We start from the raw sequence: 57,671 nt of genomic DNA, 5'->3' as shown, positions 1-57,671 counted from the left end.
TTGTGAAAGGTTTCACGATTATAATCGTAAAAGTGAACATTTGGAAGGGAGAAAAATTCATGTTTAAAAAAAGCTACTTAATTCCACTGTTAGCTTTAGTACCAACTATGCTTTTAAGCGGATGTACGAATATGGTCGTCTTTGATCCAAAAGGACCTGCCGCACGTGACATTCTAGATTTAATTAACTGGTCACTTATTTTTATGTTGCTAGTGGTTGTCGTTGTTTTTGGTTTATTTGGATATATTATCTGGAAATATCGGGCTAAGCCTGAAAATGCAGATTACGAACCACCTGAAGAACATGGAAGCACAAAATTAGAAATAATTTGGACTGTCATTCCTATTCTTATTGTCATTGCTTTAACGATTCCTACTGTTAATACAATCTATAAGTTAGAAAAAGTACCTGCTGGATATGAAAATAAAAAACCAATTACCATTAATGTGACTTCTGCCGATTGGAAGTGGATTTTTAGCTACCCTGAACAAGGGATTGAAACTGTGAACTACGTGAATATTCCTGCTGGCACACCTGTGCAGTTTAAGTTAACTTCTGCAGGTACAATGCAGTCATTCTGGGTTCCTGCTTTAGGCGGTCAAAAGTATACCATGAACAAGATGGAGACAGAGCTGTACCTTACAGCTGACAAGCCTGGTGAATTTTTAGGAAGAAATACAAACTTTAACGGTAAGGGCTATGCTGAAATGGAATTTACGGTTGAAGCAAAATCCCCCCAAGCCTTTGAAAAATGGGTAAAAGAAGTTAAAGAAACTGCTCCTAAGTTAACAGAAAAGAAATACAATCAACTTCTTAAGCCTACACACTTAGGACGTGAAACATTTATTGGAACACATCTTGCCTGGGTAAACCATGCGGATATGAATTCTAAAACTTATACAAATCCTGAATTGTACGAAGTACATGGCGTAAAAGGAAAGATTTTCAAAGAAAAAGAAACAAATAGTCATTCTATGGACATGGAAGGTATGGAAAGCATGGACAAGAGTGAAAAATCAGATGGAGGTGAGCACAATGAACATTAATTGGCATGACTTTTTTATTGTTGGCAACCCATTAATACTAGGTTCTCAGATTGCTATTCTCTTAACAATGATCGGAATTGTGGCTGGGGTTACCTATTTAAAAAAATGGAAATGGCTCTGGAGAGAATGGTTAACAACCGTTGATCATAAACGAATTGGGATTATGTATATCCTCTCTGGTGTATTAATGTTTTTCCGTGGCGGTGTGGACGGCCTCTTAATGAAGGCTCAAACCTCACGTCCAGAAATGAAATTTTTAGATGCGCAACATTACAATGAAATTTTCACTACACACGGTGTCATTATGATTTTGTTTGCAGCAATGCCATTATTAATTGGCTTAATGAACGTGGTAATCCCACTGCAAATCGGTGCTCGTGACGTCGCATTCCCACAACTTAACGCGTTAAGCTTCTGGCTGTTCTTTAGTGGTGCGATGCTGTTTAATATTTCGTTTGTTGTCGGTGGTTCTCCAGATGCTGGTTGGACTGCATACTTCCCTCTTGCAGGTAAAGAATTTACTCCTGGAATCGGGAATAACTATTATGCGATTGCCCTGCAAATTGCTGGGATTGGTACCCTGATGACGGGTATAAATTTTATTGTCACTATCTTAAAAATGAGAACAAAAGGCATGACACTGATGAGAATGCCAATGTTTACTTGGACTTCATTCATTGCTTCGGTGATTATTGTTGCTTCATTCCCAATTTTCACGGTTGCACTTGCATTAATGACGTTTGACCGGATCTTTGGAACCCATTTCTTCACCTTAGCGGGTGGCGGTATGGATATGATGTGGGCTAACCTTTTCTGGTTATGGGGTCACCCTGAGGTTTATATCGTTGTCCTACCCGCATTTGGAATGTTTTCTGAAGTTATTTCAACATTTTCAAGAAAAATGCTTTTTGGCTATAAATCTATGGTTTTCTCGATTGTTGGTATTGCGTTTTTAAGTATGCTCGTTTGGGTCCACCACTTCTTTACAATGGGAGCTGGACCAGGAGTTAACTCCGTTTTCTCCATTACGACGATGATGATTGCTATTCCAACGGGTGTCAAAATGTTTAACTGGTTATTCACGATGAGAAAAGGTCGAATTGAGTTTTCCACTGCGATGCTTTGGGCACTTGCATTCATTCCATGCTTTATCATCGGTGGTGTAACTGGCGTTATGCTCGCAATGGGCGCGGCCGATTACCAATACCACAACACCCTATTCCTTGTCGCTCACTTTCACTATGTGTTAATTCCTGGTGTTGTGTTTGCGGTATTTGCTGGACTTTATTACTGGTGGCCAAAAATGTTCGGCCATATGCTCAATGAGAAAATTGGTAAAATACATTTTTGGTTCTTTACCATTGGATTTAACTTAACGTTTATGCCAATGTTCTTCCTAGGATTAGATGGTGCGGTGCGTCGTTCGTACACTTATTCTGCTGAATCTGGCTATGCACCATTATTCCTATTATCTACTATTGGTGCAGTTATCTTAGCAATCGGCTTTGGCGCACTTTGCTATAACATTTATTGGAGTGCACGCTATGCAGACCGTAATATTTCAAACGATCCATGGGATGCAAGAACGCTAGAGTGGGCAACTGCTTCACCTCCTCCATTCTATAATTTTGCGAAATTGCCTGAAGTGAAATCTGTTGATAGCTTCTGGTATATGAAAAAGAATAACGAAGGATTGACGTTAAAAGACGAAGAAATTGAAGAAATCCATATGCCAAGTAATTCCGGCTTACCAATCTATATGGGCGTAATCTTTGGCATTGCTGGTTTCTTCCTAGTCTTTGAATGGAAAATTGCGGCTCTTGTAGCCACTGTTGGAATACTTATTGGGTTAATCATTCGTTCATTCGATTACAACGATGGTTTCCATGTTCATGTTGACGAAATAAAGGAAACGGAAAAAGCATGGCGTAACGTCGATAAAGGGGGGAACAGCCATGTCAGCTAATGTAAACACTGCCTTACCACTCGAATATCAAACAGAACAGAACCGAATGAATATTCTCGGTTTCTGGATTTTCCTAGGAGCGGAGATTATTCTCTTTGGGACTCTCTTTGCGGTATTTTCTGTCCTTAGTGCGAGATATGCTGGAGGTCCAACTCCAAAGGACCTTTTTGAAATAAAAGATGTTATGGTCGAAACGATCCTTTTATTAACTAGTAGTTTTACTTGCGGTCTTGCCATTTATGAGATGCGCCGTCATAACCGGAATGGATTATTGTTATGGTTTATCATTACCCTTCTCCTTGGTGCTGGGTTCGTGTTCATGGAGATCACAGAATTTATCCATTATGTTCATGAAGGAGCTACCATGCAAACAAGTGCTTTCCTTTCCAGCTTCTTTGTATTACTTGGAACACACGGACTGCACGTGAGTATGGGTATTGGCTGGGCGACTATGGTTATTATCCAAATACTAAAACGAGGGTTAACACCTGTTACTGCTCGTAAAACTTTTATCATCGGTCTATATTGGCACTTTTTAGATGTTGTCTGGATTTTCATTTTCACATTTGTGTATTTAGCAAGGATGGTGGCATAAATGGCTAAAAATACAAAAGGTTTTCCACTTACACATGTGTTAGGTTTTATTATGTCATTAGTACTAACCTTCGCAGCACTTGGTGTAGCACTGAAAACCAATCTTCCTTTTAAAACAATACTCTGGATTATTGGCTCTTTAGCTGTAATCCAGGCTGCCCTTCAGCTATATATGTTCATGCATATGAACGAAGGAGAAGACGGCAAATCCCAAATCATCAACGTCGCTTACGGATTCTTCATCGCCTTCGTAACCGTTGCTGGTTCAATCTGGGTAATGTCCTTCGGGATGTAAATAAAAAGGTGTCAGGCACCGTGTGAATTCTTCACATGGTACCTGACACCCTTTTTTTGTTCTTATTTTTTTATTCCACCATTACTTTTTCTCTTTCTTCTTACTAATTGGAAAATGATAAAAGCTATGTACAGCGGGATTGCCACATAGATGAAATACGGAAAGCGATGCTGCTCTTTTTTGAAGACGAGGTATATCGCATACCCTAGGAAAAGCGTGACGATAATTCCGTATTTGGGTAATGGGACATCTTTCAAGCTTGGAATTTTTATCGTGCTCACCATTAAATAACAGATGATAAAAAAGGCAATGGGCAAAATGAACTCTGGCATTTTACCTTGGAATAAGGTAAGCAGTGTTAGTAATCCTCCCCCAGCAGTGATGGGAACACCGGTAAAATAATGATTTGAAGATTTAACAGCATTAATATTAAACCGGGCTAATCGGTAGGCTCCGAATAAAGGAAATAATCCTGAAATGGCCATCCCTGCCACACCAAACTCTGAGAAATAGGAATAATAAGCCATCATTGCCGGTGCAACACCAAAAGTTACCACATCTGCTAACGAATCTAACTCTTTCCCCAACTCACTATCCACTCGTAACATTCGTGCAATCCTGCCATCCATACTGTCGAGCATCATCCCTATTAATATTAAAATGGCAGCATTTTTGTAATCCCCCTGGGCGGAATACATGATGGATAAATATCCGAAAAACAAATTAGAAATGGTAAATAAATTAGGAATACTGTTTCTGATAATATGTATCACTCCATACTAGATAGGAAATTTAGGCAATATTCTTTTCACGTCGTTGTCTTTTATTATAACGCTTAACCTGATAATACTGGAAAAATATAATAGCTGTTGTAATCCAAAAGGCGCTTGCAAAATATCCACCAATGATATCACTGGGATAATGGACACCTAAATAGATTCGACTGATGCCAATGGCTAAAATCATCACCATGCTTACAAAGATTAGTGCCCATCTACCTAACGAACTTGTAATATGCCGCCATAATAAGAAGGTAATAATTCCATAGACCGTAAAAGCATTCATTGCATAGAGAAAAAGTAAAAGAAAAAGGCTAAGAACAATGACAAAGGGAGCCGAACCAATAAACGTAAAGAATTTCATTACAGATGTAAGAAATGGTGTTTCCATTCCTTGAACAGCATCGATTATAGTACGATCAAAATGAATGATTTTTTGGTCACTTATTAATAAGGATATCAGACTAAAGCCAATAATGGAAACAACACTCAGGCTAAAGGCGATTATAAGATATGTTTTTAATTTCATCAATACAAACCTCTCTAGAAAATTGGATTTTTGATTATACTTTATAGGTTGCTCATTGTTTCAACTTCTACAACTTTTAACCTTACAATGGTATGTAAAAAAGCCATAAGAAAGGCAGCTTTGGTTGAGTCCGCCTTTCCTATGAAGGTGAAAAGTAATTATAGTGTCTTGGGTTCTTCTCGCACTGGTTCTACGCTTTTATCTTTTGAGAAAAACCAGCCGGCTGCGGCGATACCTACTAATACAACATAAAAGGTTACTTTCCAAACTGTTGAATGCGCAAAATCTTCACTTAAAATCGCTAACATAGGATGTGATAACGTGTAGACGGCAAGCTTCACTCCAACCCAGCCCACAATTGTAAAAGCAGCAATTTCTAAACCTGGTCTTTTTTCCAATAAATTCACAAACTGATTCGCTGCAAAGCGCATAATAATTAAACCAATTACCCCTCCAGCAAAGATTACTAAAAATTTACCACCATCCAGACCACCGATATTTGGAAGCGGTGTGTTTGGCAGGGCAACGGCCATTGCGACAGCAGCAAGGATCGAATCAATGGCAAACGCAATGTCGGCCACTTCAACTTTTAATACAGTCACCCAAAAGTTGCTCTTTTTTGCCCCTGCCCTCTCCTCTTTATCTTCCTCCTTCCCTTTAATGACCACCTTGCGGAAAATATGATTACCTGCCATGAACAGCAAATATAGAGCTCCAATGGCTTGAACTTGCCACACATCCACAAGAAACGAAATCACAAATAAGGAAGCAAAGCGGAACACAAAGGCACCTGCCAAACCGTAAAATAATGCCTTCTTACGTTTATCTTCAGGTAATTGTTTCACCATAATCGCGAGCACTAGCGCGTTATCTGCGGCTAAGAGACCTTCTAATGCCACCAAGATTATTAACACCCAGCCGTATTCCAGTAAAAGAGCTAAATCCATGAATATTTCCTCCTTAAAGTTGATTTTTTTCAAAAAATACTCCCTTACGCCATAAAAATAGGCCTTTACCGATTACAGTAAAGGCCTAAAAGAACACAAAAAGACCTTTACAGTAAAGTAAAGGTCTTGCTAACAACGTAAATGTTGCCAATAAAGCCGGAGTAATAAATACTCGGAATGACGACTCTATTGTAGCAGCTACTCCCCTTTAAAAAGGAAATATTTAATTACTAATAGTTTATTATAATGCAAGGAAAATGTCAATGTTTTAGAGTTTAATAGCTAAATATCACACAGCTTTACAGTTTACAATCCGTAAACTTCAGTGTATTTTTTTTCAAGATATTCAACAAGATATTCCGCGTTTAATTCTTCCCCAGTAACCTTTACAATCAATTCGTTCGGTCTATACAGCTTCCCGTATTGATGGATTTTTCCTTTTAACCATTCTTGGATAAGATCAAAACGTCCATTTTCAATATGTTTATAAAAATCTGGAAGGTCTTTTTGAATCGTACGGAGAATTTGAGCTGCATAGAGATTCCCTAATGAATAGGACGGAAAATAACCGATTCCCCCAAATGACCAATGAACATCCTGTAATACGCCAACCGTGTCCGAACTAGGTGTTACACCGAGATAATCTTGCATTTTTTGATTCCAGACTACAGGTAGATCCTTAGCTTCAACCTCTCCGCTAATTAAGGCTTTTTCAATTTCATACCGAAGCATGATATGCAAATTATAGGTTAATTCATCGGCCTCAACACGGATAAATGATGGCTGCACCGAATTTACAGCACGATAAAATTCGTCAACAGTAATATTTTCGAGCTGCTTTGGAAAATACTCTTGAAGTTTCGGGTAGAAATACTTCCAGAACTGCTTACTGCGGCCGACCATATTTTCCAAAAATCTTGATTGAGATTCATGGATCCCGAAGGATGCTCCACTTTGAAGAACTGATTCCTCAAACTGTGGATTGACGTGCTGCTCATAGATCCCATGTCCTGCCTCATGGATGGTACCAAATAATGCAGAACGGACATTTCCTTCTAGGTAACGAGTTGTTAATCGTACGTCACCTGTATTAACGGTTTGTGCAAAAGGATGGACCGTTTCATCCAATCTACCCGCTTCAAGGTCAAAGCCTATTATAGGCAAAATATAGCGGTTAAATTCTTTTTGCTTTTCAATGGAAAACGACTGTTCAAAAATTTCTGCCTGTGTCTGCTTTCCATTTTGTTGAATGCGTTCCAGTAGTTTAACACTAGTATCTCTTAATTTTGCGAACAGCGGATCGAGTTTTTTCACCGTTAAACCAGGTTCAAACTCATCCAAGAGAGCATCGTATGGATGGTCCTCATACCCATAGATATCCGCGAATTTTCGCTTATAATCAACTATTTTTTCTAAGTACGGAAGGAAGCGGGCAAAATCGTTATTTTCCCTTGCCTCTTCCCAAGCATCATTTGCTTGAGCCGTTAAGATGCTATATTCCTGAAATAGGTCGGCAGGAATGCTCTTTGATTTTTGGTAGTACTCTTTATATTCTCTAACTTTCGCTCTTGTCACTTCATCTAAAAATGCCAAGTTATCAGGAAGTGTTAGCTCCGCTAGCAGTTCTCCCATTTCCTCAGAAACAGAAAGCTTAAAAATTTCGGTCCGAAGGGTCCCCGTCGCCTTGGCAAACATACTTCTCCCTTTTTTTGGTGCCATGACTTTTTGATCCCAGTCTGCTAAACCAATGATACTTGAAAAATGAGTAATTTTTTCATCCAAAGCCTTAAATTGCCCTAATGCCCTAAGTACAACTGGATCAATGACTTTCTGTTCCATAAACTAGACCTCCTATCAATCTCTCGTTTCTAAAGATGTTTGTTTAAGAATCAACAACATCCCTTTTTGATTATAAAGTAAAATTAAAAATTTGGGCAAAAATTAGAATATTATTTATTGACAAAAAATTCACTATTCCAGAAACATGTCGTATTTTATTTACACTTCAGAATGAATTGGAATAATTATCATACTGCTATATACAAATGGGCAGTATATATATGTAATTTATATTGGTTATGTAAAAAGGATGTGCAGGAAATTGGAAAAGCAGAAAAAAAATAAGTCCCACTTCCCTATTCGTTTGAATATACTATTTTTCAGTGTTTTTTTCTTATTTTCCGTACTAATCCTCCGGCTTGGTTTTGTGCAAATTGTTTATGGCGAAAATTTCAAAAGAGATTTAGCCAGAAAAGAAGATATCACAATTAGTAGTCCTGTTCCAAGAGGACGAATCCTTGACCGAGATTACAGAATAATCGTTGATAATGTCCCTAAAAGTGCCATTTCCTACACCAATGAAGGATTTAGCCAAGAAGTTATGCTCGAAACAGCTGAAAAATTAGCAAAACTGATTTCGAAAAAAACAAACAAGGTGACAGAAAGGGATAAACGTGATTTCTGGATTATGACGAATCCAGAACGCGCGAATGCTAAAATCTCGAAAAAAGAAATGGACCTATATTATGCAAAGAAATTAACAGATAATGATATTTATAAATATAAATTAGAGCGCATCACAACTGATGAATTAAAGGAATTGACTAAAGAAAAACTTGAGGTTATTGCACTATTTAAAGAGTTTAACAGCGGCTATAAGTTTACAACCCAAATCATAAAAAATGAGGATGTTACTGCGCAAGAATTGGCCGTTGTTAGCGAGAATCTGCAATCACTTCCTGGTGTGGATACAACCACGGACTGGGAAAGATGCTATGCTTTCAATGGAACCTTAAAGTCTGTGTTAGGAAAAGTTACTAAATCTGATGAAGGATTGCCTGCAGAGCAATTGGAGTATTTTTTAGCAAGAGATTACAGTCGAAATGACAGAGTGGGAAAAAGTCAACTTGAGTGGCAATATGAAAATGTTTTACATGGATACAAATCAAAAATAAAAAATGTAACCGATAAAACAGGAAATGTGATTGAAAACCACCCCGTATCAAATGGTAAGAAAGGAAAAGACCTTGTCTTAAGTATTGATATGGATTTGCAAAGGAAGATTGATCGCATCATTGAAGAAGAACTTTGGGCGGCGAAAAGATATCCGGGAACCTATCTAACTGACCGAGCATACGTGGTTTTAATGAACCCAAAAACTGGCGAAGTCTTAGCCATGTCTGGCAAAAAAATAGTTAGAAATAACAAAACAGGCAGAGTGGAAATGGAAGATGACGCTCTCGGTACATTTACTACCACCTATAACGTTGGTTCTACTGTCAAAGGAGCTACTATTTTGACTGGCTATAAAACAGGGGCTATTGCACCAGGTACAGTGTTTGATGATGCTGGTTTAAAAATCCGGGCCACTCCTTTAAAAAAATCCTATGCCTACTTAGGAAGATTAAATGAAATTAATGCCCTAAAATTATCTTCCAACGTTTATATGTTCCATACAGCAATACGAATTGGAAAAGGACATTATGAGTACGATCAACCTTTAAATATAAGTTCAAAGGCTTTCGATTCCATTCGAGACTCATTTGCTTCGTTCGGTCTCGGAACAAGAACCGGGATTGATTTACCGAATGAGCAATCTGGATTTAAGGGTCAGAGTTATCTCCCAGGATATTTGCTAGACCTTGTGATTGGACAATATGATACCTATTCAGCCATGCAGTTAGCACAGTATGTTTCCACCATCGCAAATGGCGGTTACCGAATGCAGCCCCATGTCGCCAAACAAATGCTCGAACCAAAGGAGGGAACACGAGAACTTGGTCATGTTGTAAAAGAAATCACCCCTACGGTCCTAAATACAATTGATATGAAATCAAATTGGCTGTATCGCGTCAAATTAGGTTTTAAGAAGGTTATGCAAGAAAGGGGCGGAACAGCTTATAAATTTTTCGGCAATGCCCCCTACTCTCCTGCCGGTAAAACAGGAACAGCAGAAGCGTTTTACGACGGACCTGAACGGTACCGATTTGGGAAAGAACCACCCCCAGTGATGAACCTTAGCTTGGTAAGTTATGCTCCTAGTTCGAATCCAGAAATTGCAATGGCAGTTATTGTACCATGGGCTTACCAAGGCAAAAAAGACAATCGGGCGAATCTGAAAATTGGACGCCGTGTTTTAGACACTTATTTTCAGATGAAAAAAGATAATCATTCTTAGGGTGCCAATGAATGGCATCCTTTTTTGTTCCATTTATCCACTTACATATTTTTCCTTAGAACTGATTTCACTGCCCTTTCAATTTCTGCATAACCTGTGCAGCGACAGATATTTGACTCCAGCCATTCCTTAATCATGTTATCATCTGCATCGGGATGCTGCTTGATTAACGAATGACAGTTCATAATAAATCCCGGGGTGCAGTAGCCGCATTGGAAGGCAAAATTATCGACAAATGCCTGCTGAATGGGTGTATTTTCTAACCCCTCAATCGTTGTTATCTTCTTACCATCCGCTTCAACAGCTAGCATTAGACATGATTTCATCGGCCATCCATCAATATTGACTGTACAAGCACCGCAATCCCCGTTCAAACACCCAGGCTTTGCGCCTGTAAGTCCAAGTTTACCTCGAATTGCAAATAAAAGTGTGTCGGCAGACCGTACCATGATGCTGCGCTTTTCTCCGTTTATGTCTAATATAATCGTGTGTGATTTCACTGCTCCCCCTCCTTTCTGCAATTAATCTATCATTCTCAAGAACCAACAGGAGCCAATGCAGAACAAACATCTGACAAAACATTCCGTAATACAAAAAGTCTGTATTCAGCTGACCCTTCAACATCATCTAAAATTGGCTTCGGTAACTTAGCAAGGGCATCGGTAATTCTTTGACTCAACGGAAGTTCTTTATTATTTAAAGAAGATTCCAACTCCTTTGACCGAAACGGAAATGGGCACAAGCCGCTGATTGCGACCCGTATCTCCTGCCCCAATTTTAATGCGGCTACTGTAATTAATGGATAGCCAGTATCCCATTGTTGTCGGCGTTTGATACTAATAAATGGCGCAGCAATAAACTGGGATTCTGTTGCTAATTGGACAAGAAGTTCTCCTTTTTTTAATTGAAGCTGCTCTTGAAAGATGTCATTAATTGGCACCACTTTTTTTCCTTCGGGCCCAATAATTAATACTTTGCTGTCCGCTAGTAAAAATGGTAAAACAGCTTCTCGGTAAAAAATTCGTGCACATATATTCCCACCTAAAGTAATTTTCCCCCGTGCTGTATGGTCCGCAACTTCACTTGATGTTTTCGTTAATAATGGAAAAAGATTTGCCTCTTCGATCTTGGTTAGTGAAAGAGTACTGCCTAGCAGCAAATGATCAGCGCTTACCCGCATAACCTTGGATTCAGGGATATCCTTTATGTCAATAACCGCCTCGGTATACGCTAGTTCGATTCTTCCAAGAGTGATTAATTCCGTCCCTCCTGAAAAAAACATTGGTTTCTTTCCACCTTTATCTAAATACTGATATAAATCGACTGCCTCTTTTAATGTTGCAGGTTTAAAATAATCAAACTCAAAGGGAAGCATTTTTCTGCGCCTCCTTTGCCTTCCAAATTAATTCAGGAATAAGTGGCAGATGATGTAGTGAAACCCCGGCAGCTGTAGACAAAGCATTGCCGAGTGCAGCAGGCATGCCCATTAATCCATGCTCTCCCACACCTCGAGCCCCATACGGACCATCTAATTGGGGTGTTTCTACAAATCCCACTAAATATTCTGGATTTTCACCATAGCGAAGTGGGCGATACGTTCGGAGCTGGGGATTAAGAACCCTGCCGAGTTCGTCAAAATAAAATGTTTCCCTGCCAGCAAAAGCCAATCCCATGCTCATCGCACCCATTACCTGGCCCAATGCGGCTTTTTCATTTAAAACTTTCCCAATGTCGACCACGGTACAAGCTTTCAATAGCCGATAGGTATTATCTCTTTTATCAAATTCAATTTCTATACCATAGGCCGCAACTGTCCACTCAGGTCCCGGCTTACCAGCTCCAGTCTCAGGATCCAAAGGGGTAAGATGACGCAGGATATAATTCCCTCTGCCAATAATTTGTCCGCCGATTGAATTTCCATTTGGATATTGATAACCATAGCAGATGTCTTTAATCGGAATTCCGATGGATGGATCATCCCTCAAAAAGACTCGACTGTTAGCTACCACAAGATCTTCTGTCGGTGCTCTTAATACGGTCGAAGCAATTCCCTTTAATTGCTTGATCACATCATCCGCAGCTTCGAGAAGTGCCCTTCCCGCCATAAATGTTCCTCTGCTAGCGACAGTTTTCCAATGCTCTGGTGTTGTTTGCGTATCCACTTCCATCCGAACATGTATCTTATCCACACTCATCTTCAGCCTTTCTGCAAGCATCTGAGCAAGGACAGTCTTCGTTCCGGTTCCAATTTCAATTACACCAGAAAGTAAATTGATACTTCCATCTCGGTTAAATGTTAATATCACTCCTGAAGGAGCATTGGGATCAATCGTCGATGTTTTCCAGCTGCAGCTGACGCCCTTTACTCTCACAAATCGCTCGTTTACATCTTTAACCGTACCTTCATCCCATTTGATTAAATCTCTTACTCTCTCAATACACTGTTGTAAGTTACCGACATTACTTTTATTTAATCGCACCCTTGTCGGGGTGGTGTGTCCAGGTTTAATCACATTTATATACCGAAGTTCAAGCGGATCCATTTTTAATTTTTGTGCAAGTAAATCCAAGGTTCGTTCAATGGCAAAGGAAAGTTCGGAATGGCTAAAGCCTCTAAAGGGTGCTGCATATGGGTGGTTTGTATACATGCAATAGGAATCACACCAGACATTTGGTATGTTATATGGTCCGGTACAATCGGCAGCACCTGCCCTTGTAAGATCTACCGCTTTATCGGAATAGGCTCCTCCATCCCATAAAAAACGTATTTCTGCTGCTCTAATTTTACCGCTGCTGTCTGCTCCAAGCTTAATCCTTGCATCTAAACCAATGTGACAAGGAGAAGTTAAGATATCTTCTTCTCTCGAATTGAAGATCTCTACAGGTTTACCGCCAACAGCTTTTGAGGCTAGATAGGCCAGAACTTCCAGCTGAACGGCAGCTTTCCCCCCATAGGCACCACCTACAAGCGGTGTGTGGACAATAATCTTCCCCATATCCTCACCAAAATAATCAGCAATCAGTCTTTTCACCATAAATGGAGCTTGAGAAGAAGTAGTAATCATAATATTTCCATCAGGCAATATCTCGGCAGTGGCACACCTTGTTTCCATTGCCGCATGGTCAGAAGGAGAAAAAGAATAACTTGCTTCTACCACTGTGTTAGTCTCCGCCCACCCTTTTTCCATATTACCTTTACGAATTTTTATATGGGAAGCAATGTTGGTGTCAGGCACCGGATGCGAGTCATCCTCTTTTTTATATTTACTTAAGTCTTCATGGACTAAGGGGGCTCCTTTTTCAAATGCTTGAGACGGCGAGTTTACGACTGGCAACAATTCGTATTGGACTTTAATCAGGTCAGCAGCCATTTTAGCCTGTGTTGGTGAATCAGCTACAACAAGTGCAACCGTTTCACCATGGTAGCGAACCTTATCATATGCAATAGGGGGCCGGTCCCGGATGGCTTCCCCTGTTAATGGGTATTCCTTTCCAGCAAGGATGGCCCTAACCCCATTAATCTTCCAAGCTTCGGATGTATCAATCTCCACTATCTTCGCGTGGCCATAAGGACTAATGACCATTTTGCCAGATAACATCGGATGGAAATGATAATCATGTGTATATTTTGCCCGCCCTGACACCTTATCAAGAGCCTCTTTGCGAATGACGCTTTTCCCAATAACCTCCAATTCCATCCCTCCCCCCACATATATGTGGATATCTATCCTATTTATATTTATTGGGGGCTATTCCTAGAATGAGTAAATATCCAGTTTGTGTAAAACCTAACATCAATCATATTTAATGTACATTCATCAAATTCAAACAATTTCTTTTTTTATTCTATTGAAATATACTATTAATTGGTATGATGTTACAGATATTGCAAAAAGTATATTAATTCTATTTTTAGTAAAGGAAGACGTCATGAAGAAAAATCGAACATTATTTCTAACAGCGGTTGCCACAGGAACGATGTTAAATCCGCTTAACTCATCTATGATTGCATTAGCATTACACAGCATTCAGAAAGATTTTCACCTTTCCTTTTCAACGGTTTCCTGGCTAATATCCAGTTTCTATTTAGCTAGTGCAGTAGCACAGCCAGTAACGGGAAAGCTCGGTGATATCTTTGGCCGAAAAAAAACCTTCTTAACAGGACTTATTGTAGTTGCCATGTCCGCGCTCGGTGCCCCGCTTGCATCCTCCTTTCTAATGTTACTTGCAATGAGGCTGCTTCAATCAATTGGATCTAGTGCCATTTACCCGTCCGGAATGGCGTTAATTCGCGACCATATTAAAGAAAGGCAAGCTTCAGCCCTTGCCGTTTTATCAATATTTGCCTCTGCGATGGTCGCACTTGGGCCGACGATCGGTGGTTTCTTAATTGTGTTAGGGAATTGGCCAGCTATCTTTTGGGTCAATTTTCCATTTATTCTCCTCAGTTTAATATTAGGTTGGTTTATGTTTCCTAAAGATATGAAACAGGATAAGTCTCATATCAAGAGATTACTTTCTCATCTTGATTTTCTTGGAATAGGTTATTTTGCTGCAGGTATGGTCTTCTTTTTATGGTTCTTGTTATCTTTTGATGCGAATATACATTATCTTTCCGGAATTGTTGGAATCATCTTTTTCGGATTATTTGTTCGGAGAGAATTAAGGGTTACAGAACCATTTATCGACATTCGCATTTTCAGAAAACATCCTAAGCTTTCAATGGTGTATATCCAGTTTATCTTTTTGAATATTTTTTTCTATTGTTTATTTTTCGGTTTGCCTAGTTATTTTCAAGAAGGTTTGGGTTTAAGTGTTGAATTGAGCGGTATGTTAATGTTATTTATGTCCGGTGTTAGCATAATTATTTCATCTGTCACTGGAAAATGGATCGATCGTTCAGGTGTAAACCAGCCGATTATGGTAGGGGCATCTCTATCAATCTTAGGTGCGCTGTCTTTTAGGTTGTTTTTTGTTCAATCCTCTTATCTTGGTATCGGGATTATATTATCAATCATGGGCTTAAGTTATGGTATTGGAAATGTTGTACTTCAAGTAGCGATGGTTAAGGAAAGTCCAAATGCGATCATTGGCACAACCTCCGGCCTATTTCAAACTTGCCGATATTTAGGTTCAATTTTGGCATCAATCATTTTAGGGTTAATTTTTGGAGAACACATAACTGCGGAAAGTATGAAAATCATCGGGGAGGTTTTACTGGTTATTGGAATCATCAGCTTTTTAATGAGCTTATGGTTTTCACGAGAGACGTTGAATTTTAGAAAAATACGGCATGTATAATAGCAAAAATATATGTAAAAAGAAACAGCCTCGTGTCAGAGCTGTTTCTTTTAATTTATTGGCAAAACATAAAATAACACACAAAAAAAGTGGGCTGCACTTGCGGCCAACACAAACACGTGCCAAACCGCGTGGTGATACTTAAACCCTCTCCAAACATAGAATATGGCACCTAGTGTATAAAGGGCACCGCCAATAATTAAATAGGTCATACCCTGTGGAGAGAGATTATTTACTAAAGGTTTCCATGCAAAAACAATTAACCACCCCATGACTACATAGAGAAGCGTAGAGGTAAAAAGGTACTTTTTCACAAAAAAGCATTTAAAGACGGTGCCAGCAATCGCCAGTCCCCAAACAACTCCAAACAGTGTCCAGCCCAGGGCTCCTTTAATTACAATTAATAGAAATGGTGTATAGGTACCGGCAATAAAGAAGTAAATAGAGGAATGATCAAAAATCTCAAAAAGATCCTTTACCTTTCCTTCCGGGAAGCTATGGAGCAATGTTGAAGACATATAAAGAATAAACATTGTTACACCAAAGATTGTAAAACTTACGATATGCCAGACGTTCCCGTACAGGGAAGCATATATAATCAATATAACTAAGGCAGCAATACTAAGCATTACTCCTATTCCGTGTGTGATTGAATTCGCTAGTTCTTCTTTCTTTGAAAAAACATGTGTTGCAGCCATTAGAATTCTCTCCCTACCCCTTAATTAATATTGATGAAAGTAACATGATAATGACAGGAGGACAATGTATATTTGTCATTAAATATAGAAAAAAGTGTAACTCATCCTTGAGTATCAATATCCTTCCTATTATTATCAATTATTTTCTTAATGTTTTCTTTCGGATTCCAGCAATTAAATTTGTAGGTCGTTTTTGTTTCAAAGCCTAAACGACTACAAAAATAGTGCATTCCCTCTGCCCTTTTCTCTGCTTTAAAATGCCTGCATGTCGCGCAACAATGAAAATCTCTCATTTTATCACCTTTTCTTATACTATTAATCTTTCGTTCATAATTTATTAATATTTATCCCTTATCCTATAAATAGGTTCACGGAAGAACCTTAAACCTCCGCCCCCTTAAAATATAGATTAGTTTTGCATACCCAGCCAATAGCTGGGTAATTTTTTTCTTATGGAAAAAGCACGCATTCATTCTTAAATGCGTGCTTTTGTTGCTGTTTAGACTTTCGTTATTGACGGAAAGAAGGGTTCTGATAGTTTTGAAACGGCTGTGCTTGGAAAACAGGGTTCATATACGTTTGGGTTTGAAATCCAACTGATCCCGCTTGTCCAGATAGTTCTCTCTCCATTTGATTACACTGCGCAATTACCTCTTGGCATCTTTGGATTGCTAACTCATGCCCTTGAAGGCTTTGCTGAATGGTTTGAACTGCCATTCTTTCCTTTTGCATCATTTGCTCTAGCATCTGTGTATTTTGTTGTTCATTTTGAAGCATTTGTTGGTATTGATGATTTGCTTGTTGTGTCTGTTGGATTAATTGCTGAGCGAGTTGACGGCATTGATTAATGTGTGTAATCGAATGTTGAATGGTTTGCATGTGTGCGTTACCTCCAATATTTTGGATGTGAAAACCATTTATCGTGGAAAATTAGGATTGAATTTTCAACCCAAGAATAGATTCTACATAAACCATCGATAGCATTCGCAAATATATCTTCCAAATAATAATAAGAATACCTATTTCGTTAAAAAGAAATCATAAGATAAATCGCCGTTCCCCACATAATTAGGGCGGAAATTTTATTTAAAATAAGAATAAATCTCCCTGAAGAATCTATCCTACCTACCAATCTCCCTACGATCGACAGGCCAATGAACCAAAGCCAGGAAACCAAAATACATACCACCATGAAGGTAATTTTGGCTGAGCCCGAATAGGATAAAGAACTAGTACCAATTACTCCAATGGTATCCATGATTGCATGAGGGTTTAATAAAGAAACTGAAGCAGCAAACATAATCTGTTTTCGGGGTGAAAATGTATCACCTGTTATTTTCTCGTCTTTAGGTTTACTTTTCCACGTAGAATACCCCATGTATAGTAAGAAAAGAATTCCCCCAAGCACTAACGTCATTTTAATCCAAGTAATCCCTAAAACAACTGCCGAGACACCAAAAACAGCTAATGAAATAAGTAGTGTATCACAAATGGAAGCCGTCAAAACGACTGGTAGGACATAAATCCAACGCGACTGCATCGCCCCTTGATTAAAAATAAACACATTTTGGACTCCAAGTGGCAGAATGAGCCCAAAAGCTAGAATAAATCCATGTATTGCAGCACTTATCATTTTTTATCTCTCCATATGTATTTTCAAAAGGAAGTATACTTCCTCTAAACCCTGTCAATAACAATACCAATTAAGAAAAAAAATCGGGGTGTTATGTGATGCAGGGTATTTATTTTATCAATGATCGTATCTGTTTGGATGGACTTAACAAGGAAGAAAGTATAGCCATTCAAGAACAATCTTTAAAAAATTTTATCAATGAGCAAAAAATTCAAGTCGTAAAATTCAATCCTTATCAATTGAATGACTATTACACCATTCCACATGCGCTTCTTTACGACTTAAAAAAGGAAAAAGTAAGCATCGATTGTTTTTTATACTATTCCTCCCAGGTGATGGAAGATTTCATTTACAGTTATCCAGCTAAATGGCTTATCTTAAAAAGCTTTTTCAATAAAGTCATCTCAGTTGAAAAACAAAATGATTTAAACATTCGAGAAGTCGTTTAATCCATTGATTTATTTGCTTGTTTTCGATAAATAATTATAAAGTTAATGATAAAAATAATAATCAAATATACTCCATATACTCCAAAAGAATAGAGCTTGTTGTTACTAAATAATGCACCAGCATACGATAATAGAAGAATATTTGGTATTTTCCCAATGAATGATGCCGTAAAAAAAGTTAGCCATTTGACATGACTTAAACCACACACGATATTTACAACCGGTGCCGGTATGATTGGAATTAATCGACAGGTTAAGATTGCCACAAAGGAATTCTTGTTTAAAAACTCATCGTATTCTTGAACCTTCGGATATTTCATTAGTTTTTGCTGAGCATAATCACGAAAACCATACCTAGATAGGAAAAAGAATGCCATTGTTCCTACCATGGCTCCTGTTAAGGATACAATCACCCCTTGAGAAGTTCCAAATACCGCACCAATTGTTCCTGCTAGAACTGGAAATGGAATGACAGGAAAAAAAACACAAATTGCTACTAATAACATACTAATCAAAATAGATAGGGCTCCCCCTTGTTTCAAAAGCTGAAGTAATTCATCTTTTTGAAATAAACCTATTGCTATGATTAACAGTAGAATCCCTATACTTAATACTCTTTTAAACATCCGACAACTCCATTCACTTCATTTTTTGATTAATCCTATCATACTATATTTTTAATTTTGGAAAAATAAAAGAGCCCTTCGTGTTGAAAAGGCCCTCTCCTGCTTATCTATTAAAATGCTGTTCTCGCACCAAGGTATTTTGGTTTCCAATAGGAATTTGTCATATCTGCGATGGATACACCTTTTGAACCCGCTTGAATGAATTGGTTGTTGCCTAAATAAATCCCTACATGGGTAGGACCTGGAGCATATGTTTCAAAGAATACTAAATCTCCGGGTTTTGGGGTGCTGACAGACTTCATTCCTGACCATTGAGTGGCCGCTGTCCGAGGAATTGATACTCCTACCTTATTAAACACGTAACTCGTTAATCCACTGCAATCAAAACCAGCAGGTGTATTTCCGCCCCATAAATACGGTGTCCCAATGTATTTTTTGGCTTCATCCATTACCATTTGCGCCTTTGATACCGTTGGAGCAGGCACTGGTGTTGAAATCCCACTTGTAGTAAGTTTCAAGACTTGTCCAACATAAATCGTATCAGTTGTAAGATTATTCAGTGATTTAAGCTGAGCAACGGATAATTTATTACGAGAAGCGATTAGGTATAATGTATCCCCTTTTTGAACGGTATAGGATATCGTTGCCGTTTCATGGCTGTGTGGTGCTAATAAGGTCAGCTTTTGATTTACATTAAGAGAATCAGATGTTAGGTGATTCCAAATTTTCAAATCTGCTACAGTGACCTTATTAGCTTGTGAAATTTTCCAAAGTGTGTCTCCTGACTGTACGGTATAAATGTTTTCGTGTGCACTTGCCGCTCCAGCATATGTAGAAAACAGGATCCCCGCCGTTGCTGCGATAGATAATAGATGTTTTTTCATCGTTGAACCCCTTCATTTCGTTTTTGTAATACCATCATAAACGAATTTTAAGGGTTGTTTGAATCCCCAAAGATATGGCTTACTTGGTAAAAAATAATAGTATTGGAAAAGAAGACCTTTAATATTACAAACAGACTGCTCCTCAATCCTATTTATGTAACGATTTGCATAAGAATTTTATTTTTAATAATATTTTTGTAACATAAATGTAATAGAAAAGATGATTAAGGGATTAATAGAATTCTGATTATTCATACGAGTAATGTAGAAATATTGTAACAAACCTACCATGCACTCTAGTCTGTTAAACCTATAATAAACCTATAGAAACAATCTTTATAGTTTTATAAATCATAATGATTTGGGTGATGATGATGCAAGGATTAGGGAAAGGACATCCTCATGCTATGGGGCATCCTCATGGAATGCGAAATGTAATTGATTATGACAAGAATCCATTTATTGTTATTTGGGAAGTCACAAGAGCTTGTCAACTTAAGTGTGTTCATTGCCGTGCTGATGCGCAGCTTACTCCAGACCCACGCGAACTAACACATGATGAAGGAATTAATTTAATCGATCAAATCTATGAAATGGACAATCCAATGCTCGTATTTACAGGCGGGGATTGTATGATGAGAGAAGACCTTTATGCGCTTGCTGATTATGCGATCAAAAAAGGCATGCGTGTTTCGATGACACCAAGTGCTACTGCTAATGTTACCAAAGAAAAAATGAAAATGTTCAAGGATGTCGGACTTTCTCGCTGGGGCTTTAGCTTAGATGGTCCAACCCCAGGAATACATGACCACTTCCGTGGGACTCCAGGGTCATTTGATCTAACCGTTGAAAAAATTAAGTACTTAAACGAATTAGATATGCCGCTGCAAATCAATACCGTCATTTCTCGTTATAATTATGATTCGCTTGAACAGATGGCTAAGCTTGTCGGCGAACTTGGCGCAGTCATGTGGTATATCTTTTTGCTAGTTCCTACAGGCAGAGGACAAATGGACGCTTGTATCTCTCCTGCTGAACATGAAAAAGTGTTCCGTTGGTTATATGAATTGAGCAAAACGGCTCCCTATGATATCAAAACAACGGCAGCCCAGCATTACCGTAGAGTTGTATTGCAACAAAAAACACGAGAACAATTGATTGAAAAAGGCGAAATTCATTACGAAGATTCCATAACAACTGATTTTGCTTCTATGCATGATGGTTTAAAGCGTGCACCTAAAGGTGTAAATGATGGCAACGGCTTTGCATTTGTCTCTCATATTGGTGATGTCATGCCAAGTGGATTACTTCCAATCGTTGGTGGAAACATCCGTGATACCCCGCTCGCTGAAATTTACCGAGAGGCCAAAGTATTTAAAGAACTACGCAAGCCAGATCACTACAAAGGAAAATGCGGCATCTGTGAATATAACAAAATGTGCGGCGGCTCTCGTTCGCGTACCTATGCAGTTACTGGGGACTATATGGAAAGTGAACCCTTCTGTGTTTACATACCACAAGCGATGAGGAATAAAGAAACTTCACCTAGTGTGTAATATTTAAAGATAAAATTAAGAGGTATTCTACTTTTAGAATGCTTCTTTTTTATTCATTTGCCCCTTATCTACAATGTATATTTTTTTACCTCTTAACAACTTCTTTCTTAATATACTCCTCATTAGAAGGTATTTTTCTCCTAAATTATACCATCCTATAAAAGAGGATGGTCAATCAAGATAAGGAGTTATTATGATTAAGACAATTGCTGTAAATAAAAATTATGAATTGGTTAACGATATCGCAATCGATGATTTGCTTAAAGGGGAATATAAATGGTATTGGGTTGATTTTCATCTGCCAACTGATGAGGAAATCGAATATCTACGAGATCCTTTTCATTTCCATCCATTGGCGATCGAAGATTGTATTAATCATTTACAAAGACCTAAGTTGGATTATTACGAGGACCACACTTTTTTTATTACACAATCCCTAAATCACCAAACACTTAAAAGAGACGAGATTGATTTTTTCTTAGGTGAAAACTTTATCGTTTCCTTTCACCTTAGCCCTTCAACTGAAATTGAGGCGGTATGGAAACGATTTACTGAGTCCACTAACATTGAAAAGTGGGAGCCAACACATGTACTATACCTTGTACTTGATAAAATGGTTGATAGTTATTTCCCACAAGTCTTTAAAATCGAAGAACGATTAACTGAGATTGACGAGAATCCTAGAGGAAGATCCATGGAGGCATTGCTGGAGGATTTATTTGATACAAGGCACCATCTACTATCATTGAGGCACACCATTTCACCGATGCGCGATCTTATATACAGAGTCCTAAATTCACAGCGACTTACATTCATCCATGGAAAAAGGGAATACTATTCTGATATTCATGACCATTTACTGAAGTTAACAGAAATGATTGAGGCAAACCGTGAACTTACCACAGATATCCGTGACAGCTATATTTCACTTAACTCACATCAAACCAATCATGTCATGAAGGTTTTAACCGTGATCACCACGATTTTCATGCCCCTCACTTTCATCGCTGGATTGTACGGAATGAATTTTCGCTATATGCCTGGGCTATCGTCGAAATTTGGTTTTATTTCTACGCTGATTCTAATGATTTTAGTTGCGATGGGCATGTCTCTTTGGTTTAAGAAAAAAGGATGGTTTAAATAATAAAAGCAAATGCATCTGATCAGGTGCGACAGGCATGAAATAAGGACTAGCTCCTGCCGCTAGTCCTTTCTTTTCCCAAGTCGCTGTTTATTTCCACTCTTCATAGTCAACAATACCACCTGTTAAATCAATCGTATTCCGCTCGCCTTTATAATAGGTTTTTCCATCTTTTTCGAAAAGTAAATTTTCATAGGTATATACCTTTTGCCCATTTGGCAGATGAATTACCACCTTTGGTCCTGGGTTTTCAATCGGAGCTTCAATTTTAATTGTGTTTTGATAATAGTGCCGAAATACAAAGAATCCGACAGTTACTACAAAGCACATGATTATTAAAATAAATAAACTTTTTATGAAGGAATGTTTCGGTTTGGGATGGTATAGTTCAGTTCTGGTCAATTTTTTATCCTCCAATTGTGTCTGACGCAATATAATTTTGTCCAAATAGTTCGAATACTTCATTAATGCCCAAACCAAATTTTTTTAATCCATTTGAAAAAAATTAACACTTGGTAAGTTATGCATTGTCATTGTAATAGTTAACCACAATTGCGAATAAACACATGAAAGTCATAATTATGTATAATAGTATGTAAGAGTATTTAGAAAGGAGCAGTTGCTGTGGTAAACACAAATACCAAAGAAACAATGAAATTAATAGCTGATTTAGTAACCATTCCAAGTCCATCCGGCAATACGAATGAAGTGATTACCTATGTTGAAAAATTCCTAGCTGAATTACAAATTCAAACCTATCGAAACCGTAAAGGAGGGCTAATCGCAACAATTGCAGGAAAGGATTCAAGTAAACATCGGATGCTGACAGCACATGTGGATACACTTGGGGCAATGGTAAAAGAAGTGAAATCTAATGGACGCTTAAAGATCGATCTAATTGGCGGGTTTAAGTACAACTCCATTGAAGGCGAATATTGTCAAATTGAAACAAACAGCGGAAAAAGAATTACGGGCACCATATTAATGCACCAAACTTCTGTCCATGTCTATAAAGATGCAGGAAAAGCGGAGCGCAATCAGGACAATATTGAGATAAGAATTGATGAAAAGGTACATAATGCTGAAGAAGTTCGTGCACTTGGAATTGAAGTGGGTGATTTTGTTTCATTTGACCCCCGCGTAGAAATCACACCAAGTGGTTATATAAAATCGCGTCATTTGGATGATAAAGCAAGTGTGGGAATTCTTCTACAATTAATAAAACAAATTAAGTCGGAAAATATTCCCCTGCCCCATACAACGCATTTCTTAATTTCCAATAATGAAGAAATCGGATACGGTGGAAACTCAAATATTACTCCCGAAACTGTCGAATATTTAGCAGTAGATATGGGGGCAATGGGCGACGGACAATCAACTGATGAATATACTGTTTCCATCTGTGTGAAGGATGCAAGTGGACCGTATCATTTTGAATTGAGAAAGAACTTAGTGCGACTTGCGGAAGAGAATAACATCGATTATAAATTAGATATATATCCTTTCTACGGTTCAGATGCGTCAGCTGCAATCCGCTCAGGTCATGATATCGTCCATGGCTTAATCGGTCCTGGTATCGATTCATCCCATGCATTCGAGCGAACACATGAAACTTCCATTGAAAATACTGCAAAACTACTGTATCATTACGTGCAGGCGGATTTAATCCAGTAGGAGATGAAAATATGTTTTCAAATATTGGTGTACCAGGATTAATTTTGATTTTAATCGTAGCTTTAGTCATCTTTGGTCCAAACAAACTCCCTGAAATTGGCCGTGCCTTTGGCCGTTCGATTCGTGAATTTAAAAAAGCCACTGATGGAATTGCGGAAGATATAAGGGAAGAAATAAAAGAAGATATCAAAGAAACACAACAAGGTACAATTAATTTAAAGAAGTAATTCTCAACTCCAATAAACATCCCCTTCAATCACTTGAAGGGGATGTTTTCTGGATACTATTTTCTCGTAAACGATTGAACTTGATTCATTAATTTTTTCCGGGATTTTGGATTACGGAGTAAATATGCCGCACCTAGAGCAACAGTTGTCATCATTAGATTTTTTCTCTTCATTTTGAAGCCTCCTCTATGTTTGTCACTCTTAAATGTTCCCTTAATCACGTCCTTTTAACATGTAATTATTTACTATTAGAAAATAAAAAAACTAATTCTCCTGTTTGAATTAGTTTTTTTGGCTAAACTTATTATTTTTTAAGTAATTCCTTAATTTTTTGATTATGTTGTTTACTTTGTTCTAACAATTGGTTTAATAGTAATGTTGCTTGTTTGTTATCCTTCTTTTCAACTGACATCTTTAGTTCATGGAATGTTTTCCAATGGGACATTTCTTTTCCACCGTGTGCTTGTTTGAAAAACTCTTCTTTTGTTATCTTTCCAGCATCCAATTGTTTTTTTAATTCTACAATTTTTGCCATTTTTTCCTTTTTCCATTTTTCACGTTTAGCAGCATTTTCAGGACTCATCCATTTGTTCATTAGGGTTTTCTTCTCGGCCAGGACTGTCGTCCATTCTGCTTTTTTCTCTGGTGTATACTGATCTACCCAGGAAAGAAGCATTTTCTGTCTTTCTTCCATCTTTGCTTGCCAATCTTTATGCATCATGTTGCGATGCCCTTTTTCTTCACAATTACAAGGGGCTTTTTCCCTCTGTTCACCATTGGAGGTATCTGGTGTGGCTGGGGCGGCGGCGGCCATTCCAGGCACTGACATTAATATGCCTAATGATAAAAGTAACAATTTAAACTTCATAAGTATCTCCTTCCACAAACGTATTTAGTAAATTTCATCTCTGGTACGATATTATCATTCCCAGTAATTGAAAAAAAATTTACCAATTTGACAAATTTTTAGTAAAAATACTCTTGTGGAATTATTTGAAGTGGAGTATTCTATGAATAGAAGATATGTGAAGCATTTCACAATACAAAAGATTTCTCATTCTAATATGGCCTTCAATCCCCCAATTAAAGGCAAATCCCCATTCCAATAGGAATGGGGCTGTTTTTTATTTATTAAAGGCATTTTCCTATTCCCATTCTAAAATCTCAAGACGATTGCCGAAGGGGTCATGGAGGTGAATTCTATTTGCTCCTGGAAGAAGTTCATCTTCTGTAAATGCCACTCTCTTTTCACGTAGATGAACTTTTAATTCTTCGATCTTCTCAACAACTAAGGCAGGATGTGCTTTTTTTGCTGGTGAAAACGGTTCTTCTACACCGATGTGAAGTTGAAAGGTCCCAAATTCGAACCAAACACCGCCTCGTTTCTTTAATTCTGCAGGTTTCTCTACTTCGATTAATCCGAGGATTCCACCAAAAAATTCCCTCGCGGCTTCTTCACATCCCTTAGGGGCAGCAAGTTGGATATGATCGATCTTTTTTATAGCAAATGACATAAACACTCCTCCATTTGTCAATTCTCCTCTCTTATATTTTAATAATTTTATAATTTTCTTTCAAGTTCAAAATTTCTTTGGTTTAATATACATCTCTTTTAGTAAAGACAAAGAATGAAACAAAGATGGCTCCTGCCCACCAAACGAAGAGTACTAGTATTGAGAATGAAAGGTTCATTCCTTCGATCGGTGGTGCTGTTCCTTTCATATAATCAGTTAACCGCAAATTGACCATAAAAAGGTACTTGGCGGATTCCCATGAGGATACCATGTTTGTTAAAATGGCTCCTGAGATTAATGAGGCAAGCATTACACCCATACCAGCTGCTGTACTTCGAATCAATACTGACAGCATAAAGGAAAGGGTACCAACAACAATGGATACAAACCAGACTAGTCCAAAGTCCATTAACAAAAATTTCCACTGACCCATCAACTTGACTTCAGACGTATTTAATCCAGTCTCAGTCACATTAAATCCTGTCAATATTGGGGCACCCCACCCCTTGTAACCAAAGACCAGACCGGAAATTAAATAGGAAAGAACCCCTGCAATCGCAATGATTAAGGAAATCGCTAAACACAGGGTAAAATATTTACTCAAAAGCACCTTCCACCTCTTGACAGGCCTGGTCAACAGCAGCTTGATCGATCCTAAGCTATGTTCAGAAGAGACCAGATCACTGGCAATCACCATAACCATTAAGGGAATAAACAGATCAATCGAGTTTTCTAGAAAAATTCTCATAAACGTTGGGGCACCCGGCTCAGATGGATTGATATCATGATCGAGATAATATTGTTGCTGCTGGAGAGAGATTTGCAGCTGTTTTTTCCATTCATCTGTTATTCGACTGCTGCTTAAACGATTCGTCGTATCAACAATCTGCTGTTGTAATATTGTTCGCCAATCACTGGTTCCTAGTTTTTCACGTTGTGTTTGTACTTGTTTAAATTGTGCATATGTAAATAGCATGACAAGAACGCCAATAATGATAGCAATAACAATGAGCCGTTTCTTAGCAATCAGTTTCATCATTTCATTCTGAATTAACTTATTCAATCATGTCACCCCCGGTTAGCTCGAGGAATAAATCTTCCAGGACTGGCATTTTTCGATTCATTTCCATCACGGAAACACCGGCTTCAACCAATTGCTTATTCCATAGAGGAATCTTTTTTTCATTAAATTCCGTCAAAATAGTACCTTCATCTGTTTCTTCAATGTTTGTTAGAGAACGTAATACTTCCCTTCCTCGATCAAGTGGTTGTATATGCCAAACCACTCGTTCTCGATTGGAAAGCAATTGTTGGACCGTATCGGTTCGGATGATTGTCCCTTTGGATATGATCGCGACTCGATCACATAAAAGCTGGATCTCACTTAAAAGATGGCTTGAAACTAGAACACTTAAACCTTCTTCCTCTGCAAGATAACGAATAAATTGGCGCATTTCCCGAATCCCTGCCGGATCCAAGCCGTTTGTTGGCTCATCAAGGATTAACACTTTTGGGTTTCCCAATAATGCTTGAGCAATCCCAAGACGCTGTCTCATCCCTAAGGAATAAGTTTTTACCTTATCATGAATTCTTTCTGTTAGACCGACAAGTTCAGTCACTTCTTTAATCCGTTCTTCACCGATTCCTTCGATCATTCTGGCAAAATGAAGAAGGTTATTATAGCCTGACAAATAGGGATATAATTCTGGATTTTCCACAATACAGCCTAGGTTTGTCATTGCTTTTTGGAAATTTCCCTCAATATTAGAACCACAAATAAGAATACTGCCTGATGTTGGTTTGATTAATCCGACAAGCATGCGGATAGTAGTTGTCTTACCTGCTCCATTTGGTCCTAAAAATCCAAATACCTCTCCTTCACAAAGATCAAAAGTAAGTCCCTTAATAATTTCTTTTTTTCCAATCACTTTTTTTAAATCTTTAACGGATAATGTAATTTTTTTCTCCATCGATTTCCCCTCCTTACCAGGTGAGCAGTGAGGCAACTCGTTCGGCAATTAAACGATACCCTTTTGAGTTTGGATGAAACTTATCTGAATATAGATAATCATTTACCTTTAACTCAAACAAGTCGAAGGTTGGAACAAATACAATTTTCGGAAAAGAAGCACTAACTTCAGCACTGTCATAATTCCAATGGCGTACCACCTTTGACATTTCTTTTCCTTGATCTAAATCAATAAACGGATTATACAATCCAATGAAAAACACATTGGCATTTGGATTGTTATTGCGTATTTGTTTTAAAACAAATTTTAAATTGTCCAAGTACTTCTTTTCAATGGAAGCAATATCTTCTGTTTCAAAGTCCATTAATGCTTGGCCCCCTCGGAACAAGTCGTTCCCGCCAATCGTGACCAGCACCATATCAGCTTTCCCGATTTGGCGGCCTACTTCGGTTTCTTGGACTTGTTTCCTTAGTGAATCAGACCTTTGTCCATTAATGCCGAGATTGGTAAGTTGAACGGGACGTTTTGTTTTTTCCTTGATTTCATCTGCCAAAACACCGACATACCCCTTTCCAGTCTCATCTCCCGTTCCTCGAGTTAAGGAGTCACCTAGGGCCACGATGTTTAATTCTTTTTTATTTTCTACCCTGGAAACACGCTTTACTTCCGGAACCTTCTCCGGTTTTCCCGCATAATACTCGCCTACTGCCCAGCCAAGCCCGACCAGCCAGAGGAGGCAAAACAACACAGCTATGCCTGTAATCGAACGAATGACATTCTTATTCAATGCAAATAACATCCTTTCTGGCCATTTCTTTCTTTCATTTAATCATAGTTGCGATATGAATCAAACTTTCAATACTTGTAATTACTGAAAAATTCCATGGTGGCGTTGATCATTATCATTAATCATTACTTACACAATAAAAATAAAGGAACCTCAAAGAGAATTCCTTTGTTTTGTTCATTTATTTGGTTCCTGTTTCCATAACAACATTCCTAATTTTCTTAAACAAATATATGGCGCCAATTAGAATAAAAAGGACGATAATTGTTAGAAACACGTATTTCTTAATGGCTTCAAAAAATATATCCCATTGTGGTCCAAGGCTTTTTCCAATAAAAATAAAACTCGAAACCCAAAGGGTCGATCCAATTCCCGTATATAAAGTATAAACCTTAATTGGAACACGAGTAATCCCAGAAAAGTAACCAATGAAATGTCTAAATACGGGGATGAATAATGATATGAGTAACAGTTTATTTCCATATTTTCTTATCCAATTTGAAATGGCCTCTAAACGCTCTGACTCTATATGAATCCGTTTGCCATGCTTTTCAAAAAATTGCATACCGAGTTTAAATCCCACCCAATAGGAGAGCAGCATACCTAAGGTACATCCTAATGCTGAGGAGAGAATACTACCGAACCAATTGAGTTGATCAAGAAAGGATAGAAAACCTGCATATGCCAGCACTGCTTCCATCGGGATTGGAAGCGCCAATATTCCTAGCGCAATCGAAAGAAAAAGAACAAGATATCCATACTCGTTCATAATTGTGGTTAAATATTGCAATGATGGAAAGCTCCTTTCTCTTTTTGGATTTATATCAATTAATTTTCATTAATCAATATTGGTATTTTATCCATTCTTCTCTAATATAGTATCGCTTTCCATCAATTTATTGGTATTTTAAAAATAGTGTTTGCAAAAGCATTAAAAAAGCCGATTTCCAGCAGAAATCGGCTTTTTTACTATTCTTCTAGATTCCCCATTGGTCCAAAAAATTCAAAGTGAATTCGATCTTCAGTTACACCAATTTCCTTTAATGATCGATTAATTGCTTTCATAAATGGTACCGGTCCACAGAAATAAAAATCCGCATCCTTTGAATTGACTTTTTCTTGCAGCCAATCGCGAGTTACATATCCTTCCACATCAAATCGATTATTTTTGCGGTCTTCTTCAGTTGGTGAATCATAGAAGAAATATGAATTGACATTGTCTAATTTCGATAATTCCTCTACTTCAGCTCTTAAAGCATGGACATTTCCATTGGCAGCGGCATGAACAAAAGTGACTTTCCGTTCTGGCTGAACCTCTACAACTGTCTTTAACATACTCATCATTGGTGTTAAACCAACCCCCCCACTAAGTAACACGACAGGAGTATTTTTTTCAGTATTTAAAACAAAGTCGCCTGCTGGAGCACTAACTTTTAAAATATCACCTTGATTCACACCATCATGTAAATAGTTTGACACCATACCATCTGGATTTTCAGTTCCCGCCTCACGTTTCACGCTGATTCTGTAATAACCCTTACCCGGAGCATCTGATAGGCTGTATTGACGAATATGAGTAAATTTTTCACCAGCTATTTCTAATTTGATACTAATATATTGTCCAGGGGTAAAATCTGCAATTGCCTTATGATCTTCAGGTGTTAAGTAAAACGAGGTAATCACTTCACTTTCCACTACCTTTCGATCAACAATGAAATTGCGGAATCCACTCCAGCCTCCTTGTTTATTTACTGTTTCATCATATAATTCTGCCTCAACACTAATAAAAACATCGGCAATGACATTATATGCTGCCGCCCATGCATCAATAATTTCATCTGTTGCTGCATCACCTAGTACATCCTTAATGGCTAGTAAAAGATGTTTGCCAACAATCGGATAATGCTCTGGCAAAATTCCAAGACTTCTATGCTTTTCCGCTATTTGTTTAACAACCGGAAGAATTGCCTCCAGATTATCAATATACATGGCAGCGGCATAGACCGTTCCAGCCAATGCCTTTTGTTGTCTACCTTGTTTTTGATTGGCATGATTAAAGATATTTAATAATTCAGGATGGTTAGCAAACATCAATTGGTAAAACCGAGTGGTAATGGCTTCACCATGTTTTTCTAATACAGGTACAGTAGATTTAATAATTCCAATTGTTTTTTGATCTAACATGAATAACACTCCCTATGTAATTTTGTAATTACTATTCTCATAGTGATTATATGAAATTTCATACGCGTATTAAGTGATTCAAATCACACATAGCTATTTTTGAATAATTCGAACTAGGTACATTAGTCACAAAATGTTCACTTTTGAATATGACAAATATAACTTGTCGTAAAATATGTATTCTTGTAATGTTGATTCTAGTTATCATAATATATCAAAAATACACAAACTTTCTGCCGCACTTTTGCGGTTTAGATACTTAAGTTAGGGATATTTACCCGAGGAAGAGGATTAAGATGAACAAAGCAAAAATTGCGTGGATCACTGACACCACGGCTTCTCTCAGCAAAGAATTTATTGAGCAAAATAATATTCATGTGGTTCCACTAAATATTGTCATTAACCAAGAGTCCTACAAGGAAACAATAGATATCACTCAAAAAGAGTTTTACGAGCGAATGAAAAAGGAAGACTCGAAATTTCAAACCTCTCAGCCAGGACTTGGTGATTTTGTGGAACTTTATACAAAGTTAAAGGAAAACTATGATTTTGGAATCGCTATCCATGCCTCCAGCTTACTATCCGGAACATTTCAAACCTCTGTGATGGCAGCGGAAATGGCTGATTTTAAATTGGTACCTATCGATTCCATGACCGGCTCCTACCCACTCTCATTTTTAATAAAAAAAGGGATTGAACTAGTAGAACAAGGCTATGAAATCAGTGAAGTGGAGGCCAAACTTAATGGATTACGCGAGCACACTCGTTTATATTTAGTCCCATCAAATTTGGACCAACTCAAAAAAAGCGGCAGAGTATCCGGAGGCCAAGCCATCCTAGCCTCCCTATTTAATATCAAGCCTATTTTAGCAATTGAAGATGGAGGCGCTAAGATAAAAGATAAAGTTAGAACGGAAAAAAAATCCATTGCATGGTTAATTAATAATTTAAAAACCGATTTGGAAACAAAAACTGTTAGGAAAGCAGCTATTGTCCATGCTAACGATATCGAACGGGCAACTGCGTTAGAGAAATTAGTCAACGAAACATTTCCGGAAATTGAAACGGAAATAATGATGCTAATTACTGTTGCCGGAGTGCATACGGGGGTTGGAACTCTAGGACTTTCGTGGGTTTGCGAATAATCGAAAAAGGACTGATGAATTCAGTCCTTTTTTCTATTATTCGGTTGCAAGAGATTCTACATGTTGTAACGTTAGAAGTTATTTGTGCCCGTTACATCGAAAAAGAGATGATTACGGGAACAATTGGACTCAAGTCGTTCCCCTCCCATTATTAAATGTGTAGGCACTAAATGCAATTAATTCTTCTATTATTATACTCTATTTCAAAAATATGTTAGAGTTTTCCTCCACTTTAATCTATTATTTATATAAGAAGTTTAAAAATAACATGAAATGGGTTTGAAATGATGAAAAATATGAAAAGAGTGTTTGTATTGTTAGGTGTTCTTGTTACTTTAGGTTTGATTTATATTGGATTTTTACAATTTAAAATTAGTCAATATAGTCATAAAGACGTTCCTAAAAATGCAGACTATTTGATTGTTCTCGGGGCAAGGGTGAAGGGCACCGTCCCTTCCCTTGCATTTGCGAGTAGAATTAATGCGGCAGCAGATTATTTAAAGAAAAATAAAAATACAATTGTCATCGCATCTGGTGGAAAGGGACCTAGTGAAGATATCTCTGAAGCGGAATCGATTAGAAGAGAACTGGTCGAGCAGGGCATAAGCGATGCTCGGATTATTTTAGAGGATCAATCGACTGATACGTATGAAAATATTAACTTTTCTAAAAGGCTTATTCCTAAGGGTGAAAGGCTTGGTCTGGTGGTGACAAATAATTTTCATATCTACCGTGCCGTTTCCATTGCTCGAGACTACGGACTAGAGGTGCAGGGACTTCCAGCAGAAACTCCATGGATTGCCGTGCCAAAATCCTATTCACGTGAATATTTAGCCATTACAAAATTTTATTTAAAGAGATATATCCTTGACTAATTTTATAAACAAAAGAGTACTGTGATTCAGTACTCTTTTGTTATTAATCTTTGGTTGTTTTTGCATAAATACATGTATCTCGTAATCCTTTACCATCAGCAGAAAGTCCATCATTTAGTAAAATCCCCTCTAAGTTAAATCCTAGGTGTTCAGGAATGGCCCTGCTCTTGATATTTTGGGAGTCGCAGCGGATTTCCACCCGATTTGCTTTAAGTTCGGTAAAGGCAAATTTAGTAATTGCCTCGGTTGCTTCGGTAATATACCCTTTCCCGCTATAGCGAGAATCAATCCAGTAGCCAATCTCAAACTTTGGTATACTCCAGTTGATTCTGTGCAAACCTGATGAACCTATGAATTCCCCTGTTTCCCGATTAAAAATATGTAACCTCAAATCCTCACGGGTTAGAAACTTGGCATGTGCATCACGAATATTAATTTCAACATCGTCCTCTGTTTGCTCTTGATAGGCCCAAGGCATCCAGTCTTTTAGTTCGGTTAAGGATGCCTGCATGGCTTGGTAAACAGCTTTACCATCTCCGGGTAAAGGATTGCGTATTAGTAATCTCTCTGTGTAAAACTCTTCTGAAAAATCTAATAGTATTGGTTTCATAATTTTGCCCTCCTTGTGAATTTAAAATATTCGTTGCTGATTTTGTAATTCCTTTTTCAAAAAAAATGACCTTGGAATGGATTCGCTGATTGGATGAGAAAAATCGCTGATTAATTAGGAAGATTCGCTGATAGGAAAATCCGCTGATTAACAGCAGAAAAAAATTCGCTCATTTAACTGTGAAATTCGCTCATAAGACCATCATATTCGCTCATCGAATTGAAAAATTCGCTCATCGATTCTAAAAATTCACTCATTACCCAAATATCGCCTCAATACGGCACTAAAAAAGACTCTTCCCATACAAGGAAGAGCCCAAAATTGCTGTTTTTAGTATGCTTTTGCCCAATAAACCATCTTGTCAGCATCTTTTCCACAGCAGACACATTTTTCCGATACTTGTTCTTGCTCAAATGGAATACATCTTGATGTTGCTCCAGTATCTTCTTTGATTTTTTCCTCGCAGGCTAATTCGCCGCACCACATCGCCTTAATGAAACCAGGTTTAGCTTCAAGTGACTCTTTTAATTCACCTAGTGTTAAAGCAACTGAGGTTCTTTCTTCACGGTGATTTAGAGCCTTATTATAAAGATTTGTTTGGATTTCATCTAATAACTCAACAAGCTTTGCTTCTAATTGATCTAGTGGCACGAACACTTTTTCTAAAGTATCGCGTCTTACTAAAACCACTTGCTTGTTTTCGATATCTTTAGGTCCAACTTCTAGGCGGACTGGAATACCCTTCATCTCATATTCATTGAACTTCCAACCTGGTTTTTTATCGCTGGCATCAATATCAACACGAGCAACTTTACCAAGGGACGTTTTCAAATCATAAGCAAAATCAAGGACGCCTTCTTTATGCTGCGCAATCGGCACAATCATCACTTGAGTTGGCGCTGCTTTTGGTGGAATTACGAGACCACGGTCGTCGCCGTGAACCATGATTAGAGCACCGATAATTCTTGTTGTAAAGCCCCATGACGTTTGATGCACGTACTGAAGCTTTCCTTCTTTGTCCGTGTACTGAATGTTAAAAGCCTCTGCAAATCCTGTACCAAAGTGGTGAGAAGTACCTGACTGTAATGCTTTTCCATCGTGCATTAAGCTTTCAATGGTAAAAGTCGCTTTTGCACCGGCAAACTTTTCTTTTTCTGTTTTTTGTCCTTTTACAACCGGAATTGCAAGGATTTCTTCACAAACAGCGGCATATACATTTAGCATTTTAATGGTTTCTTCCATTGCATCTTCGTCTGTCGCATGGGCAGTATGACCTTCCTGCCATAAAAACTCTAATGTCCGTAGGAACGGACGAGTGGTTTTTTCCCAACGTACAACGTTTGCCCATTGGTTATAGAGCTTAGGCAGATCCCGGTAAGAATGAATAATGTTGCTATAATGCTCACAGAAAAGAACTTCAGATGTTGGTCGCACAACCAATCGTTCTGCTAATGGTTCAGACCCGCCATGTGTAACCCATGCCACTTCAGGTGCAAAACCTTCGACATGATCTTTTTCTTTTTGAAGCAAGCTTTCAGGAATGAACAATGGCATATAAACATTCTCATGCCCTGTTTCCTTTATTCGTCGATCCAGCTCATTTTTTATATTATCCCATAAAGCATAGCCATACGGGCGGATAATCATTGAACCACGCACACTTGAATAATCAATTAAATCAGCCTTAGTGACGACATCTGTATACCACTGGGCGAAATCATCGTCCATTGCCGTAACATCTTTTACAAATTCTTTTGCCATGTTTGACACCTCATTATTTTTTTAAAATAAAGATATGGGCGTATCCGCTTTTCTGCACAAAAAGACCTTGATCCTAAAAAGGGACCAAGGCCTGGCGGTACCACCCTAAATTCATAAAGCAAAATTGCTCTATACACTTTCCTTGATAACGGACATGATCCGCATGTATCTTTAAATTCGATACAGAACTCGGGTGGCAGGTTCAAATGACCGTCTTAAGAAACCTCACACCAATGGTTTCCTCTCTTGGTAAGACCATTTCACTTTACTAATCCCCGTCATAGTTTCAATAGTATTTTTGAAAATTATATATTTCAAAATGAAAAAAGTCAATTTTTTTATGGAATATTTTTCTGATGTCAACAAATTACCTTCTCATTGACTTTAAACATGTGTATAAATCGGTTAAAATGCTAGTAATTATAAAAAATGGGGTGGTGGTTTCCATGGATAAAGAAAAAGATGATCTCCGACAAGAGGAAGAAGAGAAAGAATTTTTGCTAGAATATATCAGGATGCAAAATGAGGCAATGAAACGGATTTATAAAAATACCCTTGATAAAGAAAAAAAGGAATAAATACATCTCCCAAAAACTACACATGACTTATCTTCCCTCAACAATATTCATAAAACGTTCATATTAATCACTGAATATACAAATTTAAACGGTTTATTTGCATTTATAATACTCTTATGTTGTTAATCAATCACACGTAAGAGGAGACCAAAAATGAATATATATACGATCATTACGGCAATTATAGTTTCCACTGGAACCGGATATTCCATCTATTCTGTCTACCGCCATAAAAATAAACTAGCTACTACCTCTGGAACAATGATTAGTATGGTTATTGCAGTGATTACCGGTTTACTGACCGGCAGTATCATTGGCATCATTTCAGGTGAGATTTTTCTAGTAGTCGGAGTCAGTATGATTATCGGATTTGTCATTGGCTTCTTAGCAGGCCACCCAATCGGGATTTTAGCTATCTTAATGGGCTCTATTTCTGGTCTAATAGGCGGAATTATCGGCGCCATCCTTGGTGCATTTATTCAATTTATTAATCCAACAATTCTATTAGGAATCTTGTTGGGATTCTATATCCTGATTATTGGATTCGTGATTATGTATATTTTCGTTGAATCCAATAATAAATTATCCCTTGATACACAGGAACTTTCGCCATTTGCGATTATCGCTGGAGGAATTGTGCTGGTATCGTTATTTCTGTTTATGTATAGCAGTGATTTGGTAGAAATTCCGGGTCAAAGTAAATCAAACCAAACAGAAACTGCCCAAGCCGCTGAAAGTCAAGAAGTTCCCAAAACGGAAGTGGATGTAACAAAGGAAAGCAAGCCGCTTGTTAAGATGGAGGTCACCACCCAGGGGTATACCCCAAATGTCATTCGTGTCAAAAAAGGTGTTCCGGTTGAACTAGATATAAACAACCCGCTTGATAGTACGAATTGTATCTCCACCTTTATGATTCCTGAATTTAATATTAACAATGTCAACTTAAAAACGGGTACTACAAAACTAACCTTTACTCCTGATCATTCAGGCACATACACCTTTAGCTGTGGAATGCAAATGTTTAAAGGGACAATTATTGTAGAATAGACTGGACAAAAAGCACACGAATTTCTATCGTGTGCTTTTACATTATTAATCTATTCAAATAAGCTTTCTGCCTGCCGCTTCTTTCGCTTATTTTCTGCAGCGATAACTTTCATAGAAAGATAGATTCCTGTCCCTGTTAGAATCATTAAGGCAACGGCGGTTAAATCTATTAACCATTTCACATTTGTATTGCCAATTCTACCTTCATGAAGGCCCCGGATGATTGACATAATCGACCCTTGCCCCGGCCTTTGTCCACGAATTCCCTCCGGCAGGTTTCCATTTTCCCTAAAGTCGCGTTGCCCTTGGAACTGACCGTTTCCATTCTGACCATTAGCTTGTCCTTGAAATGGGCCGCCGCCCTGAGGTCCTGAATTTTGTTGATTTCCTTGTTCAAAACCGCCATTCATTCCTTGGGGACGCTCGCCTTGGTTAAATGGACCTGGCTGGAAATTCCCCTTTCCACCTTGAAACTGTGTTTGACCGATTAACCAAGGTTCATTCATTAACAATCCTGTTAAGGACTCGATAAAGATGAAAATGGAAGCAATTAAGCCTATCCATAGATGTGCCTTTCTCGTACTCTTCACGTTAAGACTTCTCCCTTCAGTTTTCCATGTAAAAATCTTTGCCTGAATAATATCAAACACATTATGAAGGGGGTTCCTTAAGTTTTTCTTAAGAAATAGATCTACCTTGATTTTTTTGAATAAAAAAACCAAAAAATTTAATTTTTTTGGGTTTTTGGGAAAATGATTTCAATTGTCGTTCCTTTACCTGGCGTGCTTTGCACCTTTGTCTTACCATGATGTTTCTCAATAATCCATTTTGCAATCGATAAACCGAGTCCTGTTCCTTCAGCAGCCGTCCTCGCCTTGTCACTTTGATAGAAACGGTCAAAGATTTTCGGAATATCTTTTTCTGGAATACCAATCCCGGTATCCTTTATTTTAAGAAAAATGGAGGAATGATTCTGTGAACATGAAAGCAGTATTTCCCCGCCTTCATTTGTATATTTCATGGCATTGTCTAATAATATGACGATTAATTGATGAATTCTTGCTTTATCAGCAAAAAATCGCACAGGTTCCGTTTCTTGTAAATAAAGCGATTTTTCTTGATACAATGCAATTTCTTCATATTGTTGAAGAATTTCTTTTAACAAATCATCGAGTTGGAATTGTTCCTTTTTGACCTCAATTTGATCAGAGTCCGATCTAGCAAGAGTTAATAAGTTGGTCACTAATTTAGAAAGCCTTCTTGATTCATTGGAAATCGTTGATATATCAAGAATCCGATCCTGAATAGTTGCTTTTGGAGCCCGAAATAGGACTTCCGTTTTTGCCTGGATAACCGCTAATGGGGTTCTTAGCTCGTGCGAGGCATCAGATACAAATTCTGTCTGCTTCTGCCAAGCTTTTTTAATTGGGACTAATGCCTTTCCCGCTAAAAAATAACCTGACGCAACGGCACAAATAATTCCAACACCCATCCCAATTAACATTATTAACAAAAGTCTATTCAATAATTCTTGTTCAGAATTCACATTGCGAATGAATTGAACGGTTATTCTTCCTAATTGGGGATGTTCCACCTTAAAGGCAATATACCTAAATGAAAAATCCTCAACATCCACATCTGTTAAAGTATTAAATTCTGTAGGCTTGATTAACTTCTCATTACCTTCAAAAATGTCCGCATCCCGATTTTGTCCCAACAACAACTGGTTGTCTTCATCCCAGATCAGGGATAATATCCGTGGGTCCCGCCTAATAAATTTTGGAAATTGCCCTCCAATCCCCCCATTACCTTCTCGAATTCCACCTGGTCCATCCGGCTGCTGTTGTAAATGTTCTATCGATTCGAGCAGGGATTGGTTGACATCTTTATATAATTTATTACTTGTATAAAAATAAATGACGGTCCCTAGTATACTTATAAGAACGATAAATACTAATGAATTTAGAAAGGTTAATTTAATAAGTGTTTGCCGAAACATGTGAACTCCTATTCTTCATTCAACATATAGCCAACGCCGCGAATCGTTTTAATATCACTATGATAGCCTGATGGTTCTAATTTTTTACGGAGATGATGCATAAATACCTCCACAATTGCGATGGTTGTATCTGAATCAAACCCCCACACCCGGTCATAGATTTGTTCTTTTGTGAGAATGGCTCCCTTGTTTTGAATTAAATATTCTAACAGTTCGTATTGCTTTGCTGTTAGTTTGATCTGTTTCCCATCGACAACAATGTCCCTTTCCTTTCCTAACAATTCAATCCCGCGATACTGAATCGTTTGATTGGTTGTTAAGCTGCCGCTTCTTCTTAACAAGGCACGGATTCTCGCCTTTAATTCAGCAGCTTGGAAAGGCTTAACCAAATAGTCATCCCCGCCGCTGTCAAGTCCCTGAACACGATCTTCAAGCGAATCTCTTGCAGTTAGGAAAAGGACTGGTATATTTAAGCCTTCCTTCCTAATAGTCCGTAACACTTCAAACCCATCAATCTCGGGGATCATTACATCCAATACAATCACATCATGAATATTCTGCATTGCCAAAAACAATGCATCCTCACCATTCGAAGCTTGATCAACTTCAAACTCATCGGATAAAAGCTGTACGATGGATTCTAATAAAAGTAGATTATCTTCTACAACTAATAAGCGCATTCTCTTTCTCTCCTAAGCATCGTATAAAAATAATTATAGCAAACAAAGCACTCCCCACATACTAGCTGATTATTGTTCATCATTCACTAATAACGAGGAAATTACCGTCCACTTAATTTCCACCCCTGCCTCCAAAGCTACGGTTCATCCCTCCCGCATTGCCTAAACCACCAAAAACACTACCTTGTGTATTTGTCGTTGAAGTTTTAGACGAGCTAGCTTTTGCTAATTGAGGTAACTTAATCGTTTCACCTTCTGACAACCCTTTTGTTATTTCCACATAATCTTCATTTGCTAAACCGGTTTGAATGGTTTTTTTCTTAGTTTCAGAGTTATTATGATCAGTGCTCTTTGAATTGATAATGACATATTTATCCTTGTTTGATGTATATACAGCATCAAGCGGAACATAAAGGGCATCTTTCTTACTTACTGTTAAAATTCGTGCTTCTGTACTCATCCCAACTTTAAGTTGATCTGGTTTGTCAATATGAATGGTAACAGCGAAAGTGGAAACTCCACTTGAGGATGTCCCCTCTTCAGAAATGGCTGAAACTTTACCAGTAAATGTTTGATCAGGAAACGCATTAACTGTTAAGTCAACTGACTGTTTCTTTTTTATTTTGGAAATATCCTGTTCATCGATTTGGACCACGGTTTGTAATTCGTTGTAATTGGTTACATGTGCAACAACTTGTCCATTCGTAACACGCTCACCTGCGGATACTGCAAGGCTCGTAATAACTCCAGTAGCTGATGATGTTATAGGGTCACTTCCATCCGAAAAGGTAATTAATTCATCACCTTTGTTTACTTTCTCGCCAACCTCTACAAGCACTTCGTCTATTTCACTATTATCAAACTTTGATTTAATATCTTCGCTGGTTACCGCTTGAACGGTTCCCGAACCACTGATGTTGACGTTTAATGTACCTTTTTGAACCACTGCCGTTCTCACTTGTGCGGACACAGTTTGTGAACTCAGCGATAATGGTTTCCATTGATATCCGACAAATCCAATAACTAGGACGCTACCTGCAATTACTATCCATTTTTTCATCTTAACTTACTCCTTTTTGTGTTCCTGAATTCCGCCCAGGATGCCAAAATTTCTAACTTACACTCAGTATTATGTTTATTCCTTAACTTTTCCTTAAAAGTTCTTATATTTTGCGGGGAATCACTGATTTGAAAAAGGTTTATTTTCGATTGACAGAAATTAGTGGGTTATTATATAGTTTAACAAGTGAATAGTTAAATAGTTGAACTATTTTAACGAATGGCTGTGTTTAACTTGTCACAGCCGTATAAAGAGGTGAAAACAATCATGGATAAAAATGTCATTCAAGAACTAATCGACAGGTATGTGTCCGTATCCTTTCAAGTCCACAAAAAAGCAGAATATTTAATTAAGGGGCAAATTGGCGACGAACTCACAAACGACCAACATTACATACTAAGATATATTTATCAAGCAAAGGAATGCACTTCTACGGAGCTAGCAGATGCTTTCGAAGTAAATAAAAGCGCCATCACCGCCATCATTAATCGAATGGTCGATCGCGGTCTAATCCAAAGAACACGTGATGAATGCGACCGGAGAGTGGTTTACTTAACCCTAACAAAGAAAGGTTACACCCTCTACGAGGATTGCCAAGAAAAAGTTCAATTCCTTGTTGAATCCATCATTACCCAATTTGAAGAATCGGAAATTACTACCTTTATAAATACGTATGAAAAATTGGCAAAAATTTTAGTCAACAAGAAAAACGAAGAACTGGGGGAATAAATAGTGAGAGCGATAATAAAAGGAAAATGGTTTATATTACTCGCGTGGATCCTCGTTATCACCGCCCTATTTATGGTGGCACCAAATATAGAAACATTAGTTCGGGAGAAAGGGCAAATTACTGTTCCAGAAGGATACTCCTCAACTATTGCCGAAAAAATCCTCAAAGATGTTCAATCAAGTGAAAACAGTGGCAGTAATCTACAAATGGCGTTGGTTTTTCATAGTAATAAAAAGTTAACCAAGGCCGATTTCGAAAGTGCGGAAAAAGCCGTAAATCAGCTTGAAAAAAACAAGGAAAACCTAGGGATTTCCGAAATTTTAACCCACTTTAAGCAAGCCGAATTAAAAGACCAACTGGTATCTGAGGATGGAAAAACCATTCTTGTTTCCGTAAAGGTGGATGTAAATGGCCGTGAAGCCAAAGAAATTGCAGATGAACTATATAAAGAAATGGATGATGTAAAACTGGAGCATTACTACACAGGTAACTGGGTAATCAGCGATGACCTTGTCACCAACTCGCAAGAAGGATTGAAAAAAACAGAAGGAATTACTGTAGGATTTATTCTAATTGTACTTCTACTGGTGTTTCGATCGGCAATAGCACCAATTATTCCATTGGTTACGGTGGGGTTCAGTTATCTTACGGCTCAATCGATTGTTTCTTTATTAGTGGATAAAGTTAACTTTCCACTCTCAACCTTTACACAGATTTTCTTAGTTGCTGTCCTTTTTGGTATTGGAACAGACTATTGTATTTTACTGCTTAGCCGTTTTAAAGAAGAAATGGCAAAGAATGATAGTGTAACAGAATCGATTGTGGAAACCTACCGTACCGCAGGAAAAACAGTTTTATTTAGCGGGGTTGCCGTTATGATTGGGTTTGCTTCGATTGGCTTTTCGACCTTTAAGCTCTATCAATCAGCAACGGCGGTTGCCGTAGGTGTAGCAATCCTATTAATCGCCCTTGTTACAATTGTCCCCTTCTTCATGGCTGTGCTTGGCAAAAAGTTATTTTGGCCATCCAAGGGCAAACTGGAGCACAATGAAAGTAAATTTTGGGGATTTGTGGGCAGGTTTGCACTCGCACGTCCATTGATTGCCTTTATTATCGTCGGGGTCATCTCTATCCCCTTCTTATTCACGTATAATGATCAATTATCGTTTAATTCACTTGAGGAAATCAGTGATGATTTTCCATCAATAAAGGGTTTTAATATTATTTCTGAATCATTTGGACCAGGCGAGTCTATGCCTACCCAAATCGTCATTAAAAACGATGACCAAATGAACACTTCCGAATATATGGCTATCACTGAAAAAATAAGTCAAGAGCTCGCACGTGTCAGCGATGTGAATTCCGTCCGTTCCGCAACCCGTCCAACCGGGGAAACAATTGATGATTTATATCTATCCAAACAGGTGGCGAGTCTCGGGGAAGGCCTCGAGCAAGGTAACGATGGAATTAAAAAAATCAGCGATGGCCTGGAGGAAGCTGGCAGCCAGATGGCAGCCAATCAGCCGAAAATGAAGGAAGCCACCGAAGGAATCAGCGAGTTAATTAATGGAACGAATAAACTAAAAACAGGGATGGGCGACATCCAAAGCGGGCTGACCGTTATTGAGAAAGGAATTAGATCTGGTTCCGCCGGCTCTGCACAGATAAAAGATGGTTTAACCCAGGTTAAAGAAAAATCAAAAGAGGTTCTAGCCGGAAGCAAACAATTACTCGCTGGCTATAAAAAGGCAAGTACAGGATTAGCTGCCCTCCATGGGCAATATGAGAAAGTAGCAACAGGATTAGGTTCCTTGAACAAAACACTAACGGCTACAAATCAATATTTTTCAAATCTGGAACAACAATACAGTGATATCGGTCAAAATCAAAACTATCAAGCTATTAAAATGACTGTTCAGGGCTCGCAAACCGCAACAAAAGAATTAGCTGGCGGGTTACAGCAATTAAATACTGGGCTTAAAGGTGCACAAGAAGGTATAGAATTTGCCAACAGTAAATTCACAGAAATTACTGTTGGCCAGAAAGCCCTAATTACCGGAATGGAAGGCCTGTTAAAAGGGATTTCCGATCTTGAAACTGGACTTGACAAAATGGCTGCAGGACAAGGCAAAGTCATTGCAGGACTTCCCCAATTTACCGGTGGACTCTCCGGAATCAATAATGGGCAAAAACAGCTTCTAACAGGATTTCAAGATATGGGAAATCAGATCACACAGCTTTCAGATGGCTTAACTCAAAGTGCTGATGGTTTAAATAAAGTGTCGGACGGACTGAATTCGGCTCAAGATTACTTATCTGAAGTATCCAATCAGAAACAAAATGGATTTTATATTCCTCAGGACGTGCTAGATAGTAAAGACTTTGAGCAAGCACTCGACGTTTACTTGTCAAAAGATCGAAAAGTAATGACGATTGATGTGATCTTCAGTAAAAATCCATATTCTAATGAAGCGATTGACCGCGTTCCAGAAATAAAGCAAGCAGTCAAACGCGTGATTAAGGATACCAAACTCGAAAATGCTAAAGTGGCAATTGGCGGTGTATCCAGTATGCATAATGACCTTGATTCTATTTCAAAAGCTGATTATTCAAGAACCGTTGTTCTCATGCTTGTTGGGATTAGTATAATCTTAGTGATTTTGCTTCGTTCACTCATTATGCCGCTTTATCTAATTGGCTCACTCGTCCTAACCTACTATACTTCGATGGCCATTTCAGAAAAAATCTTTGTTAATTTATTGGGTTACTCTGGAATAAGCTGGGCAGTGCCATTCTTTGCCTTTGTGATATTAGTAGCCTTAGGAATCGATTACAGTATTTTCTTAATGGATCGCTTCAACGAATATCGAAACATGCCCGTTGAAAAAGCCATTCTACTGTCTATGAAGAAGATGGGGACTGTTATTATTTCAGCAGCGGTTATCTTAGGCGGTACATTTGCCGCAATGATGCCATCAGGTGTTTTATCCTTGTTGGAAATTGCAACGATACTATTAATCGGATTGGCCTTGTACTCCCTTGTTGTACTTCCATTGTTTGTCCCTGTAATGGTAAAAACATTTGGAGAAGCCAACTGGTGGCCTTTTATAAAGAATAAAGATAATTCCAATCTTATTGAATAATTTAACTACGCTGGTCCAATGGATCAGCGTTCTTTTTTAAAGAAAACGGGCAAATTTGTTTCTTTCATTTATTTTGAAACTTTTTCATCATTATTTCGTACATATAACTAGGATAGGTAGTTGGAATATCTAGAAATTTTTCCCTTTTTTAAAAATACATTATAATGTACATAGGAACAAAATCGTTGAGGAGTGAAATAAATTGGGTGTTACACTTAGCAAGGGACAAAAAGTGGATTTAACCAAATCTCACCCTGGCCTGCAAAATGTCGTGGTCGGGCTAGGATGGAATATTAATCAACAGGGTTCAAACTTTGATTTAGATGCATCTGCCTTTTTATTAGGTGAATCTGGAAAAGTGAACAGTGATCAGGATTTTGTGTTTTATAATAATCCAAACGGTGCAAACGGATCCATCATCTACAGCGGTGACAATCGTACTGGTGCAGGAGCACACGATGATGAGCAAATCAGGATTGATTTAGCTAGGGTACCTTCCCACATTCATCGGGTTGCCTTCACCATTACTATCCATGATGCTCAAATAAAAGGGCAAAATTTTGGACAAATATCAGATTCTTATGTGCGCATCTTTAATGAGCAAACGCATGAGGAATTATTAAGATTTAACTTGGGCAGAGACTTCACGGTAGAAACAGCCATTGTCGCTGCTGAATTGTACCGGCATAATGGCGAATGGAAGTTTAATGCGATAGCCAGTGGTTTCCAAGGTGGCCTTGCAGCACTTTGCCGGAACTTTGGAATTGCTGTTGATGATCCACCTTCGAGTGTCCCAACACCGCCAAGTTACCAACAAAATCCTAATTCGTACCAACAAAGCCAATCAAGCCCTAATCTGTTCCAGCAGAATAGTCCATACCAGCAAAATTATACAAATCCAAATCAGCAGCGCACCCATCTTCAGCCTGAATCATCCTATCAACAGCCTGCCTACGGATTTCCGGCACAGTCGTATCCTGCGACAGTCAATTCTCACCAAACATATGGTGGAGATGAGATCATTTGTCCGCGCTGCCACTCGTCAAATGTGAGGACAGGAAAGAAAGGATTCGGTCTGGGTAAAGCAGCCATTGGCGGACTCATCCTTGGTCCTGTCGGTCTCCTTGGTGGATTCATCGGGAAAAATCAATTAAAATTTTCATGTAATAGCTGTGGAAATTCCTGGTCCCCATCGCAAACTGATTACGCTGAATGGGCAAACAATTCGAAGAGAAAGGCACAGGAACTTTTTAATCGCTACAAAAGTCAGGATGTCCTTGAAGCAGTGGTTGCTGCCTGTGCTTTAGTGGCCATGGCAGATGGGTACTTGGATGCTTCTGAACGTCAAAAAATGATTGAGTTCGTCCATCAAAGTGAAGAATTACGTGTTTTTGATACGACGAAGGTCATCCAAAAATTTAACTTGTTTGTTTCTAGAATAGAAAATGACCGGATGATGGGTCGTGCGGAAGCCTTCCGTGCTCTTGGAAAAATTAGAACCAAACCCGAAATTGCTCGTCTTGTCGCCCGGTATTGCATCGCCATTGGCTATGCTGATGGAAATTTTGACAACAATGAAAAGCAAATGGTTAGCGATATCTGCCGTGAACTTGGACTTAACCCTGCAGAGTTTTTATCTTAACCGACGAAAGCCTCCATTCCATCTCGGAATAGAGGCTTTTTTGTTACTTGTTCCAAATTCGCTTATTTTCCAAACGCTTGGTTAGACCCATTGAATCTAATTTTTCTAAAAATGGAATCATATATTTCCGTGAAAGTTCTAGAACATCTTTCGCCGCTCCGACATCAAATTCTGCTCCTGTTTGACTGCGCAATTTAGCCACTGCTTGTTGAAACACATCTCCATGATATGCAAACTGGGCATCCAGCAGGACCAGTACTTCTTCCTCTTCTAAAAAGCGTCTTAAATCTGCCTCCAGAGTGCCAGGGATTCCGGCATCAGAAAAATACTCTTTTAGAGAACGAACTTTTAATCCATCCTTTTTTAATTCGGCAACCAGATTTTCAGTCCGCTTTGCCCAATTTTTGGGCACATGAGGCACAAAACTGGCTATCGAAACAAACTGTCCTCTTCTATTAAAGATATGATTGGTAATTCCATTCTCGATAACAAAATCCAGCAAATGTTTTGGAACTCTTTTTTCAAGGGTTTGCAACAGCACAGCTTTATTTATCCCTATTTTCATCGAATAAAGAAGATGATAATCCTGTAATCTATCAAAAATATCTTCCTCAATTGAATTAATCAACAATTGGAGCGTATATTCTTTCCCGTCAAAAAAGACAAATTCTTTCTCATTTAATTTTTCAGTTACTGTGAATTCGTCTAAAGAGGTCCGTTTGATTAACTCATCCAGGGGCAGGCACTTTGCTTCCATTAAAGCAGCAGTAATCCGCTCTTTCGGTGAACCGACCTTTTTCTTTTCCAGTTCTTCAATCGTCTGGTTACCAAAACGATATTTGTCACCACGTGGATCAATCACCCAGCCCCCGCCTATCGTTTCTTGCGGACTCGGACGACGTAAGATAAAGCGATCCCCGCGTTTTGTTAAAATTTCCTCCTCAAGTCTCAGTTGACAAAGGATTTCGCCATTTTCCTCCTTGATTTCATTGCGATCAAAAAAGACTATCCGGCCCATTACCTCCGCGGTTCCGATATGAAGCTTAATCGGCATTCGCTGTTTGACCATGTGCTCAAGGTCTTCAACGACACGAATCGCTACATCCAGTGTCTTCGTGACAAGGAAATGTTCAGAGGAGACAAGCACATCTCCCCTCTCAACATCTTCCTTAGAGACACCTGATAGGTTAATAGCCGTGCGTTGTCCTGCGAACGCCCTTTCAGCCGGTGAATGGTGGACTTGAATCTGACGTGCTCTAACCCCAAGCCCTTTGGGCATAATTTTCAGGATTTGTCCTTCGACTACTGTTCCTTCATACACCGTTCCTCGAACTACAGTACCTTGGCCCTTTATTGTAAATACCTGATCAATCGGGAGACGGAATGCCCCTTTCGCATCACGCATTTCTTGTTCTTTTAATTTTTGGATAATTAATGCTTTCATCTCATCGATGCCTTTTTTGGAAAGACTGTCTACCAAAACAAACGGTGCATCCTCAAATACAGTTCCAGAAAGTTCCTCTAAAATATCATCTTTAACAAGTTCGATAAATTCTTCATCCACTCGATCAATTTTTGATATGGCCACCAAACCATTTTTTACCCCTAAGAATTTCAAGATGTCTAAGTGCTCTCTCGTTTGCGGCATCACACCTTCGTCTGCTGCAACAACGAGCACGACCAAATCAATCCCTGCAACTCCAGCGATCATTTGCCGGATAAACCGTTCGTGTCCTGGCACATCAATCACTGAAATTTGGATTTCATCATCTTCATATAATGGTGCAAAGCCAAGCTCAATGGAAATTTGACGTTCCTTTTCTTCTTTTAATCTATCTGTATCTACATTGGTTAACGCTTTGGTTAAAGACGTTTTCCCGTGGTCGATGTGCCCTGCCATACCAATTGTAAAATATCTTTTTTCCAAGGATGCCACCTACTTTATCGTTCTTCCCTTCTAATGTATCGATTATGGCTCTATTGTTCAAGGGTAGATTTTACGACATCTTTGTCTTCGCTTTTCAAGAAATCTCCACATTCATCTAGTCCATCCTTCAGAAAAACACTTTAAACTACGAAAAACCAGATTCATCTGATTTTTTTATTTCACCTGTTCATTTGGTCGTAGAAAACGATAAAAGACAATTAATAGCGATTGAATGAATAAATAAGCACAAACAGAGTAAATAATACTGTTTCCATTTTTATAATGAAAAACACCCATGCTATGGTAAACCCACTCTACCCCAATAGCGGCCGCAGTAAAACTTAAAATAAAAAACACTAAGTAGCGATCCTTTATTTGAAATTTTTTATAAAGGTATAGAAAAAGATAGGAAAATGGTGGATAGAGGAAATAAACTACTATATCCATAACTGTGTATGCAGGACCATCCATGATATCATAAAAGTCAAACGGCTCAGATCCAAATGAATTATCGAAAAGACCTGCAGCTGTTAAGCTATATAGGAAGATGAGAATGGTTAATTGATTTGAAAACACTTTTGGCAAAAAGAAAAAAATGCCCCAGGATACTAAAACCGCACAAATAACAAAATAATCATTCTGACCAAATTTATGTTCTACCAACATCATCCTTGCATTTCACCTCCTGCTCTTGCAGTCCTTTAAACCAATTAAATGCATACATGGCAAAAAACAAATAAAGCAGATAATAAATAACGGTAAAAATATGATTCCACTTTTTAAAGGTATATAACTCACTGCTTAAATTTACTTTATCAATCCCAAGGATTATTAGACAGTATAGTAAAAGGAGTAAAAACTGTTTTATTAAAGTACTATTATTTATATACATAATGAGATAGGAAACAAATAATGGGCTGAAGACACTTCGAAATAGAAGAAATGCCAAATATAATTTCGGAGTGGTTGTGGTTTTCATCCATTTAAATGTTTCAAATAAACCTAAATAGGTATGAGTGTTAATAAGACAGGTTAGCAGGACAAGAAATAATAGCTCCTTTCTCGACCCTCGGTTCTCCTGACGATTAAAGATAAATAAGCCCATCATCATCCAACTTAAGACAAAATAAAATGTAAATACCATGAAATCTCCTCTTCAAATTTCAGCTTTATACCTAACACCCTAGTCATTTCCATATTTAATTAAAAATAGAAATTTTTTCACATTAAATATTTCAAAAAATAGTTAAAATGAAGGAAAATGATAGCACTTTGTCAAACTTTCTTTATGAGAAATTAACAAATTCGGAGGGTTTACCCTAGTTGAAAGTATCCGGGGGGATTTATTTGAAAGTTGATGTGATTGTGGTGGGTGCAGGCCTAGCAGGTTTGGCGGCAACGGCTGAACTTGCAGATGCAGGAAAAAGAGTACTGCTTTTGGATCAAGAACCCGAAGCCTCCCTTGGCGGCCAGGCTTGGTGGTCATTTGGAGGTTTATTTCTTATCGATTCTCCCGAACAAAGAAGAATGGGGATCAAGGACTCCAAGGAACTTGCTTGGCAGGACTGGTTAGGGGCTGCAGGTTTTGACAGAGAAGTGGATGAGGATTATTGGGGGAAAAAGTGGGCTGAAGCGTATGTTGACTTTGCAGCCAGCGAAAAAAGAGAATGGCTGACAGGAATGGGGGTTCGTTTTTTCCCGGTTGTCGGTTGGGCAGAGCGAGGTGGATACACGGCTGAAGGACATGGCAACTCAGTCCCACGCTTCCACATTGTCTGGGGAACAGGTCCGGGTCTCGTTAAGCCATTCGAGAATCGAGTCAGACAAGCAATGAGGAACGGAATTGTCGATTATCGCCCACGCCATCGTGTGAATGAATTAATGAAAGAAAATGGTGTCATCACCGGTGTTAGGGGTGACATTTTGGTTCCAAGTAATGCTGCTCGCGGGGAGGCTAGCTCCCGAGAGGTAATTGGGGATTTTGAGTTTCATTCTTCATTTGTTGCGGTTACAAGCGGAGGGATTGGCGGTAACCATGAACTCATTCGAAAAAATTGGCCCGAAAGGCTCGGTAAGGCTCCACAAAAAATGATCTCAGGCGTTCCGGAACATGTGGATGGAAGAATGCTTGGCATTACGGAAAATGCCGGCGGACGAATCGTCAATCGTGACCGAATGTGGCATTATACCGAAGGAATTCAAAACTGGGCCCCAGTCTGGCCGAACCATGGCATTCGGATCCTGCCGGGTCCATCCTCGCTTTGGCTTGATGCCAAGGGGAAGCGTTTCCCTGCGCCGAACTTTCCTGGTTTTGATACCTTGGGAACACTCGAAGCCATTATGAAATCAGGCTACGACTACTCCTGGTTCATCTTAACCCAGAAAATTATTGAAAAAGAATTTGCCCTATCTGGGTCTGAGCAAAATCCTGATTTGACTGGGAAAAGTATCAAAAAAGTGTTAGCTCGTGTCCTCCCAGGACCTACTGCACCCGTAAAGGCATTTATGGATAAGGGAGAAGACTTTGTGATTGCGAATACCCTGTCTGAACTTGTAGCCGGGATGAATAAACTTTCCGGTGATAACTTGTTGTCTCTCGAAGAGATTGAGCGACAGATTCTTGCTAGAGACCGGGAGATTGAAAATAAATTTACCAAAGATCTTCAAATTACGGCCATGCGTGGAGCCAGAAATTATCTTGGGGACAAACTGATCAGAGTGGCACCCCCTCATCGAATTCTCGATCCCAAAATGGGTCCATTAATTGCAGTACGTTTAAACATTGTCAGCCGAAAAACACTAGGCGGTCTCCAGACCGATTTATCCGGCAGAGTCCTTGATGTAACTGGAAAACCTGTGCCCGGTCTATACGCAGCGGGCGAAGTTTCAGGTTTTGGCGGAGGCGGCATTCATGGTTATCGCTCGTTGGAAGGAACGTTTCTCGGTGGCTGTTTGTTTTCAGGGAGGCAAGCTGGACGCGCCATTTCTAAAGAATTATCATAAGAATGATGACGTTATTAAAGGAGGTGAGAATTTAATATGTCTTCATTAGTGTTCATGGCGCTCTATCGTCCGAACCCAGGAAAAGAGGAGGAATTAAAAGAACTCCTTAAAGTACATATCCCAACACTCCGCGAGGAAGAGTTGATTACTAGTCGAGAATTATTAACCCTACAAGCAGAGGATGGGACGATCATTGAAATCGCAGAATGGCGATCAACAGAGGCCATTGAAAAAGCACACCAATCTTCTAAAGTCATGGCAGTTTGGAATAAAATTGGTGAACTATCTGAATTAACGAGTCTTTCCACGCTTGCTGAAGCTCAGCATCCGTTTCCTAATTTTAAGCCTTTATAAGTTATGTACTAATGAATTAAATAAATCCTAACCAACACTAAAAGCAGTGAGATTTAATTGAATCCACTGCTTTTAGTTTAGATTAACATTAATTTGTAAACACAAACTCCGTTCTACTTCCTGTCTGATCGGCCCTAACTTCGAGTCTGACGTCAATTCGTTCTTTGAGTTCCGGAACATGCGAGATAATACCAACTAAACGGCCGCTGCTTTGAATATCCATTAATGCTTCGATAGCCTGATCCAGGGATTCAGGATCTAGCGTACCAAAACCTTCATCAATGAACATCGTTTCTAAAGAAACCCCGCCGGCATAATTTTGTACTACGTCTGCCAGACCGAGTGCAAGTGATAAGGAAGCTTTAAAACTTTCCCCGCCCGATAATGTTTTGACATGCCGTTCCTGACCCGTGTACTGGTCAAACACAAGCAATTCCAATCCGCTTTGAGCATTTCCTTTGGAACGGTCGGTTTTCCTCAGCAATTGAAAACGCCCGGAAGTCATTTTTCGTAAGCGGCCATTTGCTTCACGTAAAATATCATCCAAGAATGAAGCCAGTACATACCTTTCGAAGGTAATCCGGAAGTTATTCTGGCCTTTAGCAATCTCAAAAAGATGACCAATTAACTTATAACGTTCTTCAAGAACTTTCATTTGTTCATTCAATTTTTCCACACGGTTGTGTATTTCTTCGTTATCCCTCTTTTTAACAAATAGATTGGTTTGCTGCTGAGTAAGAGCCTCGATTTCACTTGTGATGTTCGCAATTTCGTGCCTCAATCCATCGACATCTGGTGTTTTTACATTCATTAACTCATCGGTTAATTCTTTCAACCGGTCAGAAACTGAACGTAATTCTTCTCGATAACTACGGATTTCAGTTTCAAGACTACGAATTTCTGCTTCCGTGCGTTTTGCTTCAGCATAAGTACCGTATTTTTCAAAGCCCTGCTCGGAGAGTTTGTTAATAAAGATTTCTCGTTCGGAGTCCAGCTCCTGTTTTTTACTCTCATGATGCTTTTTAGCATCTAATAATCTTGCTGTTTCATTTGAAAGTTTTTCTCTCACTTGCTGCAGGCGCTGCTGTGCCTCTTCCAACTGTTTTACTAACATTTGCTGCCGGTTTTTAGAAACCGTAAGTGCTTTTTCGTATTCCACTTCCGAGCGTAGATTCTCTGGGACGACTTTCATCATCCGAGAAATGGTAGTCTTCTTTTCAGTGAATTGAACGGTTAACTCATTGATTAAAGCTGAAACCTGCTGTAGTTTGTTTTGCATATCTACTTTTTCAACTTCAATGGTTTCTAATTCCCTCTTCACTTTATCAAGATTTTTTATCTGTTCCGCAAGCTTTCCTTGCTTCTGAACCAGCTGGTTCTTCGCCGTCAATGCCTCCATTTTTGCATCCTCTAAAAGATCAGCAGTAAAATCTGCTCGGATGGAACGAATTTCGTTCATTATTTCTGCTACAGCTTCCCTTTGCGCTGCCTCAGCTGACTGACTCTGGTAAAAGGCTGCTTCATCTGCAGACTTTGCTTTTTCCCAGTTGGCACTTTGAGCCTTAGCTGCCTTTATTTCCTCTTCTGTCGGAATACTACCACTATTTTGTATCGCTGGTGATGGATGGTGCTCCGAGCCGCAAACTGGACAGGCTTCACCTGTTTGAAGTTTTACTGCTAATATTGCGGCCTGGCCGTGCATCCATTTACTCTCTAGTTGTTCCACCAATGCTTTTGAATCTGTATATCTAGCAGTAGTATTTTCATATCTCGCAGTGATCGACCGTAAATTTTGCTCAGCTTTTTGATGGCGGGCAAGCAATATTTCGTATTTGTCTAAGCGATCAATTTCTAAATTCAGTTTATCGATTCTGCCTGTATTTTCTAGATAGATAAGTTTCCCTTTTTCAATTTCTTCCTTTTGACGTTGTAGATTCACTTGTTTCACTTCTAGTTGTTCGAGAAATTGTTCTGTTTGATTAAGCTTTTGTTGCGCAGCTTTTAATTCAGCATCCTTGTTTTGTGTTTCTTTAAGTAATGTTGCAAACGAATAGACATCCTCCCTCATATTGTCTAATCGATTTACCTCATCAAGGGCGGCCTGGCGTTCTCCTTCTCGTTCCAGTTCGTTTTGTAAATGTTGTTCATGCTGTTTTAAAAGTCCTTCAAATTTCTCGATTTCCATCTGAATGGATTTCAGATTCCCATCAAGTTGATCCACTTCGCGCTTTAAGCGGTGGCATAGTTCTTCTTGCTGCGCTAAAACGGCGGCCTTATGGGCAAGCTGCACCTGCTTTTCTTTCCCGTTATACACTTCTTCCTGAGAATCAAGTCTTGCCTTTTGCCCCTTTAACTCCTCTTTTAATTGAAGCTTCTTTAATACTCCCTCTGCTTCAATCAACTGCCCCTTCAGATTGTCCTGTTTCTGGGCTTTTTCTTTTAATTGGAGATTCAATTTTTCTAACACTTCAGCCATACCAGCAATTTCTGTTAGTAAAAGCGGCATGATGATTGTATCGTTCACACTGTCTGCATCCAAATATTCACGGAGTTCTTGATTGGTTACAGCTTGTATTCGTCGAATCTGCTCATTTCTTGCTAGGACTTGGTCCTCAACCGACTTTTTTAGTTCAGTTGCTTCAACCTTTAGTTTCTCTTCCACCATTTTATATAATTGGGTATGGAACAACCGCTGTAAAATGACTTCTTTATCCTTACTGTCTGAGGTGAGAAGTTTACGGAATTCACCCTGAGGAATCATTAAAATCTGCCGGAACTGATTGGCATCAATCAACATTATTTCCTTAATTTTTTCTTCAACATCATTGATTTTCGAAGCGAGCAGTTTCTTTTCACCATGTTCTGTCCATATATATAACTCTGCTTTAGCACCTACTTGTGTATAGCCGTCGCCTTTATCTTTCTTCTTCAATTGCTGAGGTGACCTCGTAATCGAATATGCTTTGTTACGAAGAGAAAAATCTAGTGAAACCTCGGTTAATAACTCGTCTTTGGCAAACTGGCTGCGGAGTTCAGGACCATTGCGGTCCTCCCCACTTGCTTTTCCATAGATCGCATAACTAATGGCATCAAAAATGGTTGTTTTTCCGGCGCCGGTCTTTCCGGAAATAACAAACATTGTCCGATTACCTAGTGCGGTAAAGTCAATTTCTTCAAAGCCAGCATAAGGGCCGAAAGCTTGCATCGTCAGTTTTAATGGCTTCATTTCAATCCCTCCTCTTTTAGCACTTTTTCAATGACTTCTATCATCGCCGTTTTTTTATCAAGCGAAAATTCGGAGGTTGTCATTTCTGTGTAAAATTGTTCAAACAACTCAATTTCTGATTTTTTTTCACTTCGAATCGAGGTGAATGATTGTTTTTTCTTTAAGTCAGTTAAATCTAATTTTCGTTCAAGATGGAGGACGTTGGGGTATACTTGACGTAATTTATTAATCGGGTCGATTAAGGCACCTTCATCAAGGAGAGTGATTTTTAAATAATCATGGATCGCTTCTTTTTCATAAAAACATGGATCAAGTAATTCTTCCAGATGCCCTTCTATTTCCCGCATATCATGTTTTGGTGTCAGCGAGCGGTACCGGTGCGTAAAGTTACCTTTATCATCCATTTCAATAATCGAAATCGACTTTTTCTGTTTAGCTTCCGAGAAAGAATATTTTAAAAGGGAACCTGAATATTTCACTTTATTGTGGTTAATGGCATCAGGACTGTGCAAGTGACCAAGAGCTGTATAGGAAAAGGGTTCGAACAATTCTGCCCCAACACAACCAGAACCTCCTACAGACAAGATTCGTTCAGAATCAGATGTTTGACCTCCTAATACAAAGGCATGTCCAACCAAAACATTAGGCTCATTCGGATTAAGATTTTCTTCCATTTTTCCTACCAGGGCTTTCATTGCCTCTTGATGGGAATGGATGGAATCATCCCCGAGTAATTGACGGACTACACCAGGCTCAGCATAGGGTACTAAATAAAAATTCACACCGTTAACTCGAACAGGAGTAAAGCTGTTTGTTAATTTTCCTGATAAATAAAATTGGCTGTGTTTATACCAGGAACTTCCAAATGAAAGTCTTTCTGCGCTATCATGGTTCCCAGCAATCGCCACAACCGGTGTTTCTAATTCAACATTAATTTTAAAGAGAATTTCATCGAGTAATTCTACAGCATCAGTTGGCGGGACCGAGCGATCATATAAATCTCCTGCGATAACAACAGCATCCGGCTTTTCTTCCGCAACAATGGCCACAAATTGCTCAAGTACTTCACGCTGATTCTCTGTCATATAGACCCCATGAACGAGTTTGCCTAAATGCCAATCAGCTGTATGGATAAATTTCATCTTCTCACCCCAATTTATTATTCTGCATCTTTCCAATACTACTATTATAGCAAAATACAAATGGAAATGAGGTTGGAAATGCAAGCAGATTACTGGAATATTGGGTATTTTATACTAGGCAGCAATTATAAACTTGGAAATACAAAAAACAGCCCGGATCTAGTCCGGGCTGTTATAGTAGATAACAAATTATTTTTTAGTTACGTTAGCAGCTTGTGGTCCACGAGCTCCTTCAACAACTTCGAAAGAAACTTCTTGGCCTTCTTCTAAAGTTTTGAAACCTTCTGTTTGGATAGCAGAGTAATGAACGAATACGTCGTTACCGTCTTCAGCTTCGATGAATCCAAAACCTTTTTCTGAGTTAAACCATTTTACTTTACCGTTTTTCATGAAAAAAAATCCTCCTATTGGCTTATACACGTAAGCCATGTGTAAATTCACCAAATTACAACGTGATAGCTTTACCTTCATTTCCTCATCCAAACATCGGTTAAAACTTTGAACAAGCTGTGTAACATAAATCTAATCTCGTGCAACGGCTGACTAAATTTTAGCATTCTAGTAGTCTATATGTCAACATAGGACAAACCAATATACACCTACAGTTTTCTACATTTCTCAACTGTTTTCTAGTAGAATTCGAGTCATTTCGACATCGCTTACAAAAACCATCTTTCAGAAAATGAAAGTGTTTTCATAAAAAAACGAACGATTAGTTAGCTATTGTTATTTTGTGATTATGTCGATAAATTTTTTCGACTTTTTTCTTAATTCAGGTCTTGGATAAAGATATATAGCTATGTTTAACCTCAAGGATGATATAGCATGATGAATCCGTCCGAAGTTGGATCGCTCTTCGGACACTCGCTTACTTATTTGGCCCTTCCTTGTCCGAGGTCCCCTCGACTTTGGACACTCGCTTACTTATTTTCCTCTCCCTTGTCCGAAGTCCCCTCGACTTCGGACACTCGCTCACATTATTTAGCCCTCACTTCTCCGAAGTTGGATCTACTTCGGACACGCTCTTACTTTCCTGGCTCTTCCGTGTCCAAAGTTGGATTACCCTTTTAGTGTATCTTTCTCAATAAAGAAAAAACCGAAGAATTTAGTTCTTCGGCACCGCTGGTTCCTCTTCATCATCTTTAAATTTATCTAGAATTGTGATTGTATCGACAAGATGGTTGTTAAAGATTTGTCTTGCAACAGCTAACAATTCGATAATCATCGGGTCCTTTAGTGTGTAAATGACCTTGTTCCCTTCCTTTGTTCCAGAAACAATATTTTTTGCTCTTAGGACAGTTAGTTGCTGTGAAACTGCCGACCCTTCACTACCTACTAGGGTTTGAATTTCATTGACATTCTTATCCCCTTCAGCTAAAAGCTCTAAAATGCGGATTCTCAATGGATGTGCTAGTGCTTTGAAAAACTCCGCTTTAAATTGCTGCATTTCAAGATTCAATTCGTCCACTCCCATGCAATTTTAGAAAGTAGCAGTAAGCTTTGTTCTGCTTCCCTCTACAGCCTCTGCTGCTGATAGTTTTTTACATTCCCTAAACGCAAAATGCTTACAACCGAGGCATTTATTTTTGTTAATATGCTCAAGGGCATATTGAATGGCTTCTCCAGTATGTTCAAAGAAATGTTCCTCACCGATGATTTGATATAATCCTGTCTTTATCAAAACACTTTCCGGCTGCGGATTTAAGCCCGATATCATGATTATACCACTTTTTGAAAAATGGCGAACAATACTAGATAAAGTCGCTTCACCG

At 38.6% G+C, this 57,671-nt stretch carries 54 protein-coding genes and 1 other annotated feature (1 of these 55 only partly in view); of the genes, 20 read left to right on the top strand and 34 right to left on the bottom strand.

From position 1 onward, the window contains the following. The first annotated feature begins 59 nt into the window (after positions 1-59). Genes qoxA through qoxD form a run of 4 tightly spaced genes read left to right on the top strand, consistent with a single transcriptional unit; the run spans position 60 to position 3,901 of the window. The gene (gene qoxA, locus ACE198_RS12570) at positions 60-1,046 is read left to right on the top strand and encodes a cytochrome aa3 quinol oxidase subunit II (protein ID WP_098575507.1); all 987 of its coding nucleotides are present in this window, start codon (positions 60-62) and stop codon (positions 1,044-1,046) included. Continuing rightward, positions 1,036-3,012 (top strand): cytochrome aa3 quinol oxidase subunit I, encoded by a 1,977-nt coding sequence (qoxB, locus tag ACE198_RS12565; RefSeq protein ID WP_098575301.1) that lies wholly within the window; start codon positions 1,036-1,038, stop codon positions 3,010-3,012. Before qoxA ends, qoxB begins: the two co-directional genes overlap by 11 nt. Next, positions 3,002-3,607 (top strand): cytochrome aa3 quinol oxidase subunit III, encoded by a 606-nt coding sequence (qoxC, locus tag ACE198_RS12560; protein ID WP_026566947.1) that lies wholly within the window; start codon positions 3,002-3,004, stop codon positions 3,605-3,607. The genes qoxB and qoxC overlap by 11 nt, the downstream gene beginning before the upstream one ends. Further along, positions 3,608-3,901, top strand: coding sequence for a cytochrome aa3 quinol oxidase subunit IV (gene qoxD, locus ACE198_RS12555; protein WP_098575300.1), 294 nt, complete (start codon positions 3,608-3,610; stop codon positions 3,899-3,901). Positions 3,902-3,963: 62 nt separating this feature from the next. Here qoxD and pssA read toward each other — a convergent pair whose 3' ends face one another. From pssA to ACE198_RS12535, 4 genes are all read right to left on the bottom strand, one after another. Then, the gene (pssA, locus tag ACE198_RS12550) at positions 3,964-4,674 is read right to left on the bottom strand and encodes a CDP-diacylglycerol--serine O-phosphatidyltransferase (RefSeq protein ID WP_180230176.1); all 711 of its coding nucleotides are present in this window, start codon (positions 4,672-4,674) and stop codon (positions 3,964-3,966) included. A 19-nt stretch (positions 4,675-4,693) separates the two neighbouring features. Next, complete coding sequence (locus tag ACE198_RS12545) at positions 4,694-5,209, bottom strand: phosphatase PAP2 family protein (RefSeq protein WP_375375763.1); 516 nt, start codon at positions 5,207-5,209, stop codon at positions 4,694-4,696. Positions 5,210-5,367: 158 nt separating this feature from the next. Then, positions 5,368-6,156: a TerC family protein gene (locus ACE198_RS12540; RefSeq protein ID WP_375375762.1), complete on the bottom strand. Its 789-nt coding sequence runs from the start codon at positions 6,154-6,156 to the stop codon at positions 5,368-5,370. A gap of 306 nt (positions 6,157-6,462) precedes the next feature. Then, positions 6,463-7,995: a carboxypeptidase M32 gene (locus ACE198_RS12535; RefSeq protein ID WP_375375761.1), complete on the bottom strand. Its 1,533-nt coding sequence runs from the start codon at positions 7,993-7,995 to the stop codon at positions 6,463-6,465. A gap of 262 nt (positions 7,996-8,257) precedes the next feature. Here ACE198_RS12535 and ACE198_RS12530 point away from each other — a divergent pair, with 262 nt between their 5' ends. Then, the gene (locus ACE198_RS12530) at positions 8,258-10,333 is read left to right on the top strand and encodes a peptidoglycan D,D-transpeptidase FtsI family protein (protein WP_375375760.1); all 2,076 of its coding nucleotides are present in this window, start codon (positions 8,258-8,260) and stop codon (positions 10,331-10,333) included. 41 nt (positions 10,334-10,374) lie between these two features. Here the strand turns inward: ACE198_RS12530 and ACE198_RS12525 are convergent, their stop codons facing one another. Genes ACE198_RS12525 through ACE198_RS12515 form a run of 3 tightly spaced genes read right to left on the bottom strand, consistent with a single transcriptional unit; the run spans position 10,375 to position 14,031 of the window. Next, complete coding sequence (locus ACE198_RS12525) at positions 10,375-10,833, bottom strand: (2Fe-2S)-binding protein (protein ID WP_375375759.1); 459 nt, start codon at positions 10,831-10,833, stop codon at positions 10,375-10,377. A gap of 35 nt (positions 10,834-10,868) precedes the next feature. Continuing rightward, complete coding sequence (locus ACE198_RS12520; RefSeq protein WP_375375758.1) at positions 10,869-11,708, bottom strand: FAD binding domain-containing protein; 840 nt, start codon at positions 11,706-11,708, stop codon at positions 10,869-10,871. Next, positions 11,695-14,031 carry a xanthine dehydrogenase family protein molybdopterin-binding subunit gene (locus ACE198_RS12515; RefSeq protein WP_375375757.1) on the bottom strand — a complete coding sequence of 779 codons (2,337 nt, stop codon included), beginning with the start codon at positions 14,029-14,031 and terminating at the stop codon, positions 11,695-11,697. The genes ACE198_RS12520 and ACE198_RS12515 overlap by 14 nt, the downstream gene beginning before the upstream one ends. Positions 14,032-14,140: 109 nt before the next feature. Between ACE198_RS12515 and ACE198_RS12510 the strand changes: the two genes are divergently transcribed. After that, entirely contained in the window at positions 14,141-15,634 is a 1,494-nt protein-coding gene (locus tag ACE198_RS12510) for an MFS transporter (protein ID WP_375375756.1), read from the top strand. A 50-nt stretch (positions 15,635-15,684) separates the two neighbouring features. Here ACE198_RS12510 and trhA read toward each other — a convergent pair whose 3' ends face one another. The 3 genes from trhA to ACE198_RS12495 all read right to left on the bottom strand — a co-directional run bounded on the left by trhA (position 15,685) and on the right by ACE198_RS12495 (position 17,965). Beyond that, positions 15,685-16,332 carry a PAQR family membrane homeostasis protein TrhA gene (gene trhA / locus ACE198_RS12505; protein ID WP_098575292.1) on the bottom strand — a complete coding sequence of 216 codons (648 nt, stop codon included), beginning with the start codon at positions 16,330-16,332 and terminating at the stop codon, positions 15,685-15,687. Between the two features lie 510 nt (positions 16,333-16,842). Then, positions 16,843-17,211, bottom strand: coding sequence for a hypothetical protein (locus ACE198_RS12500; RefSeq protein ID WP_098575290.1), 369 nt, complete (start codon positions 17,209-17,211; stop codon positions 16,843-16,845). Positions 17,212-17,359: 148 nt separating this feature from the next. Continuing rightward, positions 17,360-17,965, bottom strand: a complete 606-nt coding sequence (locus ACE198_RS12495; protein ID WP_098575289.1) for a LysE/ArgO family amino acid transporter — start codon at positions 17,963-17,965, stop codon at positions 17,360-17,362. A 98-nt stretch (positions 17,966-18,063) separates the two neighbouring features. Between ACE198_RS12495 and ACE198_RS12490 the strand changes: the two genes are divergently transcribed. Further along, complete coding sequence (locus tag ACE198_RS12490; RefSeq protein ID WP_375375755.1) at positions 18,064-18,414, top strand: hypothetical protein; 351 nt, start codon at positions 18,064-18,066, stop codon at positions 18,412-18,414. On the opposite strand, the gene ACE198_RS12485 is transcribed toward ACE198_RS12490, so the two are convergent. Then, positions 18,411-19,040 carry a TVP38/TMEM64 family protein gene (locus tag ACE198_RS12485; protein WP_375375754.1) on the bottom strand — a complete coding sequence of 210 codons (630 nt, stop codon included), beginning with the start codon at positions 19,038-19,040 and terminating at the stop codon, positions 18,411-18,413. The genes ACE198_RS12490 and ACE198_RS12485 overlap by 4 nt on opposite strands. 110 nt (positions 19,041-19,150) lie before the next feature. After that, positions 19,151-19,924, bottom strand: coding sequence for a C40 family peptidase (locus tag ACE198_RS12480; RefSeq protein WP_375375753.1), 774 nt, complete (start codon positions 19,922-19,924; stop codon positions 19,151-19,153). A 374-nt stretch (positions 19,925-20,298) separates the two neighbouring features. Here ACE198_RS12480 and ACE198_RS12475 point away from each other — a divergent pair, with 374 nt between their 5' ends. After that, entirely contained in the window at positions 20,299-21,480 is a 1,182-nt protein-coding gene (locus tag ACE198_RS12475) for a TIGR04053 family radical SAM/SPASM domain-containing protein (RefSeq protein ID WP_375375752.1), read from the top strand. A 193-nt stretch (positions 21,481-21,673) separates the two neighbouring features. Next, positions 21,674-22,624 carry a magnesium/cobalt transporter CorA gene (corA, locus tag ACE198_RS12470; RefSeq protein WP_251460635.1) on the top strand — a complete coding sequence of 317 codons (951 nt, stop codon included), beginning with the start codon at positions 21,674-21,676 and terminating at the stop codon, positions 22,622-22,624. 87 nt (positions 22,625-22,711) lie between these two features. On the opposite strand, the gene ACE198_RS12465 is transcribed toward corA, so the two are convergent. Further along, positions 22,712-23,023, bottom strand: a complete 312-nt coding sequence (locus tag ACE198_RS12465; protein WP_098575283.1) for a hypothetical protein — start codon at positions 23,021-23,023, stop codon at positions 22,712-22,714. 249 nt (positions 23,024-23,272) lie between these two features. Between ACE198_RS12465 and ACE198_RS12460 the strand changes: the two genes are divergently transcribed. Next, complete coding sequence (locus ACE198_RS12460; RefSeq protein WP_180230190.1) at positions 23,273-24,295, top strand: M42 family metallopeptidase; 1,023 nt, start codon at positions 23,273-23,275, stop codon at positions 24,293-24,295. An 11-nt stretch (positions 24,296-24,306) separates the two neighbouring features. Further along, positions 24,307-24,522, top strand: a complete 216-nt coding sequence (locus ACE198_RS12455) for a twin-arginine translocase TatA/TatE family subunit (protein WP_098575281.1) — start codon at positions 24,307-24,309, stop codon at positions 24,520-24,522. Between the two features lie 304 nt (positions 24,523-24,826). Here the strand turns inward: ACE198_RS12455 and ACE198_RS12450 are convergent, their stop codons facing one another. The 7 genes from ACE198_RS12450 to hmpA all read right to left on the bottom strand — a co-directional run bounded on the left by ACE198_RS12450 (position 24,827) and on the right by hmpA (position 30,977). Continuing rightward, entirely contained in the window at positions 24,827-25,390 is a 564-nt protein-coding gene (locus ACE198_RS12450; protein WP_098575280.1) for a hypothetical protein, read from the bottom strand. 277 nt (positions 25,391-25,667) lie between these two features. After that, on the bottom strand, positions 25,668-26,036 hold the full coding sequence (locus ACE198_RS12445) for a VOC family protein (RefSeq protein ID WP_098575279.1): 369 nt from the start codon (positions 26,034-26,036) through the stop codon (positions 25,668-25,670). A gap of 82 nt (positions 26,037-26,118) precedes the next feature. Then, positions 26,119-27,099 carry an ABC transporter permease gene (locus ACE198_RS12440; protein WP_375375751.1) on the bottom strand — a complete coding sequence of 327 codons (981 nt, stop codon included), beginning with the start codon at positions 27,097-27,099 and terminating at the stop codon, positions 26,119-26,121. Continuing rightward, positions 27,092-28,006, bottom strand: coding sequence for an ABC transporter ATP-binding protein (locus ACE198_RS12435; protein ID WP_251460629.1), 915 nt, complete (start codon positions 28,004-28,006; stop codon positions 27,092-27,094). Before ACE198_RS12435 ends, ACE198_RS12440 begins: the two co-directional genes overlap by 8 nt. A 13-nt stretch (positions 28,007-28,019) precedes the next feature. Then, complete coding sequence (locus ACE198_RS12430) at positions 28,020-28,793, bottom strand: SGNH/GDSL hydrolase family protein (protein ID WP_251460627.1); 774 nt, start codon at positions 28,791-28,793, stop codon at positions 28,020-28,022. Positions 28,794-28,974: 181 nt separating this feature from the next. Then, positions 28,975-29,583: a DedA family protein gene (locus tag ACE198_RS12425; RefSeq protein WP_375375750.1), complete on the bottom strand. Its 609-nt coding sequence runs from the start codon at positions 29,581-29,583 to the stop codon at positions 28,975-28,977. Between the two features lie 179 nt (positions 29,584-29,762). Further along, entirely contained in the window at positions 29,763-30,977 is a 1,215-nt protein-coding gene (gene hmpA / locus ACE198_RS12420; RefSeq protein WP_098575274.1) for an NO-inducible flavohemoprotein, read from the bottom strand. 296 nt (positions 30,978-31,273) lie between these two features. Between hmpA and ACE198_RS12415 the strand changes: the two genes are divergently transcribed. Both ACE198_RS12415 and ACE198_RS12410 read left to right on the top strand, forming a co-directional pair. Further along, complete coding sequence (locus ACE198_RS12415) at positions 31,274-32,122, top strand: DegV family protein (RefSeq protein ID WP_098575273.1); 849 nt, start codon at positions 31,274-31,276, stop codon at positions 32,120-32,122. Between the two features lie 287 nt (positions 32,123-32,409). Beyond that, positions 32,410-32,997 (top strand): YdcF family protein, encoded by a 588-nt coding sequence (locus ACE198_RS12410; protein ID WP_375375749.1) that lies wholly within the window; start codon positions 32,410-32,412, stop codon positions 32,995-32,997. Between the two features lie 43 nt (positions 32,998-33,040). On the opposite strand, the gene ACE198_RS12405 is transcribed toward ACE198_RS12410, so the two are convergent. After that, positions 33,041-33,607, bottom strand: a complete 567-nt coding sequence (locus tag ACE198_RS12405; protein ID WP_375375748.1) for a GNAT family N-acetyltransferase — start codon at positions 33,605-33,607, stop codon at positions 33,041-33,043. Positions 33,608-33,937: 330 nt separating this feature from the next. Next, positions 33,938-35,377, bottom strand: coding sequence for a proline--tRNA ligase (proS, locus tag ACE198_RS12400; protein WP_373561717.1), 1,440 nt, complete (start codon positions 35,375-35,377; stop codon positions 33,938-33,940). A gap of 67 nt (positions 35,378-35,444) precedes the next feature. Continuing rightward, positions 35,445-35,659: a binding site (T-box leader), on the bottom strand. Positions 35,660-35,814: 155 nt separating this feature from the next. Here proS and ACE198_RS12395 point away from each other — a divergent pair. Then, complete coding sequence (locus ACE198_RS12395; protein WP_285851280.1) at positions 35,815-35,946, top strand: hypothetical protein; 132 nt, start codon at positions 35,815-35,817, stop codon at positions 35,944-35,946. A 153-nt stretch (positions 35,947-36,099) separates the two neighbouring features. Next, positions 36,100-36,993, top strand: a complete 894-nt coding sequence (locus tag ACE198_RS12390; RefSeq protein WP_375375747.1) for a cupredoxin domain-containing protein — start codon at positions 36,100-36,102, stop codon at positions 36,991-36,993. Positions 36,994-37,043: 50 nt separating this feature from the next. Here the strand turns inward: ACE198_RS12390 and ACE198_RS12385 are convergent, their stop codons facing one another. The 4 genes from ACE198_RS12385 to ACE198_RS12370 all read right to left on the bottom strand — a co-directional run bounded on the left by ACE198_RS12385 (position 37,044) and on the right by ACE198_RS12370 (position 40,732). After that, a complete protein-coding gene (locus tag ACE198_RS12385) occupies positions 37,044-37,583 on the bottom strand; it encodes a PepSY-associated TM helix domain-containing protein (protein WP_375375746.1) in 540 nt (179 codons plus the stop codon). 137 nt (positions 37,584-37,720) lie between these two features. Next, the gene (locus tag ACE198_RS12380; RefSeq protein ID WP_098575265.1) at positions 37,721-38,992 is read right to left on the bottom strand and encodes a sensor histidine kinase; all 1,272 of its coding nucleotides are present in this window, start codon (positions 38,990-38,992) and stop codon (positions 37,721-37,723) included. 8 nt (positions 38,993-39,000) lie between these two features. Next, on the bottom strand, positions 39,001-39,672 hold the full coding sequence (locus ACE198_RS12375) for a response regulator transcription factor (protein WP_375375745.1): 672 nt from the start codon (positions 39,670-39,672) through the stop codon (positions 39,001-39,003). A 112-nt stretch (positions 39,673-39,784) separates the two neighbouring features. Beyond that, positions 39,785-40,732 (bottom strand): efflux RND transporter periplasmic adaptor subunit, encoded by a 948-nt coding sequence (locus ACE198_RS12370; RefSeq protein ID WP_098575263.1) that lies wholly within the window; start codon positions 40,730-40,732, stop codon positions 39,785-39,787. A 267-nt stretch (positions 40,733-40,999) separates the two neighbouring features. Here ACE198_RS12370 and ACE198_RS12365 point away from each other — a divergent pair, with 267 nt between their 5' ends. The 3 genes from ACE198_RS12365 (at position 41,000) to ACE198_RS12355 (ending at position 46,247) form a co-directional block, all read left to right on the top strand. After that, positions 41,000-41,461 (top strand): MarR family winged helix-turn-helix transcriptional regulator, encoded by a 462-nt coding sequence (locus tag ACE198_RS12365; protein WP_375375744.1) that lies wholly within the window; start codon positions 41,000-41,002, stop codon positions 41,459-41,461. A 3-nt stretch (positions 41,462-41,464) separates the two neighbouring features. After that, entirely contained in the window at positions 41,465-44,605 is a 3,141-nt protein-coding gene (locus tag ACE198_RS12360) for an MMPL family transporter (protein WP_375375743.1), read from the top strand. 202 nt (positions 44,606-44,807) lie between these two features. Continuing rightward, positions 44,808-46,247 (top strand): TerD family protein, encoded by a 1,440-nt coding sequence (locus ACE198_RS12355; RefSeq protein ID WP_098575260.1) that lies wholly within the window; start codon positions 44,808-44,810, stop codon positions 46,245-46,247. 43 nt (positions 46,248-46,290) lie between these two features. Here ACE198_RS12355 and selB read toward each other — a convergent pair whose 3' ends face one another. The 3 genes from selB to ACE198_RS12340 all read right to left on the bottom strand — a co-directional run bounded on the left by selB (position 46,291) and on the right by ACE198_RS12340 (position 49,318). Further along, the gene (gene selB, locus ACE198_RS12350; protein WP_375375742.1) at positions 46,291-48,174 is read right to left on the bottom strand and encodes a selenocysteine-specific translation elongation factor; all 1,884 of its coding nucleotides are present in this window, start codon (positions 48,172-48,174) and stop codon (positions 46,291-46,293) included. 174 nt (positions 48,175-48,348) lie between these two features. After that, entirely contained in the window at positions 48,349-48,843 is a 495-nt protein-coding gene (locus ACE198_RS12345) for a hypothetical protein (protein ID WP_375375741.1), read from the bottom strand. After that, on the bottom strand, positions 48,824-49,318 hold the full coding sequence (locus tag ACE198_RS12340) for a hypothetical protein (protein ID WP_098575257.1): 495 nt from the start codon (positions 49,316-49,318) through the stop codon (positions 48,824-48,826). The genes ACE198_RS12345 and ACE198_RS12340 overlap by 20 nt, the downstream gene beginning before the upstream one ends. A gap of 203 nt (positions 49,319-49,521) precedes the next feature. Between ACE198_RS12340 and ACE198_RS12335 the strand changes: the two genes are divergently transcribed. Both ACE198_RS12335 and ACE198_RS12330 read left to right on the top strand, forming a co-directional pair. Beyond that, positions 49,522-51,177 (top strand): FAD-binding dehydrogenase, encoded by a 1,656-nt coding sequence (locus ACE198_RS12335; RefSeq protein WP_375375740.1) that lies wholly within the window; start codon positions 49,522-49,524, stop codon positions 51,175-51,177. Positions 51,178-51,213: 36 nt separating this feature from the next. After that, a complete protein-coding gene (locus tag ACE198_RS12330; RefSeq protein WP_251460606.1) occupies positions 51,214-51,531 on the top strand; it encodes an antibiotic biosynthesis monooxygenase in 318 nt (105 codons plus the stop codon). Positions 51,532-51,619: 88 nt separating this feature from the next. Here ACE198_RS12330 and ACE198_RS12325 read toward each other — a convergent pair whose 3' ends face one another. From ACE198_RS12325 to ACE198_RS12305, 5 genes are all read right to left on the bottom strand, one after another. After that, positions 51,620-54,757 (bottom strand): AAA family ATPase, encoded by a 3,138-nt coding sequence (locus ACE198_RS12325; RefSeq protein WP_375375739.1) that lies wholly within the window; start codon positions 54,755-54,757, stop codon positions 51,620-51,622. Continuing rightward, complete coding sequence (locus tag ACE198_RS12320; protein WP_251460603.1) at positions 54,754-55,899, bottom strand: exonuclease SbcCD subunit D; 1,146 nt, start codon at positions 55,897-55,899, stop codon at positions 54,754-54,756. Before ACE198_RS12320 ends, ACE198_RS12325 begins: the two co-directional genes overlap by 4 nt. 189 nt (positions 55,900-56,088) lie before the next feature. Further along, complete coding sequence (locus tag ACE198_RS12315; RefSeq protein ID WP_007083969.1) at positions 56,089-56,289, bottom strand: cold-shock protein; 201 nt, start codon at positions 56,287-56,289, stop codon at positions 56,089-56,091. Positions 56,290-57,004: 715 nt separating this feature from the next. Continuing rightward, positions 57,005-57,358, bottom strand: a complete 354-nt coding sequence (locus ACE198_RS12310) for an ArsR/SmtB family transcription factor (protein WP_251460601.1) — start codon at positions 57,356-57,358, stop codon at positions 57,005-57,007. Between the two features lie 21 nt (positions 57,359-57,379). Continuing rightward, a protein-coding gene (locus tag ACE198_RS12305; protein WP_375375738.1) for a SulP family inorganic anion transporter crosses the window boundary here: on the bottom strand, positions 57,380-57,671 show its 3' portion. It continues 1,457 nt past the right edge of the window; the window shows 292 of its 1,749 coding nt (coding positions 1,458-1,749); its start codon lies off the right edge, out of view — the gene reads right to left on this strand; it ends in the stop codon at positions 57,380-57,382.

The sequence above is a fragment of the Neobacillus sp. KR4-4 genome (assembly GCF_042136325.1).
GTDB lineage: Bacteria > Bacillota > Bacilli > Bacillales > Cytobacillaceae > Neobacillus.
Note: the sequence above shows the minus strand (reverse complement) of the source record. Positions and strands in the feature narration are given on the sequence as shown.

Coding starts and splice junctions, on each gene's coding strand:
- ACE198_RS12515 (WP_375375757.1), bottom strand. CDS start 14,031: ATGGAATTGGAGGTTATTGGGAAAAGCGTCATTCGCAAAGAGGCTCTT.
- ACE198_RS12490 (WP_375375755.1), top strand. CDS start 18,064: ATGCAGGGTATTTATTTTATCAATGATCGTATCTGTTTGGATGGACTT.
- trhA (WP_098575292.1), bottom strand. CDS start 16,332: ATGGCTGCAACACATGTTTTTTCAAAGAAAGAAGAACTAGCGAATTCA.
- ACE198_RS12495 (WP_098575289.1), bottom strand. CDS start 17,965: ATGATAAGTGCTGCAATACATGGATTTATTCTAGCTTTTGGGCTCATT.
- ACE198_RS12535 (WP_375375761.1), bottom strand. CDS start 7,995: ATGGAACAGAAAGTCATTGATCCAGTTGTACTTAGGGCATTAGGGCAA.
- ACE198_RS12370 (WP_098575263.1), bottom strand. CDS start 40,732: ATGAAAAAATGGATAGTAATTGCAGGTAGCGTCCTAGTTATTGGATTT.
- ACE198_RS12485 (WP_375375754.1), bottom strand. CDS start 19,040: ATGTTTAAAAGAGTATTAAGTATAGGGATTCTACTGTTAATCATAGCA.
- ACE198_RS12395 (WP_285851280.1), top strand. CDS start 35,815: ATGGATAAAGAAAAAGATGATCTCCGACAAGAGGAAGAAGAGAAAGAA.
- ACE198_RS12475 (WP_375375752.1), top strand. CDS start 20,299: ATGCAAGGATTAGGGAAAGGACATCCTCATGCTATGGGGCATCCTCAT.
- qoxA (WP_098575507.1), top strand. CDS start 60: ATGTTTAAAAAAAGCTACTTAATTCCACTGTTAGCTTTAGTACCAACT.
- ACE198_RS12540 (WP_375375762.1), bottom strand. CDS start 6,156: ATGGATTTAGCTCTTTTACTGGAATACGGCTGGGTGTTAATAATCTTG.
- ACE198_RS12450 (WP_098575280.1), bottom strand. CDS start 25,390: ATGAAGTTTAAATTGTTACTTTTATCATTAGGCATATTAATGTCAGTG.
- ACE198_RS12445 (WP_098575279.1), bottom strand. CDS start 26,036: ATGTCATTTGCTATAAAAAAGATCGATCATATCCAACTTGCTGCCCCT.
- ACE198_RS12545 (WP_375375763.1), bottom strand. CDS start 5,209: ATGAAATTAAAAACATATCTTATAATCGCCTTTAGCCTGAGTGTTGTT.
- ACE198_RS12340 (WP_098575257.1), bottom strand. CDS start 49,318: ATGGTATTTACATTTTATTTTGTCTTAAGTTGGATGATGATGGGCTTA.
- ACE198_RS12510 (WP_375375756.1), top strand. CDS start 14,141: ATGTACATTCATCAAATTCAAACAATTTCTTTTTTTATTCTATTGAAA.
- ACE198_RS12480 (WP_375375753.1), bottom strand. CDS start 19,924: ATGAAAAAACATCTATTATCTATCGCAGCAACGGCGGGGATCCTGTTT.
- ACE198_RS12405 (WP_375375748.1), bottom strand. CDS start 33,607: ATGAAACCAATACTATTAGATTTTTCAGAAGAGTTTTACACAGAGAGA.
- ACE198_RS12460 (WP_180230190.1), top strand. CDS start 23,273: ATGAAATTAATAGCTGATTTAGTAACCATTCCAAGTCCATCCGGCAAT.
- hmpA (WP_098575274.1), bottom strand. CDS start 30,977: ATGTTAGATCAAAAAACAATTGGAATTATTAAATCTACTGTACCTGTA.
- ACE198_RS12325 (WP_375375739.1), bottom strand. CDS start 54,757: ATGAAGCCATTAAAACTGACGATGCAAGCTTTCGGCCCTTATGCTGGC.
- ACE198_RS12455 (WP_098575281.1), top strand. CDS start 24,307: ATGTTTTCAAATATTGGTGTACCAGGATTAATTTTGATTTTAATCGTA.
- qoxB (WP_098575301.1), top strand. CDS start 1,036: ATGAACATTAATTGGCATGACTTTTTTATTGTTGGCAACCCATTAATA.
- ACE198_RS12435 (WP_251460629.1), bottom strand. CDS start 28,006: ATGGAGAAAAAAATTACATTATCCGTTAAAGATTTAAAAAAAGTGATT.
- ACE198_RS12520 (WP_375375758.1), bottom strand. CDS start 11,708: ATGCTTCCCTTTGAGTTTGATTATTTTAAACCTGCAACATTAAAAGAG.
- ACE198_RS12345 (WP_375375741.1), bottom strand. CDS start 48,843: ATGATGTTGGTAGAACATAAATTTGGTCAGAATGATTATTTTGTTATT.
- ACE198_RS12315 (WP_007083969.1), bottom strand. CDS start 56,289: ATGAAAAACGGTAAAGTAAAATGGTTTAACTCAGAAAAAGGTTTTGGA.
- qoxC (WP_026566947.1), top strand. CDS start 3,002: ATGTCAGCTAATGTAAACACTGCCTTACCACTCGAATATCAAACAGAA.
- ACE198_RS12380 (WP_098575265.1), bottom strand. CDS start 38,992: ATGTTTCGGCAAACACTTATTAAATTAACCTTTCTAAATTCATTAGTA.
- corA (WP_251460635.1), top strand. CDS start 21,674: ATGATTAAGACAATTGCTGTAAATAAAAATTATGAATTGGTTAACGAT.
- ACE198_RS12390 (WP_375375747.1), top strand. CDS start 36,100: ATGAATATATATACGATCATTACGGCAATTATAGTTTCCACTGGAACC.
- qoxD (WP_098575300.1), top strand. CDS start 3,608: ATGGCTAAAAATACAAAAGGTTTTCCACTTACACATGTGTTAGGTTTT.
- ACE198_RS12415 (WP_098575273.1), top strand. CDS start 31,274: ATGAACAAAGCAAAAATTGCGTGGATCACTGACACCACGGCTTCTCTC.
- ACE198_RS12320 (WP_251460603.1), bottom strand. CDS start 55,899: ATGAAATTTATCCATACAGCTGATTGGCATTTAGGCAAACTCGTTCAT.
- ACE198_RS12365 (WP_375375744.1), top strand. CDS start 41,000: ATGGATAAAAATGTCATTCAAGAACTAATCGACAGGTATGTGTCCGTA.
- ACE198_RS12375 (WP_375375745.1), bottom strand. CDS start 39,672: ATGCGCTTATTAGTTGTAGAAGATAATCTACTTTTATTAGAATCCATC.
- ACE198_RS12410 (WP_375375749.1), top strand. CDS start 32,410: ATGAAAAATATGAAAAGAGTGTTTGTATTGTTAGGTGTTCTTGTTACT.
- ACE198_RS12500 (WP_098575290.1), bottom strand. CDS start 17,211: ATGCAAACCATTCAACATTCGATTACACACATTAATCAATGCCGTCAA.
- ACE198_RS12330 (WP_251460606.1), top strand. CDS start 51,214: ATGTCTTCATTAGTGTTCATGGCGCTCTATCGTCCGAACCCAGGAAAA.